The sequence below is a fragment of the Arthrobacter sp. NPDC055138 genome (assembly GCF_053607305.1).
Window position 1 is genome coordinate 458,036 of sequence record NZ_JBSGTH010000004.1, and the last position, 57,671, is coordinate 515,706.

The 57,671-nt window shown below is 66.0% G+C and carries 45 protein-coding genes and 5 tRNA genes (2 of these 50 running past the window's edge); 20 read left to right on the forward strand and 30 right to left on the reverse strand.

What is annotated here, in order from left to right; translation table 11 throughout:
* On the forward strand, positions 1-147 hold the 3' end of the coding sequence (locus ACWF5H_RS12760; RefSeq protein WP_452037287.1) for a hypothetical protein. 576 nt of this gene lie to the left of the window's left edge; the window shows 147 of its 723 coding nt (coding positions 577-723); its start codon lies beyond the left edge, outside the window; it ends in the stop codon at positions 145-147.
* A 185-nt stretch (positions 148-332) separates the two neighbouring features.
* Positions 333-1,229, forward strand: a complete 897-nt coding sequence (locus ACWF5H_RS12765) for a DNA/RNA non-specific endonuclease (protein WP_452037288.1) — start codon at positions 333-335, stop codon at positions 1,227-1,229.
* 79 nt (positions 1,230-1,308) lie between these two features.
* Here ACWF5H_RS12765 and ACWF5H_RS12770 read toward each other — a convergent pair whose 3' ends face one another.
* The 7 genes from ACWF5H_RS12770 to ACWF5H_RS12800 all read right to left on the reverse strand — a co-directional run bounded on the left by ACWF5H_RS12770 (position 1,309) and on the right by ACWF5H_RS12800 (position 12,102).
* Positions 1,309-3,177, reverse strand: a complete 1,869-nt coding sequence (locus ACWF5H_RS12770) for a hypothetical protein (protein WP_452037290.1) — start codon at positions 3,175-3,177, stop codon at positions 1,309-1,311.
* Between the two features lie 329 nt (positions 3,178-3,506).
* Complete coding sequence (locus ACWF5H_RS12775) at positions 3,507-4,754, reverse strand: hypothetical protein (protein ID WP_452037292.1); 1,248 nt, start codon at positions 4,752-4,754, stop codon at positions 3,507-3,509.
* 520 nt (positions 4,755-5,274) lie between these two features.
* Positions 5,275-6,471, reverse strand: a complete 1,197-nt coding sequence (locus tag ACWF5H_RS12780) for a GIY-YIG nuclease family protein (protein ID WP_452037294.1) — start codon at positions 6,469-6,471, stop codon at positions 5,275-5,277.
* Positions 6,468-8,432 (reverse strand): DEAD/DEAH box helicase, encoded by a 1,965-nt coding sequence (locus tag ACWF5H_RS12785; protein WP_452037296.1) that lies wholly within the window; start codon positions 8,430-8,432, stop codon positions 6,468-6,470. Before ACWF5H_RS12785 ends, ACWF5H_RS12780 begins: the two co-directional genes overlap by 4 nt.
* An 8-nt stretch (positions 8,433-8,440) precedes the next feature.
* A complete protein-coding gene (locus tag ACWF5H_RS12790; protein WP_452037297.1) occupies positions 8,441-11,143 on the reverse strand; it encodes a DNA methyltransferase in 2,703 nt (900 codons plus the stop codon).
* Positions 11,144-11,471: 328 nt separating this feature from the next.
* Positions 11,472-11,561: transfer RNA gene (locus tag ACWF5H_RS12795), tRNA-Ser, on the reverse strand.
* Between the two features lie 61 nt (positions 11,562-11,622).
* Positions 11,623-12,102 (reverse strand): nucleoside deaminase, encoded by a 480-nt coding sequence (locus ACWF5H_RS12800; protein WP_452037299.1) that lies wholly within the window; start codon positions 12,100-12,102, stop codon positions 11,623-11,625.
* A 61-nt stretch (positions 12,103-12,163) separates the two neighbouring features.
* Here ACWF5H_RS12800 and upp point away from each other — a divergent pair, with 61 nt between their 5' ends.
* Both upp and ACWF5H_RS12810 read left to right on the forward strand, forming a co-directional pair.
* The gene (upp, locus tag ACWF5H_RS12805; RefSeq protein WP_452037300.1) at positions 12,164-12,799 is read left to right on the forward strand and encodes a uracil phosphoribosyltransferase; all 636 of its coding nucleotides are present in this window, start codon (positions 12,164-12,166) and stop codon (positions 12,797-12,799) included.
* 667 nt (positions 12,800-13,466) lie between these two features.
* Positions 13,467-14,324 carry a winged helix-turn-helix domain-containing protein gene (locus ACWF5H_RS12810; RefSeq protein ID WP_452037302.1) on the forward strand — a complete coding sequence of 286 codons (858 nt, stop codon included), beginning with the start codon at positions 13,467-13,469 and terminating at the stop codon, positions 14,322-14,324.
* A 93-nt stretch (positions 14,325-14,417) separates the two neighbouring features.
* Here the strand turns inward: ACWF5H_RS12810 and ACWF5H_RS12815 are convergent, their stop codons facing one another.
* Complete coding sequence (locus ACWF5H_RS12815; RefSeq protein ID WP_452037303.1) at positions 14,418-15,869, reverse strand: dihydrolipoyl dehydrogenase family protein; 1,452 nt, start codon at positions 15,867-15,869, stop codon at positions 14,418-14,420.
* 56 nt (positions 15,870-15,925) lie between these two features.
* Here ACWF5H_RS12815 and ACWF5H_RS12820 point away from each other — a divergent pair, with 56 nt between their 5' ends.
* Positions 15,926-16,447, forward strand: a complete 522-nt coding sequence (locus ACWF5H_RS12820) for a SixA phosphatase family protein (protein ID WP_452037305.1) — start codon at positions 15,926-15,928, stop codon at positions 16,445-16,447.
* A gap of 70 nt (positions 16,448-16,517) precedes the next feature.
* Here ACWF5H_RS12820 and ACWF5H_RS12825 read toward each other — a convergent pair whose 3' ends face one another.
* The 6 genes from ACWF5H_RS12825 to ACWF5H_RS12850 form a co-directional block, all read right to left on the reverse strand.
* Positions 16,518-16,709: a helix-turn-helix transcriptional regulator gene (locus ACWF5H_RS12825; protein ID WP_364645999.1), complete on the reverse strand. Its 192-nt coding sequence runs from the start codon at positions 16,707-16,709 to the stop codon at positions 16,518-16,520.
* A complete protein-coding gene (locus ACWF5H_RS12830) occupies positions 16,709-16,855 on the reverse strand; it encodes a hypothetical protein (protein WP_452037306.1) in 147 nt (48 codons plus the stop codon). The genes ACWF5H_RS12825 and ACWF5H_RS12830 overlap by 1 nt, the downstream gene beginning before the upstream one ends.
* Before the next feature lie 484 nt (positions 16,856-17,339).
* Positions 17,340-18,230: an RNA polymerase sigma-70 factor gene (locus ACWF5H_RS12835; protein ID WP_452037307.1), complete on the reverse strand. Its 891-nt coding sequence runs from the start codon at positions 18,228-18,230 to the stop codon at positions 17,340-17,342.
* A 1-nt stretch (position 18,231) separates the two neighbouring features.
* Complete coding sequence (locus ACWF5H_RS12840) at positions 18,232-18,579, reverse strand: carboxymuconolactone decarboxylase family protein (RefSeq protein ID WP_452037374.1); 348 nt, start codon at positions 18,577-18,579, stop codon at positions 18,232-18,234.
* A gap of 14 nt (positions 18,580-18,593) precedes the next feature.
* Positions 18,594-18,770 carry a hypothetical protein gene (locus ACWF5H_RS12845; protein ID WP_452037308.1) on the reverse strand — a complete coding sequence of 59 codons (177 nt, stop codon included), beginning with the start codon at positions 18,768-18,770 and terminating at the stop codon, positions 18,594-18,596.
* A 123-nt stretch (positions 18,771-18,893) separates the two neighbouring features.
* Positions 18,894-18,970 (reverse strand) — tRNA-Arg (locus ACWF5H_RS12850).
* A gap of 315 nt (positions 18,971-19,285) precedes the next feature.
* Here ACWF5H_RS12850 and ACWF5H_RS12855 point away from each other — a divergent pair.
* Positions 19,286-21,124, forward strand: a complete 1,839-nt coding sequence (locus ACWF5H_RS12855; protein ID WP_364645844.1) for a phosphoenolpyruvate carboxykinase (GTP) — start codon at positions 19,286-19,288, stop codon at positions 21,122-21,124.
* Positions 21,125-21,679: 555 nt separating this feature from the next.
* Here the strand turns inward: ACWF5H_RS12855 and ACWF5H_RS12860 are convergent.
* From ACWF5H_RS12860 to manB, 4 genes are all read right to left on the reverse strand, one after another.
* Entirely contained in the window at positions 21,680-22,852 is a 1,173-nt protein-coding gene (locus ACWF5H_RS12860) for a globin domain-containing protein (RefSeq protein WP_452037310.1), read from the reverse strand.
* 109 nt (positions 22,853-22,961) lie between these two features.
* Entirely contained in the window at positions 22,962-23,411 is a 450-nt protein-coding gene (locus ACWF5H_RS12865; protein ID WP_452037312.1) for an RrF2 family transcriptional regulator, read from the reverse strand.
* Between the two features lie 123 nt (positions 23,412-23,534).
* Complete coding sequence (locus tag ACWF5H_RS12870; protein ID WP_364645852.1) at positions 23,535-24,032, reverse strand: hypothetical protein; 498 nt, start codon at positions 24,030-24,032, stop codon at positions 23,535-23,537.
* Positions 24,029-25,507: a phosphomannomutase/phosphoglucomutase gene (manB, locus tag ACWF5H_RS12875; RefSeq protein WP_452037314.1), complete on the reverse strand. Its 1,479-nt coding sequence runs from the start codon at positions 25,505-25,507 to the stop codon at positions 24,029-24,031. Before manB ends, ACWF5H_RS12870 begins: the two co-directional genes overlap by 4 nt.
* A 70-nt stretch (positions 25,508-25,577) precedes the next feature.
* On the opposite strand from manB, the gene ACWF5H_RS12880 reads away from it, so the two are divergent.
* The 4 genes from ACWF5H_RS12880 to ACWF5H_RS12895 all read left to right on the forward strand — a co-directional run bounded on the left by ACWF5H_RS12880 (position 25,578) and on the right by ACWF5H_RS12895 (position 31,078).
* Positions 25,578-27,782 (forward strand): DEAD/DEAH box helicase, encoded by a 2,205-nt coding sequence (locus ACWF5H_RS12880; protein ID WP_452037316.1) that lies wholly within the window; start codon positions 25,578-25,580, stop codon positions 27,780-27,782.
* Positions 27,783-28,015: 233 nt separating this feature from the next.
* Positions 28,016-29,452 (forward strand): DUF2252 domain-containing protein, encoded by a 1,437-nt coding sequence (locus tag ACWF5H_RS12885; RefSeq protein WP_452037317.1) that lies wholly within the window; start codon positions 28,016-28,018, stop codon positions 29,450-29,452.
* A gap of 167 nt (positions 29,453-29,619) precedes the next feature.
* On the forward strand, positions 29,620-30,927 hold the full coding sequence (locus ACWF5H_RS12890) for an FAD-dependent monooxygenase (protein WP_452037318.1): 1,308 nt from the start codon (positions 29,620-29,622) through the stop codon (positions 30,925-30,927).
* Complete coding sequence (locus ACWF5H_RS12895; protein WP_452037319.1) at positions 30,902-31,078, forward strand: aromatic-ring hydroxylase C-terminal domain-containing protein; 177 nt, start codon at positions 30,902-30,904, stop codon at positions 31,076-31,078. Before ACWF5H_RS12890 ends, ACWF5H_RS12895 begins: the two co-directional genes overlap by 26 nt.
* Before the next feature lie 49 nt (positions 31,079-31,127).
* On the opposite strand, the gene ACWF5H_RS12900 is transcribed toward ACWF5H_RS12895, so the two are convergent.
* Positions 31,128-31,216, reverse strand: a tRNA-Ser gene (locus tag ACWF5H_RS12900).
* Positions 31,217-31,282: 66 nt separating this feature from the next.
* Positions 31,283-33,361 (reverse strand): prolyl oligopeptidase family serine peptidase, encoded by a 2,079-nt coding sequence (locus tag ACWF5H_RS12905; protein ID WP_452037320.1) that lies wholly within the window; start codon positions 33,359-33,361, stop codon positions 31,283-31,285.
* Between the two features lie 480 nt (positions 33,362-33,841).
* On the opposite strand from ACWF5H_RS12905, the gene ACWF5H_RS12910 reads away from it, so the two are divergent.
* Positions 33,842-35,812 (forward strand): FAD/NAD(P)-binding protein, encoded by a 1,971-nt coding sequence (locus ACWF5H_RS12910; RefSeq protein ID WP_452037375.1) that lies wholly within the window; start codon positions 33,842-33,844, stop codon positions 35,810-35,812.
* A 66-nt stretch (positions 35,813-35,878) separates the two neighbouring features.
* Here the strand turns inward: ACWF5H_RS12910 and ACWF5H_RS12915 are convergent, their stop codons facing one another.
* The 3 genes from ACWF5H_RS12915 to ACWF5H_RS12925 form a co-directional block, all read right to left on the reverse strand.
* Positions 35,879-40,291 (reverse strand): ExeM/NucH family extracellular endonuclease, encoded by a 4,413-nt coding sequence (locus ACWF5H_RS12915; protein ID WP_452037322.1) that lies wholly within the window; start codon positions 40,289-40,291, stop codon positions 35,879-35,881.
* Positions 40,292-40,632: 341 nt separating this feature from the next.
* Positions 40,633-41,136 (reverse strand): septum formation family protein, encoded by a 504-nt coding sequence (locus ACWF5H_RS12920; protein ID WP_452037323.1) that lies wholly within the window; start codon positions 41,134-41,136, stop codon positions 40,633-40,635.
* Positions 41,137-41,301: 165 nt separating this feature from the next.
* Positions 41,302-41,389: transfer RNA gene (locus tag ACWF5H_RS12925), tRNA-Ser, on the reverse strand.
* 90 nt (positions 41,390-41,479) lie between these two features.
* Here ACWF5H_RS12925 and ACWF5H_RS12930 point away from each other — a divergent pair.
* The 6 genes from ACWF5H_RS12930 to ACWF5H_RS12955 all read left to right on the forward strand — a co-directional run bounded on the left by ACWF5H_RS12930 (position 41,480) and on the right by ACWF5H_RS12955 (position 49,112).
* Positions 41,480-42,460: an NAD(P)H-quinone oxidoreductase gene (locus tag ACWF5H_RS12930; RefSeq protein WP_452037325.1), complete on the forward strand. Its 981-nt coding sequence runs from the start codon at positions 41,480-41,482 to the stop codon at positions 42,458-42,460.
* A gap of 84 nt (positions 42,461-42,544) precedes the next feature.
* Positions 42,545-44,854, forward strand: a complete 2,310-nt coding sequence (locus ACWF5H_RS12935; RefSeq protein WP_452037326.1) for a carbon starvation CstA family protein — start codon at positions 42,545-42,547, stop codon at positions 44,852-44,854.
* Positions 44,835-45,047, forward strand: a complete 213-nt coding sequence (locus ACWF5H_RS12940) for a YbdD/YjiX family protein (RefSeq protein WP_452037327.1) — start codon at positions 44,835-44,837, stop codon at positions 45,045-45,047. The genes ACWF5H_RS12935 and ACWF5H_RS12940 overlap by 20 nt, the downstream gene beginning before the upstream one ends.
* 129 nt (positions 45,048-45,176) lie before the next feature.
* A complete protein-coding gene (locus ACWF5H_RS12945; RefSeq protein ID WP_452037328.1) occupies positions 45,177-45,806 on the forward strand; it encodes a bacterial proteasome activator family protein in 630 nt (209 codons plus the stop codon).
* A 4-nt stretch (positions 45,807-45,810) separates the two neighbouring features.
* Positions 45,811-46,284 (forward strand): hypothetical protein, encoded by a 474-nt coding sequence (locus tag ACWF5H_RS12950; protein WP_452037329.1) that lies wholly within the window; start codon positions 45,811-45,813, stop codon positions 46,282-46,284.
* A 110-nt stretch (positions 46,285-46,394) separates the two neighbouring features.
* The gene (locus tag ACWF5H_RS12955; protein ID WP_452037330.1) at positions 46,395-49,112 is read left to right on the forward strand and encodes a PEP/pyruvate-binding domain-containing protein; all 2,718 of its coding nucleotides are present in this window, start codon (positions 46,395-46,397) and stop codon (positions 49,110-49,112) included.
* Here ACWF5H_RS12955 and ACWF5H_RS12960 read toward each other — a convergent pair.
* The 6 genes from ACWF5H_RS12960 to tmk all read right to left on the reverse strand — a co-directional run bounded on the left by ACWF5H_RS12960 (position 49,109) and on the right by tmk (position 54,356).
* Positions 49,109-49,933: an arginase family protein gene (locus ACWF5H_RS12960; protein ID WP_452037331.1), complete on the reverse strand. Its 825-nt coding sequence runs from the start codon at positions 49,931-49,933 to the stop codon at positions 49,109-49,111. The genes ACWF5H_RS12955 and ACWF5H_RS12960 overlap by 4 nt on opposite strands.
* Positions 49,934-50,045: 112 nt before the next feature.
* Complete coding sequence (locus tag ACWF5H_RS12965; RefSeq protein ID WP_452037332.1) at positions 50,046-50,663, reverse strand: FMN-binding negative transcriptional regulator; 618 nt, start codon at positions 50,661-50,663, stop codon at positions 50,046-50,048.
* Between the two features lie 135 nt (positions 50,664-50,798).
* A tRNA-Thr gene (locus ACWF5H_RS12970) sits at positions 50,799-50,874 on the reverse strand.
* A gap of 91 nt (positions 50,875-50,965) precedes the next feature.
* The gene (locus tag ACWF5H_RS12975) at positions 50,966-52,522 is read right to left on the reverse strand and encodes an alpha/beta hydrolase (RefSeq protein WP_452037333.1); all 1,557 of its coding nucleotides are present in this window, start codon (positions 52,520-52,522) and stop codon (positions 50,966-50,968) included.
* Between the two features lie 47 nt (positions 52,523-52,569).
* Positions 52,570-53,709, reverse strand: coding sequence for a DNA polymerase III subunit delta' (locus ACWF5H_RS12980; RefSeq protein ID WP_452037335.1), 1,140 nt, complete (start codon positions 53,707-53,709; stop codon positions 52,570-52,572).
* Positions 53,706-54,356: a dTMP kinase gene (gene tmk / locus ACWF5H_RS12985; RefSeq protein WP_452037336.1), complete on the reverse strand. Its 651-nt coding sequence runs from the start codon at positions 54,354-54,356 to the stop codon at positions 53,706-53,708. Before tmk ends, ACWF5H_RS12980 begins: the two co-directional genes overlap by 4 nt.
* Positions 54,357-54,439: 83 nt before the next feature.
* On the opposite strand from tmk, the gene ACWF5H_RS12990 reads away from it, so the two are divergent.
* On the forward strand, positions 54,440-55,606 hold the full coding sequence (locus ACWF5H_RS12990) for a trans-sulfuration enzyme family protein (RefSeq protein ID WP_452037337.1): 1,167 nt from the start codon (positions 54,440-54,442) through the stop codon (positions 55,604-55,606).
* Positions 55,607-55,644: 38 nt separating this feature from the next.
* A complete protein-coding gene (locus ACWF5H_RS12995) occupies positions 55,645-55,968 on the forward strand; it encodes a DUF2516 family protein (RefSeq protein WP_127513287.1) in 324 nt (107 codons plus the stop codon).
* Here the strand turns inward: ACWF5H_RS12995 and ACWF5H_RS13000 are convergent.
* The gene (locus ACWF5H_RS13000; RefSeq protein ID WP_452037376.1) at positions 55,956-56,705 is read right to left on the reverse strand and encodes a class I SAM-dependent methyltransferase; all 750 of its coding nucleotides are present in this window, start codon (positions 56,703-56,705) and stop codon (positions 55,956-55,958) included. The two genes, ACWF5H_RS12995 and ACWF5H_RS13000, sit on opposite strands and share 13 nt — an antisense overlap.
* Positions 56,706-56,961: 256 nt before the next feature.
* Here ACWF5H_RS13000 and ACWF5H_RS13005 point away from each other — a divergent pair, with 256 nt between their 5' ends.
* A protein-coding gene (locus ACWF5H_RS13005) for a phosphoglyceromutase (protein ID WP_364645910.1) crosses the window boundary here: on the forward strand, positions 56,962-57,671 show its 5' portion. 49 nt of this gene lie beyond the right edge of the window; the window shows 710 of its 759 coding nt (coding positions 1-710); the start codon lies at positions 56,962-56,964; its stop codon lies beyond the right edge, outside the window.

The following is a 57,671-nucleotide window of genomic DNA, read 5'->3' on the forward strand; positions in this document are numbered from 1 at the left end:
GAAATTACCAGATCGATGAGCGACCCCGAAATGGGTATAGGAATCACCACGTGGTATGACGGCGGGGGCGATGAGACGCCGACCTGCAAAATCCTGATTGACGGGAAGGTCGTCGATGAGGGATCGCTTCAAGGCTGCACTTTCTGACTGCCTCCGCGCCATTCGGGTGCTCAGGAGGCGAATGCCGCCCGTGACATAATGAGCTTGAGCTCGAGCGGACAAGACCTAACGGCCCAGCCCAACCCTTTGTACTTCCGCGAATATTTGCGCCCGAAACCGAGTTTTGCTCGTTGTTCACCCCAGCGTGCAAGGTGCGCTGGTAGCGTCCCGTCATGGATGACGAACTGCTCGTAGCACAGCCCCTCTCCGCCAAAGACCTCGCCGGCCGTGCAGGCTTCGATGAGAACTTCCTGGGCCAGCCCGTGCCGATGCCCGCCCTGCCCGGCGTGGAGACGGTCCTGTTGCCCTACACGCACTTCTCGGTTCTGATGCGTCCGGATAAGCGTCTCGCGGCCGTTACCGGACTGGGTATGGACGGCAGCAAGCTCATGGACCTGGACAGGGCGGGGATCTCCTGGCGGCTGGATCCGCGGCTGGCCTCCGATCTGCAGACGGGCGAGCGGGTCTACGCCCGGAACGACATCGACCGCGGCCACCTGGTCCGCCGGGCCTCGGCGGTCTGGGGCGACACGGTCGCCGAGGCGAAGCTGGCCAACGAAGACACTTTCCACTACACCAACGCCGCTCCCCAGGCGGCCAAGTTCAACCAGGGCCTCGAACTGTGGCTGGGCCTGGAGTCTTACCTGCAGGAGCATGCCGCCGAGTACCGCGACAGGATTGTCGTCTTCACCGGGCCGATTTTCAGCGCCAAGGATCCCGTTTATCGGGGTGTGGAGATCCCGTTGCGCTTCTTCAAGGTTGCCGTGTTTTTCCACCGGGGAGAGCTGGCGGCCGTCGGATACGTGGTGGACCAGACGCCTGAGCTGGGCGAGCTGCGCGACGTCCCGCGGCCGGAGTCGATCGACGACGTCCCGCCGCTGGGCCCGTTCCGGACGTTCCAAGCACCCATCAGGGACATCGCCGAGCTGACCGGCCTGGACCTGGACCAGTTGGTCGCCGTGGACCGGATGCCGATCGCCGCGGCCCTCGGGACTGCCCGCGTCGGCTCCACGTGGCGGAAACTGAATGCCGTCGAAGACCTCGACCTGGACTTCGATCTGGAGGACTAGACGGGGCTGCTTCTGGTTCTCCAAGTGCCCCAAAGGTTCCGCCGAGAGGGACAACCGATTCGCTGACGGCTCTTCAAGCTCAGATGCCCATGTCGTCGTGGATGCCGACGGTGGCAAACATGACCTTGCCCTCCGCGCCGCGCCAGAAGTGCAGCCGCCGGGCCGCGGCCGTGTCGACCTGCAGCGCCACCCGCCAGGCGGTGCCGTACTCGGGGTGTTCGACGTAGCCGGTGCCGCCCTTCGGTCCGTTGCGGAGCCGGTGCATGTCCCGGCCGGGCGAGCTATCGGCGATGCCGGTGAGGACCTCCACGGCGACAGCGACGATCTTGGTCCGGTCCACGCCTTGGATCCGCTCGACACTCGGCAGGAATCCCTCACCGAGGCCGTACTCCGCCATAGCCATCTCCGCTTTGGCAGCAGCAGGGATACGGGTGGTCCACTCCACGTAGATCTCATGGCGAAACTGCTCGACGGGGTCGGTGAACAGCGGGCCGGTGTCAGCGGCTGCGGAGATGTCCCGGGAAAGCTGACGGGCACGGGCAGCACGGGTTTGTTCGGTACGGACACTTTCGCGCAGGCGTTCGTTCTCATGGACCAAGGCGGTGTTCTCAGCAGCCAGGGCGTCCGCATCACTGAGCGCCCGGGTCAGGTCCCCGACGAGTTCGATCCGCTCCCGCGTCAGCAGGGCTACCCGCCGCTGGGCCTGATCCAAGGCGGCGCCGCTGGCTCCGGGGGAGGGCACGGGGGCCGCCGGCTTATGGTTTGAGGCCCTGAGACGCAACTCGGCGGACTCGGCTTCAAGGCGGCGGTTCGTTTCGTCGAGATCGTGCAGTGTCGTCCGGATCAACTCCAATGCGGAGGCGACGTCGGGGTGAACCGCAGCGTGGCGCGTGGTTGCCGGACGGGCCCCATCCTCATCGGCCGCGGCTGGCACATCGTCTTCAGCTAAGGCAGAGTTTTTGCCTTCTAGATCTGGTTGCGGTTCCGCGGGCTCGATGGACTCAACCGTCTGCGCTGGCGGTTGCTCGGCCCGAGGGCTCCAGACGATCCAAGGTTCAGCGCCGACGCAGAACGGCAGGGCCGGTGTGATCGACTCCGGTTTGGAGTCCTCCGCCGTGGAGAACTTCCAGGCCTTACCGTCGGCGCGACCGGAGAGCTCGATGCGGACTGCGATCACGCTGCCTGGCTCCATCGCGGCGGCGTGGCGGACGACCAGTCCGGGGAACAGGGCGATGCGTTTCTCAGTCAGGACCAGGGCCGGGTGAGTGATGCCGGCGCGGGCGTGGGCGACGGCCTCGGCGACAGTATGGATGCCGGAGGTAATGGTCAGCAGCCCGTCGTGGACGGTGCCGGTAAGCTTCTGACCCGGCGTGAACAGCCGCTCCGGATCGATTCCTGGTGCCAGGGTGGAGACATCGATGCGGGCCATGCCGTCAGCCACTTTCACCAGCACTCCGTCCGGGGGCAGCAGCATGGAGACCTCGCATTCGACGGCGTCGGGTTCCTTTGATCGGGCCGGGGTTCTCGAAGTGGTGACGGGAGGCGCGTACGGGTCCATATTGTCGACGTCCTCGGCGAGGAGGTCGACGGCGTCACGGGCTTCGATGTCCGAATAGGCCAAGCGAAGCACGGAGATTCTCTGGTTGGTGTGCCATGCTGTCCCGGTCGGGTAAGAACGGGCGGCCCCGCCGTAGACCGACGTCTCATCAGGCATGGCCTCATCGAAGTCGTAAGCCACCCCAGGTGTGGCCAGGAGGTAGACCGTGGCTGTGGTTCCGAGACGCCTGGCGACGGCGGCCGGATCGATCCGTGGACCCTCCCTCGTGGAGGAGACCACCACCACCGGTTGGTCCCGCTCGGGGTGGCATAAGAATGCTGCGAGGTCGATGGCGTCACGGCGCGTACCAACGGTCGAGTAGGAGGCGGCTGTCTCCGGTGTGGTGGTCAAGGGGTCCTCCGACCATGGGATTTCGGCCACTGTAGGCGGGCCAATGCATGCTTAACGGGCTCGAACGATTAGACACGATGCAACTACAGAAAGGGGGATGCCGGTTTGAAACTGGTTGGAGTTATGCGGATCGGCTATTCTCAGCTGGTCCTCAACCCGCAGAAGTACCAGTTACACCCCGAGCATGTTTGCTACAGAACGTGGTCAAATTCGCTTCATTGCCCGGGGCTCCGAATCGTCGCAGCCCCGGGGTCTTCGCGTTCTGCGCAGAGACGCTCCCTAAGCGATGAACGAGGCTACCTCACGGCTTAACGGTAGGCCACGAAACTTTATTGACGCGTTTTGTCAGTCGCAGTAGTCGCACTGGCTACTGACCGGCAGGAGAGTTGAGCACTTGCTGCAAGCCGGCGGGGGTGGCTTAGGTGCATTGCGGTCAATGGTTGCTTGGACCAGCAATTCTCGAGCCTTTGCTCGGAGCGCCTTAATGCCTCGCCAGGGATCAGGACGCATCCTTTCAGGTCTGTTGAGACGAGATTGTGGAAGGGCTGGTTCTGCATGGACAGTGCGCGAAGTTGGTCTCGATGGCTTTTGGAGTCGACCGGCTCTAGAGGATCGTGCACCTCGAAGAGATTGAAGTCGATAACGGGCTGGCCGGAATCGCAGTCAGCGAAGTACCCTGGGCACTGCTCGCCGAGCCATGACCTTGCGAGGTCATGAAGTCGCTTCCTCTCCCTTTGAGTCGCACGAATGGCTGAGAAGTAGCGATTTTCGACAATTGGCCGCGATAGACCCCGCCACTCAAAGTAAGGCTCGTGGATGGTGTGCCAGACGCTATTCAATGACTGGCTACCCAGATCACTCAAACGCATGAAGGCTACGACGGCCGTTAAGCTGTGCCCAATCTGCACCGCTGAAATGTCGATGTAGGCAAACTCTTTGGGGAGCTTCTCGCGCTTCCCGTCAAGCAAGAGATAACCTGAGTTTGGGCTGGAAACTGAGCCGATGCGTGCCCAGCTGAAACCACGGCCGCGCCGTGCCTCCGTCACCCGGTCCGCATTGGACCGGTCCATCGAAGAAAACAGCTTCTCGCTATCCCACTGATTCTTGCGTAGTGCGCGTACCAGTTGGGAGTATTGGCTTGGCGGGAAGATGTCTATCACCCAAATTCCACCTTGGGTGACCTTCTCTTCTGGGTCAACAACCAAGTTGTGCATGGGGTTGTCGAGGCGTTCGATCTTTAATCTTTCAAAGTGATTGAACGTCATCATGAAGTTTATGCCTCGGTTGGCGAGGTGACGTATCCGCCAAGGCATGCGCCGAACCGTGCGAGTATTCGAGAACCAGTGCAGCATCCGGTACGGAATGTCATACCAACGCCATCTGGTGCCTATCGCGGGAACCCGTTCGAATTGACGCCGAACTTCCCTTCCGAGCTCGTCCATAGGGGATGCGGTTGCCTGCGATTCATCAATGTGCTCTTCGCCTCCGTCATCCCCTGCTACTTCTAGCGGAGAAAACGTTGGGGGTTCAGGAGCGACGTCCGCCCGTTGCTCCACTGGATTTTGCTCATCAGACATGCCTCACCTCGTCATCAGCCTATTACTCCTTCACTAGTTGGTGCGGATGTCCGCGGAGTAGGGCCGCTAGATCGGCCGCTCAGCCTTCAGGCATGTCTTCCTGAACGCTAGATCGGCCGCTCAGCCTTCAGGCATGTCTTCCTGCGAACGCGCTAGGACCGCCCACCCGCTTCGCAAGGCCAGCTCGTCGGGTGTACGAGGTACTGACCCGAGTGGTCAGCACCTGGTTGATCCCTTTTCTAGGAGGGGCGAACCGCTCCTAGGGGTCCACCCTCGCGGTGGACGGAATGAGGTCGAGTTGCACTCCGGCGAATACGCGGTGCACGAAGTGGTTCCTTGCAGCGCGTCGCGCGATACTCGTCCTTGTCGCTGTTAGAACGCAATAACGGGTCGATAAAGTCCGGGAGGTCGGGGACGACTGAAATGTCGCACGCGCCCCAATACACGAGCACCTAGGGGTTCACGTTGAACCTATCGCTGAAGTAGACGCCGGCTGAGTCAGGACCCATTGAGCCCCGGCTCAGGAACGCTCGACCAGCCGTTGCAGCGCCTTGTCGTAGACATAGTCGGTGATCTCGCCGGACATGATCATTGCGACAGCCGTGTTGATGGTCTCCAGCGGCACAACGAACCACTCCGAGGGGTCGTAATCGCGTCCCTTCCGGTTGACCTGAGTCAGGTCCAGCCGCACCTCGGCGAACACGCGGTGCAAGAGGTGCTCTAGCCACGACGCACGCACGTTGTAAAGCCGGTAGTCCGCCAGCACCTTCACGGGTGCCATCAGATAGGTCGGCGAATTCGCCGCGTTTTTAATGCGGGTCTTGACGTCCGTCGTGGAGAAGCCGATCTTGTGGAGATCCTTCCTCTCCGCGATTTGAGGGTCGTCGCTGAGCGACTGCAGCACGTAGATATGGCCGCTCTCCACGTCCGCGTCGAGCACCTCGCCGGCATCGTGGCCAGTCCTAGCCAGGACCTGGCCCTGCGCCTCGTACATGCGGGTCATGAGGCTCTGCTTGTACATCGCCGATTCCGTGCCGTTCTCGAAGACGACGCGCAGACGCTGCTTCTGCCTGGGCTTGCCACCGACGATCAGGTCGACGTCCTCGCCGACCTCAGCGACAAAACACATGACGCCGCTCAACACGAAGAACACGCCTTCGCGGATTAGATCCATGCCAGTGAAGGGCATCAGCTTGTACGTGCCCTCGGCCAGCTCGGCATGCTTCGCCTTGAACAGCGGCTCGAACAGGTCGAAGTCCTCGGCCTTCACCCGCTGAGCGACCGAGTCCGGAGACTCCGGGCGCTTGATCACGGGCAGGTCTGAGACATCGAGGATGCCGGAGTCGTCGCCCAGCAGACCCAGATCATCATTTGCGAGCAGGTCATCAAGCGATGCAGGGGCCTCGGGTACCTCCAACAATGCAAACTCGTCGAGATGCTTCAGTGCTGCGATCTTTTCCTCGTCGGCGAGGATGCCATCGAGCCGGGCTCCGAGCTTTCGTTCGGCGATCTCCCGCGTCGTCGAGCTGGGGATCCGGCCATGGGCACGGCGAAACTCCACGACCTCCAGGAACGCGCGCTCCAAGCGATCGGCTGAGGTGACCTTCTTAGGCTTTTCCGGTGCGTCAAGTAGCCCGTCAACATCCGCGTCGAACAACTCTTGGAAATTCCCCGGGTAGGCAAAATCTACGGGTCCAACCGTTTCCGCTTCGCTCATGCTTCCTCTGCCATTTCCATCGACCGATGCGCGGCTTGATGCTCCTGCTTTTTGCGCTGCAAGAACAGCAGCACCTCGGCATATCGCTTCTCGGTTGGATCCTCAGATCGTACGTTCGGTCTGCGTCCTGCAACCTTGACCCAGTTCTGGATCTTCGGGAAAAGGGTCAGGGCTTCCTCTTCGCTGACCTCCACACGTGTGGCGGTGATGGTGTCCTGGATGATGCGCAGTACGGACGGCGTCACGGACTTCGACATGACCTCGAAGGCCCGCTGGAATGGGTTGACCGAGTCGATGAGATTGATATTGATGTCATCGATGTTGACGAACTTCTCGGCCATCTTGATGAACCGCTTATCACCGACCTCGCGGACTTCACCGTTCTTGATGACGGAGTCCACGATGACCTGTTGACGAAGCTCTTCAACTTGAGTCTCGTCCAGGTCGGGGTACCGCTCGCGGATAATTTTCGGGATCAGAACCTTGTTCGTCGTTTCGGGATCGACCGAGCCGGCGGCCGCCTTGGCGAAGGTATCGTCCTGCAGAATCGTTGCCTTCAGATCATTCAAATCCGTTTCCACGATCTGTTTGACGCGTTCGGACGATGGCTCCTTGAATCCCTTGATCTTGATGACTCCCGGCGGATTCACGTCATCGTCGTCAGTGCGCTTGGTCTTGAAGGTGAAGTTCTGCGCGAGCACCTGCTCCATCAGCAACGACGCCGTGATGGCCTTCAGCATGTTGTTCACCGAGACCTTCACCTCACTCTGAGTGGCGTCAGGCTCAGCGATCAAGTTCGTGAACTGGGCATGCTCCTTGCCGGGGCTGTCGCGGGTGACGCGCCCAATGATCTGGATGACCTCGGTGAGCGAGGCACGGTACCCGACGGTCAGGGCGTGCTCGGCAAAAGGCCAGTCGAAGCCTTCCTTCGCCATGCCCAGTGCGATGATGATGTCCACACCATCGCGCTCTTTGGAAGCTACGTGGGCAAGATAGTGGAGCGTGTCAGCGCGCTTCTTCTGGTCCGTGTCATCCACGAGATCAGCGACCCGAAGAATCTCACCAGTGTCTTTGTGGCGAATGCTGATGATCCCAGTCTCCGGGTCGGTAGCTTCGACATGGCCGATCGCGTCGATGATGAACCCGACTTCTTCGATCTTGTCCTTGGTGGACTCACCCGAGTTGACGTTCGGAATGTGAACGATTGTCTTCTTGTCCAGATGCAGGACCTCACCGATCGCATCGGTATAGCGCCCCTGGTAGAAGTGGTGCCCGATACCGAGCGAGTGCAGGTACTCGTAGCCGTTGAGCTGGTCGTAGTAGTTGAATGTGACCGGCGTGAACCGTGCCTCGTCCTCCGCAGACAGCACAGGCACGGAGTCACCGCGGAAATAGGAACCGGTCATGGCAACGATGTGCACGTCCGAGCCGTTCATGACTTCCCGCAGGAGCGCACCCAACCGGTTGGCCTCCGTGTCCGCTGAGACATGGTGAAATTCATCGATCGCCAGCACGGTACCGTTGAACGCTTCCGGTGCGAGCTTTTCAAAGGCGAACCGCAGAGTTGCGTGCGTGCAGACCAGCGTGGCGTCGGGGCCTTCAAGAAAGTCGATGAACGCTCCGACCTTACCCTGCGAGGAACCGGGGTCGCAGAGGTTGTGTTCGTCTTTGATTTCCCAGTCTGCGAAGAACCCGTTCAAGGTGAGCTTTGTGGAGGAGAAGGAGCCTCCGATGGATCGCTCGGGGACGGCGACGATGACTTTCTTCCGGCCTTGGTTGTAGAGCTTGTCCAGCGCCACGAACATGAGCGCACGAGATTTGCCTGAAGCGGGCGGTGCCTTCACCAACAGGTGCTGTGCATCGCGCTTGGCGAAGACGCGCTGCTGCATCTCGCGCATGCCCAGGGCATCGGTGTTGACCGAGGCCTTCGTGCGGGCATAGGTCACATCAACGATGTTCATCGGCTTGTTCACTTCTTCTTGTTCCCCCTTGTAGATTCTGCTGCTGTCATTTCCTCGTACATAGCAAAGAGGTCAGACAACCTTTGTTCATCAGTCTCGTAACCGCGCTTCGAATAGATCGAATCCACCAAGGTGTCGACCACTGCATGGGCGGCGCGAAGATCTTCGGGCATCAGCTCAGGATCGTAGAGTTCCGCCAGAGTCCGTTCGCAGTGGTACTCGCGAACGTCTAGAACACGCAGAGCTGCCTCGGTCAGGCTCTCCTTGACTGCGTCACTCAACGGCGGCAATGGGAAATTGTTGTAGACGATGGTGTTCGAGTAACGAAGCCGCGTCTCCAGTTGGCCACCGACGGCACGGGTCCACGCCATGTGCATCGCCGAAGTCAACAAAGCGAACGCCCACGGTTCGGCGTCGTAGATAGCCAGCGCGGCGTCTGAGATCACGAAGTCTTTGGACAGATACCCCATCGGAATATATACGCGGCGCTCAGACGAGTGTCGTGGGACGATGATCGAATTCGTTGGCTTGTAAGCAACCTGCTTGAATCGGTTGGGGTAGGCAGCAAATGCCTTCACCCCTGGTTCGTCTCTCCCCGCTCGCCATGCCGCCACTGCGTTCAGTCGCTCGGCAATAGGAACAATGAGTCGGGCTTCGGAGACTTTATCGTCGGTCACCCAGACGCAGTATCGGGGAATATCCTTGATGTATTCCTCGGAGCCAACGTACTTTTTCAAGTACGCCTCGCTTAATGGGTCCGCTGCTAGGGCCCGGTCATACTCAATAGCATTCATAACGAGGTTTCCACCGTCCTTGGGCATGGAACCCAAGGTCATCTTCGGGAGTGACGGGTTGAGGCTCTTCGCGCGCCGATAGATGAAGACTGACGAAGCGTCAGCGAGGTACCCATTGATATTTCGAGCCTCAATCTGCAACCCGTCGCTGTAGATGTACTTGGGGCGTGCTTTAGCGGCGCGAAGGCCGATAACAACGACACTCACGCCTGCGTTGCGCCTGGCGTTGTTCTCCCACTTGAATGAGGTGTAGGCGTAACCAATCTCAATACCTTTGGCAAAGATCATTGGAAACATCAACCCGACGTGCTCGCCCTGGGACACTGAGTTCGTGGTCACGAACGCAAGCTCCGCTCGATTTCCTTCGATGTAGTCAGCCCCTTTGACGAACCACAGCGCGATGTAATCGAGGTCTTTGGAATAGGGGCGGTTCCCGAACACGAACGGATAGTCCGCTTTCATCTCCTTGCTCTGTGACTTCCCGCCCTTGTACGGCGGGTTGCCGATGAGATAAATTTCCTCGGTGCCGTCGTTCGGGCACACGCTGTTCCAATCGACGCGTGTGGCATTACCTGCCTGGATCTGGCCCGTTTCCTTCAGTGGAATCAGAGGGATGGAGAGGTTGAACTTTTCCTTGAACTCAGCGTTCATCTGGTGCTTGGCGATCCAAAGGGAGAGAATTGCCACCTCGACGGCAAAATCGTCGATCTCCAGTCCATAGAAGTGTTCGATGCTGATCTTCGACTCGGCGTACAGCACCTGATGCTTCGGATCGATCTCAAACAACCGCTCCAGGATCGCGTGCTCCAGACGACGCAGTTCCTTGTACGCAATGACGAGGAAGTTACCGGACCCACACGCAGGGTCGAAAATCTTGATCGCGCTGATTCGTTCGAGCAGTGCTTCAAGCTTCTTGACGGAGTCGAACCCCGCATCGAGCTGTTCCTTCAAATCATCCAAAAACAATGGTTCGATGGTCTTGAGGATGTTTGGCACCGATGTGTAGTGCTGGCCTAGGTCGCTGCGCTTACCCGGGGTGACAATCGCCTGAAACATCGAGCCGAAAATATCCGGATTGATGTCTCGCCAGATCAGCGTGCCCGACTCAAGCAGCAGGTCGCGGGCCTTCTTCGTGAATTGTGGCACCACCTGCTCTGGTGCCATCGTGAACAGCCGGCCGTTGACGTACGGAAACCGTGCCAGGTGTGTGGGCTTCTTTGCGGCATCTTCAGTATCGAGCGCCCTAAAGACCTCCGTGAGGAACTCAGCGACGTCGGAACCGTCGGGTTGAGTATGCGAGCCGACAGCGTTGGTGAACGCACCCTCCTCGAAGATGCCGGTGTCTTCGGCGAAGAAGCAGAACAGGAGCCTGGTGAAGAACACGTTGAGCGCATGACGCCCGTGCGCCATGTCGAGCATTCCGGGGTTCGCCGCCAGCAACTCGTCGAAAAGCTTGCCCATCCGCTCGGCAGCTTTGACGTCCGCGTGGGCCTCGGCGATGTACTGGGCTTTTTCCATGCCGGCCCAGGGCAGGAAGAACGTGAAGTGCTGGTCGATGTCCTTGATCGGGATCATCAGGTTTTCGCCGGTCTTCGTGTCGATGGCGAGCAGTTCCGTGTAGTCGGTGACAATGACGAACCGCGTGTTGTACCGGACGACCACCGGTGAAGTCTTCAGCTCGTCGATGACCGCGAGCGCATCGCCGGTTGTCTCCTTGAAGTAGACGACGTTCTTCTGCGCCACTTCAGTGGATGGATCTTTGGCAACGTTAAGCGAGCCTTTGCGTAGTCGGGTCACATTGCCCTGAGGTTTCCCGTAGGCCCGCAGCAAGTCGAAAATGAACTCGCGATCGTAGGATTCGCGGCCGCCGAGTGGGGCAACGCGTTCCTCGACGGCCTTCAAATTGAGCTTCACCATCGACGATTTTCCTCCGCGAATGTGATCCCACCGTGGGCCGTGCCCTCGATGTTTAAGAGCGTGCTTCTGGGGCCGGCTGGCATGCAGTCGGCAGACGACCACGGTTGGCACACGTTCTTACTCCTCGTCGGCAGCGCAGGAGCGCGCAATACCTCCCCGTGATCTTATCCGGACTGTCCCGGCGCACCGACGCAGCCCTGTCTTCGAACGAAACGAGTGCGGGGGCGCGGTGCGGGATTTGACGGGGCCGCCACCGGAGTCTGCACCATAAATGCACCACGGCTGTCCCAGAAATGAAGAAAACCCCCGGGTTACCGGGGGTTTTCTGTGGCGGTGACGGTGGGATTTGAACCCACGTTGGCTGTTACACCAAACAACATTTCGAGTGTTGCACCTTCGGCCGCTCGGACACGTCACCAACGCGTCAACTTTACCCGGTGTTGGGCCTGAGCCCCAAAACGGTGAGGCCGAGGGCCTTGTCAGAGGGGGAGATCGCCGCGGTGGCCCGCAAAGAAGGCCCGCAGCATGGCGGCGGACTCGTCGGCCCGGACCTCGGGGTAGACCTCCACCCAGTGGTTCAACCGCCGCTCCCGCAGGACGTCGAAGACGCTGCCGGCGGCGCCGGCCTTTTCGTCCCAGGCGCCGAAGACCACCGTAGGGATCCGGGCCAGCACAGTGGCACCGGCGCACATGGCGCATGGCTCCAGGGTGACCACCAGGGTGCAGCCGTCCAGCCGCCACGTTCCGAGCTTTCGCGCGGCCTCTCGAATGGCCACCATCTCGGCATGGCCGGTGGGGTCGTGGAGCGCCTCCCGTTCGTTGCGTCCGGAACCCAGCACCCCGCCGTCGGGCCCCACCACCACCGCGCCGATCGGGACATCGAAGGTTTCCAGCGCGAGGCGGGCCTGGTCCAGGGCAAGGCCCATCCAGTGGTGGTGCTGCGGATCAATCGGGCCCATGCCACCATTCTGGCAGGCCCGATGTTTGTCCCTGCTATCCGGCTGCCGGTAGTTTTATGTGATGCGCGTACTCGAAGTGGACCATCCTCTTGTTGCCCACAAACTCACCGTTCTCCGCGACAAGACCACTCCGTCGCCCGTCTTCCGCCAACTCACCGAAGAGTTGGTGACCCTGCTTGCCTACGAGGCAACCCGCGAGGTCCGCACCGAGCCGGTGGAGATCGAGACGCCGGTGACCCGGACCATCGGCACCGCGTTCACCAAGCCGACCCCGCTGGTGGTGCCGATCCTGCGTGCCGGCCTCGGCATGCTCGAGGGCATGACCAAGCTGGTGCCGACCGCCGAAGTCGGGTTCCTGGGCATGGCCCGCAACGAGGAAACCCTGGACGTGATCACCTACGCCGAGCGGTTACCGGCCGACCTCACCGGACGCCAAGTGTTCGTGCTGGATCCGATGCTGGCCACCGGCGGCACGCTGCGCGAAGCCATCAAGTTCCTCTTTGCCCGGGGCGCCGCCGACGTGACCTGCATCTGCCTGCTCGCCGCTCCCGAAGGGCTGCAGGCGCTGCGCGACGAGCTGGAGGACGCCAACGTCTCCATCGTGGTTGCCTCCATCGACGAGAGGCTGAATGAGAAGGCGTACATCGTGCCCGGACTCGGCGATGCCGGCGACCGGCTCTACGGCGTGGCCGGCTGACCACTGGCCGACTGGCGTCTGGCCTCTGACCGGACGCCCCCGGCCGCCTGGCCTCTAGCCGGACGCCCCCTTCGGCGGCCTGACCACCGGCTGGCTGGCCTCTGGGCGGCTGCCCTGGACGAAAAGCGCGGGCCAGTGCTTCCGGTGCACATGCGGTTGAAGCCAGCGTCGCCGGTGCCTAAGCCGTTGCGCACTCGCGCACGATGTGTGTCCACATTTTGGACACCTTGCGAACGCAAGCGTTTTCGTTCTACTCCGCCCGCATTACGCCCATTGGGCCTCACGCGTGAATATTTATGCGACCAAAGCCTGAAGCATCCACTTTGGATTCATATTTATTCACCCATCTTGCTGTGATCCCCCACACAAAACAGGCATTTCATCTCACTATGTGAGATAAGCAGGCTTATATTACTTGCACGTAAGCTTTGTTACGAGGAAACTCATGGTTGTGAACAACAACGCAACAGCATCTGCAGCCGCAGCCTTCAGTTACGGGGTGTCTCCCGGCGGACTGATGGACTGTTGCCGAATGCAGGCCTAACTCCCCACCCCCAGAGTTATCCAGGCAATTCAACTGTCCAATGGCGGGCGCCAGAAACACATCCCGTGCGGGCATGCCATGCATTCGCGCCGCGATGACGGCCATTCACACATGAGGTTCTCAATGTCAGTTTCATCCGGATACGTCCACATCTCCGTCCGCAACGCACAGAACCGTGCGGCCGCCGCCCAGCGCCAGGCCTCCGGGGCGCACCAGCAGTTCGCCGGGCAGCCGCACCAAGGTGAGCAGCCCTACCGCGTGCTCCGTGCGGTTCCGGGCCAGTACGACGCCGCTGCCGCCAATCCGACCACGGCACCGACTCCCGTGGTCACCCCCAATGGAATTCCGGGCCCGCAGGCCGTCTCCAACGACACCGTTGCCCGCGGGTTCGTCCTCTATGTGGGCCTCGACGAGGAAGCCGCTGCTGCCCAGGGAACCACGCTGAGCAAGCTGGCCGCACAGGTCCGCGCCTATGTGCAGTCGCTTGCCGCAGATGCCCAGACCCACGGGGCGGTAGCCCTCGCCCCGGCCGACGCCCCGGGCGAGAACATCGACGTGGTCCGCCAGGCCCTCGGCGACCCCACCGTCAGCCGCCGTCCGCGCACCCCGGCCGTGGAGATCCAGCGCCAGCCGCAGCAGGCTTCGCATGCCAGCAGGCCCAGCGGGGTGCTGATCGATCTGTCCCGCCGCGAGGTGCACCTGGACGGCGAGACCCTGAACCTGACGTTCAAGGAGTTCGAGCTGCTCAACTACCTGGTGGAGAACGCCACCCGCACGGTGGGCCGGGAAGAGTTGCTCTCCGGGCTGTGGAAGAACGCCGAGGAAGTTCCGAACGAGCGCACCATCGACGTGCACATCCGCCGGCTTCGGTCGAAGCTGGGCCGCTTGGCCAACACCGTGCGCACCGTGCGCGGCCAGGGCTACCGGTTCTACGAGCACCCGGAAGTGGTCGTCTGGGCTGCGCCGGAGTACTCGATCTAGTTTTTCTCACCTTTTGCACCCCGGCCCCCGAATTCCTCGGGAGCCGGGGTGCTTTGTTGTCTCTGCACCTCTACGCCGCTCCAGCGGTCGGGGCTACAGGCCGTATTTTTCGAGCAGGCGGAGCCAGACTTCGCTGATGGTGGGGTAGGAGGGGACGGCGTGCCAGAGTCGGTCCAGCGGGACTTGGCCGACCACGGCGATGGTGGCCGCGTGCAGCAGTTCGCCGACGCCGGGGCCCGCGAAGGTCATGCCCACGATCACCTTGCGCTCCTCGTCCACCACCATCTGTGCCCAGCCCTGGTAGCCGTCGGCGTAGAGCGAGGAGCCGGCGACGGCGATCGGCAGTTCGGTGGTCGAGATGTTCAGCCCGCGCTCCTTGGCTTGGGCTTCGGTCAGGCCGATGAAAGCGAGCTCCGGATCGGTGAAAACTACTGAGGGCACCGCCGCGTCGTCGGCCGTGCTGGCATAGCGGCTCCACGGTTCCGGATCGCCGTCCAGCTCGCCGGCGGCGCGGGCCGAGATCGCCTCTCCGGTGGCGCGGGCCTGGTATTTGCCCTGGTGGGTCAGCTGCGCCTTGCCAGCCGCATCGCCCACCGCGTAGAGCCAGCCGCCGTCCACGCCGGCGACCCGGCCGCTGGCGTCCACGCCGAGGTGCTTCGGGTCCAGACCCAGCCCCTCGAGGCCGAGCCCCGCCAGGGCCGGATGCCGTCCGCTGGAGACCAGCAGTTTGGCTCCGGTGACGGTGTCTCCCGTCCCCGTCTCCCCGTCCGAACCCGCCGCAGCCAGCGAAAGGGTGACTCCGCCGTCGTACGAATCAGCACGGGACGTGGCGGTGTGCAGGCGGATCCGCACGCCGTCGCGGCGCAAGCCGGCTTCCACCAGGCGCCGGGCCGGTTCGGGAAACTTCGCCAGCAAATCGCCGCGGGCCACCAGCGTGACGTCGGTGCCCAGCCGGGCGTAGGCCTGGGCCAGCTCGCAGCCGGAGACGCCGCCGCCCAGCACCAGCAGGCTCTCCGGGACCTCCCGGGCGGAAGTGGCCTCGCGGGTTCCCCAGAAATCGACCCCGTCCAAGCCGTCCACCCGCGGCACCGTGGGGACGGACCCGGTGGCCAGCACGACGGCGTGGCGCGCGGTGATGCGGGTCTGCGTCCCGTCGTCGTCCGTCACCGTCACTTCCCGCGCACCGCTGAGCGTGGCGGTGCCGCGGATCAATTCGATGCCGGCCCCGTCCACCCACTTCACCTGGGAGGAGTCGTCCCAGTTGGAGGTGAACGAATCCCGGCGCGCCAGCACCGCGGCTGCATCCAGGCCGCCGGTCACGGCCTGGGCGGCGCCCTGGACGCTGCGGGCGGCCTGCAGCAGCGTGCCGGGGCGAAGCAGCGCCTTGGAGGGCATGCAGGCCCAATAGGAGCATTCGCCGCCCACCAGTTCCGATTCCACCAGTATGGTTTTGAGTCCTCCATTGGCGGTGCGCTCCGCCGCGTTCTCGCCGACCGCGCCGGCACCAATCACCACAACGTCCGCTTCGAGTGTTTGCTCAGGCATGTGCCGAGCCTTGCACCGCGCCGTAGCGCTGGCAAGGGGGCTACTACACTCGTGGTGTGAACGACCACCACCTGAAGAAGCTGATGATCATGCGCCACGCCAAGGCCGCGTGGCCGCTGGGGGTGGAGGACCACGAGCGGCCGCTGGCCAAGCGCGGGCACGACGAGGCGCCGCTGATCGGGCGCTGGATGGTGGAGCACGACTCCATTCCGGACTTCATCCTGTGCTCGTCGGCACTGCGGACCCGGCAGACCTGCACCTGGGTGTGCAATGAGCTGGGGGAGAAGGCGCCGACGCCCATGCTTTCCGACGAACTGTATGACTCGCCGGGGGCCCGCGTGCTGTCCGAGATCAACCAACTCCCGGACACGATCACCTCGCTGCTGGTGGTGGCGCACATGCCGGCGGTGCAGGATCTGGCGATGCGGCTGGCGTCGGTGGAGTCGGACGAGGAGGCCGTGATGGACATGGCCACCCACTACCCGACGTCCGGGCTGACGGTGCTCCAGCATGCCAAGAGCTGGGCCGAACTGGACGGACGCGACGCAGCGGTCACCAACTTCGTGGTGTTGCGCTAACTCCGCTTCCGCCCGATCGACTGCCCAGAGGCGGGTTCATCCGCATCGGCTTGATGAGGGACTGCCACGTTCATTGGGGTGTGAACAGGTCTTCAATGCTGCATTGGAAGACGGCCGCGATCCTGAACGCGACTGGTAACGATGGGTCGTACCGGCCCTTCTCGATGGAGATGATGGTCTGACGCGATACTCCAAGTTCATCGGCCAAACGCTGCTGCGACCAACCTAACTTTTGGCGGTGCTGTGGAAGCGTGTTCTGCATCAGGCAGCGGATTTCTTCAGCCACAGGTAGCGCGCTGCGAAGTCGAGCATGGCAAAAAGCACCACCGCGGAGAGAATCCAGCCGATGGGCGCTTCGAGTCCCGTGAAGGAGAACCCGGCGGCGCCCAGCCCGCCAACTACGAGCATGTCTCCGAACGCCCCGCTCGTAGCTTTCTGGTACCACGCGGATTCGATGGAATCGTCCGGCTTGTCGAGCGCTCCAGAAGAGTTGAGCGGTCAACGAGGACCACCCATCCGAGTGTTGCCGCGACCGGCAGAGTACCGACTACTACGACGGCGAACGCAAGCGTCGGACGCCCTACATCACCCAGCAGCACGAAAAGCCCGCCTAAAGCCGCGGAGATGAGCACACCGATCACCAGCGATGCACTCAACAACGTCGCGGAACCGCCGCCAAAGCGTGCCTGTCCCCATCGACTCCGCGCAATTGTCCTGTCATTCAATGCCGGCTTCCTTTCTGTGGACTGAAGCGCCTTCCGTTGCAGCCCTTCCTTGTCAAGGAAGCTTTACAGACAAGTCGCCTTTACGTCAAGGTCGCTTTACTGTCGGGCCGCTCGGCTGAAAAGGGTGTTCTCTGGGCGGCGGATCGTCCGTGGTTTGGGGCGGGTTGCTAGACGCGGATGTGGCGCAGCTTGTCTGGGTTCCGGACCAGGTAGATCTCCCGGACCAGCCCGCCGTCGATCCTGAAGCTCGCCACCGTATCCACTGCGCCGTCAGCATCGACGGCGACCAGGGCGGGCAGCCCGTTGACCTCGGCCACGTGCAGTTGGAACGGGGTGTCGGGCTTGCTGGTGACACCGAGCAGGAAGCGAAGCACCTTCTCCACCCCCAGAATGGGCCGCAGTGCGGCCGACTTCTGGCCGCCGCCGTCGCTGGTGAGGACGACGTCGGGCGCCAACAGTCCCAGCAGCGGCTCGACCACCCCGGTGCTGGCCGCGCGCAGGAACTGCTCGGTGATCCGCTTGTGCAGGGCCGGATCCACCTGGTTCCTGGCCTGCCGGCTGGCCACATGGGCGCGGGCACGGGACATCAGCTGCCGCACCGCTGCCGGAGAGCGGTCCAGCGTCTTGGCGATCTCGGGTGCGGGATAACCGAAGACCTCGCCCAGGATGTAGGCGGCGCGCTCCAGCGGTGAAAGCTGTTCCAGGACCACCAGCATGGCCAGCGATACGTCGTCTGCCAGCACCGCGGCCTCGTCGGGGGCGGGGGCTGCCGAAGTATCCGGCAGGCTGCTGACCGGTTCTGGCAGCCATGGGCCCACGTACTCTTCCCGGCGCCGCTGTTGCGTGCGGATCTGGTTCAGCGCCAGATTAGTCACCGTCCGCAGCAGGTAGGCACGAGGCTCCCGGACCTCCTCGAGGGGTACCTCGGCAAAGCGCAGCCAGGCCTCCTGGACTACGTCCTCGGCATCCGCCGCACTGCCCAGCAGTCGGTAGGCCGCACCGAAGAGCAGCCCCCGGTACTGCTGGAACACATCAAGGTTCGACTCCGTCGTCGTCACTTCAGCCTCCAATGCTGCATGTCTCCTTGAAGCCCTGGCTCGTCAGGCCCATGGCGGCATTCACCCTGGAGCGCTGGTTCTCCACGCCAATCAGGTACGTCAGTTCGGCCAGCTGCGCCGGGCTCAGGTTTTGCCTCAGCCTAACCACAAGTTCATCGGTAACGGACGGCGGCGTGGCCGTCATGGCCTCCGCATATTCCAGCACGTCGCGCTCCGCTTGGTTGTACACGGTGGCCGTGCGCCACTCGGGGACGGACCGAAGCTTGGCCGGATCAACGCCTTGGTGGTGGTACTCCCAGTAGCCGAAGTCCATGCACCAGCTGCACCCGACCGCCGCGGAGGCGCCCATCACCGCCAGCGCATTCAGCGTGGGGGGAACGGAGTGGAGCTTGCCGACGGCGGTTTCCAGGCGAACAGCACCCGGCGGTTGTGCATCATGGCCAGGCCGGGATCCAGCACCTTGCCGTACTTGCGCTTGCTGTAGCCGGTCATGATCCGCAAGAACAGGCTGGGCTCGTGGTTTAGGGGGATGCGTGCCATGTGGTCCTCCTTGTCGCTTCCCCGGAACCGGGGGTTGCAGGGAAGACACCGAGGGCGTCGCTGGTGACATGCCGCCAGAGGGCAGAAAAAATGCGGCCCGGTCGGTGACCGGGCCGCATCAGTTGGTGCGCCCAGAGGGATTCGAACCCCCGGCCTTCTGTTCCGTAGACAGACGCTCTATCCAGCTGAGCTATGGGCGCTTGGCCTCGCGGCCGGATACAACTGTAGCGTGTTTACCGGGCGGTCGCCAAATCGAGGGGCCGAGGCCCCCTTCCGGCCCGGAATTCCGGGCTTGTGGGCTCCTGGGGGCCGTCCCGCTCGGCCACGACGCCATGTGAACTAGACCGGTCTATATGACCTTAATCACATATTTGACGGCGGTCACATCTAAAATCCCCGGAATCGCGGGGCTCATCCTACTCGACCCCGCCGAGAGGGGTTGTCCAGCCCCCGACTGGTCTAGCCGGTGGCCCATAGCATCGATACACACCACTGGCCCAAGAAAGGGATGAGTCATGGGCGATACAACGCGTCAGCCGGTTCTTGAGGAAACACTTGGGGACGCCCCAACTACACATGCAAAGCTTTTGGCCTGGGTTGCCGAAGTTTCCGAGCTGACGCAGCCCGACTCTGTGTATTGGGTGGACGGCTCCGAAGCGGAATACGCACGTCTGACCGACCACCTGGTCGAGGCCGGAACGCTGCAGCGGTTGAACCCCGAGCTGTTCCCGAACTCCTTCGTCGGCTCCTCCGACCCTAAGGACGTCGCCCGCGTTGAAGAGCGGACCTTCATCTGCTCCGAGAAGGAAGCCGACGCCGGGTTCACCAACAACTGGATGGACCCCGCCGAGATGAAGGCGATCCTTACGGAACGCTTCGCCGGCAGCATGCGCGGACGCACGATGTATGTGATCCCGTTCGTCATGGGTCCGCTGGATGCTGAGCAGCCGCAGTTTGGCGTGGAGATCACAGACTCCGCCTATGTGGTCGCCTCCATGCGGATCATGGCCCGGATTGGCACCGATGTGCTGCGCAAGATGGAAGCCGAGGATGCGTTCTTCGTCCCCGCGCTGCATTCCGTCGGCGCCCCGCTGGAGCCCGGCGAGGCGGACGTCGCCTGGCCGTGCAACGAGGAGAAGTGGATTGTGCACTTCCCGGAAGAGCGGTCCATCTGGTCCTACGGCTCCGGCTACGGCGGCAACGCCCTGCTGGGCAAGAAGTGCTACGCCCTGCGCATCGCCTCGGTGATTGCCCGTGACGAAGGCTGGCTGGCCGAGCACATGCTCATCCTCAAGCTCACCAGTCCGGAAGGCAAGGCCTACAACGTCGCCGCTGCTTTCCCCTCTGCTTGCGGCAAGACCAACCTGGCGCTGCTGGATCCCACCGTCGAAGGCTGGAAGGCCGAGACCCTCGGCGATGACATCAACTGGATGCGCATCGGCAAGGAGGGCGAGCTGCGCGGCGTGAACCCGGAGTACGGCCTGTTCGGCGTCGCGCCGGGAACGGGCTGGGGCACCAACCCGAACGCCATGCGCGCCATCGCCAAGGGCAACTCCATCTTCACCAACGTGGCATTGACCGACGACGGCGGTGTCTGGTGGGAGGGCATGACCGAGGAAGTGCCGGCTCACCTCACCGACTGGGAGGGCAACGACTGGACGCCGGATTCCGGCCGTCCCGCCGCGCACCCGAACTCGCGCTTCTGCACGCCGATCTCGCAGATCGACATGCTGGCCCAGGAGTACTACAGCCCGGACGGCGTGGAGATCCACGCGATCCTCTTCGGCGGCCGCCGCAAGACCACCATCCCCCTGGTCACGCAGGCCCGCTCCTGGACCAATGGCATCTTCATGGGCTCCACGCTGTCGTCGGAGACCACCGCGGCTGCATCCGGCGCCGTCGGCGTGGTCCGACGCGACCCGATGGCCATGCTTCCCTTCATCGGCTACAACGCCGGCGACTACCTCAAGCACTGGGGCACCATCGAGGCCAAGGCCAACCCGGAGCGACTGCCCAAGGTCTTCCTGGTCAACTGGTTCCGCCGCACGGCCGACGGCGGCTTCGCCTGGCCGGGCTTCGGCGAGAACTCCCGCGTGCTCAAGTGGGCCATTGAGCGCATCGAGGGCACCGCGGACGCCAAGGAGACCCCGATTGGGTACATCCCGACCGGCGAGTCGATCGACCTGACCGGACTGGACATGACTCCGGAGCAGGTGGAAGAAGCCGTCAAGGTGGATCCGGCCGAGTGGAAGGAAGAGCTCAAGGGCATCGAGGAGTGGTACGCCCGCTTCGGCGACGCGCTGCCCGACGAGCTGGCCGCCGAACTGAAGCAGCTGCAGGCCCGCTTCGCCTGAGCGGATGGGCTAAGGCCATAGGCCCTCAAACGGGTGAGACCCGGCGTTGTTGCGCCGGGTCTCACCCGTTTTCTGTCCGGATGTGTAGGTCCGGATTGCCGGCCGCAGAACCGAGCCAATGGGTCGGCGGTCTAGACCGGCGGTCCGACAGCAGGTTCCTTAGTTGGCCGAAGCCAGCCACAGGTCCGGGCCGGCGCCCGCCGGGAGCACCACTGCTTCAATGAGCGCAAAGACCCGGCCGGCTTGCACAGCCTCTGCCCAACAGCCGGCGCCACATTCAGGACGGAGCGTGAGTCTGCCTGATGCTCAAGCTGCGAAATGTGGGGGCGGCCGGGGGTAAGGGACTGGTGAGCATGAGCGGCGAGGGGCCATCGGGGACCTATGTGGCGCCGGCTGACGGACAACGCTCCAGCCTGAAAGGCCGGCGGCCCGGTGACTTCCGCCGGGCCGCCGGCATGATGCTGCATCTCAGCCGCTGCACCCCGGGGGAAGGGGGACAGGGGGCTTACGGTATGCCTTGGAGGTGGCCGCCGGTTTGATCCGGCGGCAGGTGCCCTAGTTGGCCGAAGCCAGCCACAGGTCCGGGCCGAAGACCTCGTAATGGACCTTCGTGGCAGGGATGCCGGCGGCGATCGCCTGGCTGCGGATCGACTTCATGAACGGCAGCGGGCCGCAGACGTAGACCGAGGCATCGGCCGGCAGCACCACATCCTGCAGGGTCATGAAGCCCGCGTTGAAGCCCTCCGTCGGCTCTTCCAACCACAGCTGCAGGTTGGCGCCGTCCAGCTTTTCCACGTCCTCGGTCATCTGCTCGCGCAGGGCCCAGGCGTCCAGGCTCTTCTCCGCGTGCAGCACGATCACTTCGCGGTCCGAACCCTGCGCGGCCAGCAACCGCAGCGCGGAGGCCGACGGCGTGCAGCCGATGCCGGCGGTGGCGAAGACCAGCGGCCCGTCGCCGTCGTCCAAGGTGACGTCGCCGTAGGGGTTGGACAGCTCCAGCACGTCGCCCACCTGCACGTCGTTATGCAGCACCGGGGAGATCTCCCCGCCGTCGTCGCGCTTGGTGGTGAAGACCCGGCGGGTGGTGGATTCGACGTCCGAGCTGAGCGAGTACTGCCGGACCTGGCGCAGGCCGTCTGCGAGCGTGACCTTGACCGAGACGAACTGCCCCGGGATGGCGACGGTGGCGGGGGTGTGATCGGCCGGTTCCAGCACGAACGTCATGCAGCCGATGCCGGCCGGGTTCTTCTCCACCACCTTCCACGGGGTCCACATCTTGTCATTGGCCTGCCGCGCGTAAAGCCCCTTCTCCAGCTTGATCAGGGCATCCGCCATCAGCCAGTAGACCTCGGTCCAGGCTTCGGCGATTTCTGCCGTGATCACGTCGGCCAGCTCTTCGGCAATCGCCTCGAAGAGGTACTTGTAGACGATCTGGTACTGGTCCTCGGTGATGCCCAGCGAGGTGTGCTTGTTGGCGATCCGGCTGAGCATTTGCTCCGGCACCAGGTCGGGGTTGGCGACCAACGCGGAGGCGAAGGCGGCAATCGAGCCGGCCAGAGCCTTCTGCTGCTCACCGTTGCGCTGGTTCGCGCGGCTGAACAGTCCGTCCAGCAGTTCCGGATGGGCTGCGAACATCCGCGAGTAGAAGTTGGGGGTGATGCTCCCGAGCCGCTCGCCGACGAGGGGCAGGGTGGCTTCGATGATGGGGAGGGATTTCTCCGAGAGCATTGCGACTCCTTGCTGGAAATGATCGTTACGAGATCAAAGTAGCACCGCAAATGCGGGTTTAAATCCAGACTTCTACGCCTCGTAGAAAAGATTGGCGGAATGGTGCGGATCAGGCTGGGCGGCGAGTGAGCAAGGTCACAAACACGGGTTCCATTTGTGACTGATGCGGCAATGTGGAGACCACTACGGCGTCGAGTTCGCGGTAAAAAGCCTCGCGCGCCCGGCGCAATGCCCCGCGCAACCCGCAGTTGTTGTTCATGGGGCAATCGCCGTGGGCGGACTCGCAATCCACCAGGTCCTCGCGCGCATCCAGGGTGCGCAGCACGCCGCCCACCGTGGCAGCCCGTCCGGCAGGGCTGATCCGCACGCCGCCGGACCGGCCGCGAACGGCCTCGATGAGTCCCAGCCCGCGGAGCTTTAGCACCGCCTTGCTGACGTGGTTGTACGGCGTTCCGACGCCGTCGGCTATGGCCTGCGTGGTCATCAATTCCCCGTCCGGGGCCGCGGAGAGCAGCATCAGTGCCCGAAGGCACACATCGGAGAAGGCATTGATACGCATGCTTGCAATATTAGCCGCCAGCTCTTGACAAAAGCTGCGGCTGTGCCATTAGTCACGGTGCGGCGTTGGCGCGGTGGCCTCAGCCGCTGGTTTTGACGACGACGGCGGGGCGCGGCAGCCTGCTCAGCCCTCCGCCGGGCCCGCTTCTTCGGCAGGTTCCTGATCGGGCCAGACGAGGCGTTCCTGCGGGTCCACGAAGGGGTCCGGGTAGCTCCACTTGCCGTCGTCGTCGTGATGGTAGGGCTGGATGGCGGAGACGGCGACGCCGGCGGAGTGCTCCACGGCTATCTGGATCGCGTCCGCATCCTCTTCGGGCAGGAAGATGTCGCTGATCACCGCGACGGCGCGGAAGTCGCCGCGTTCCTGCCGCAGCGTGGCATAGAGATCCTCGATCATGCCGTCCACGTTGACCTCGGCCGCCTCGGTGGCCTCCGCGTCGAGGTCATCGGGGGAGACCACCACCAGGCGCAGTCCGCCGTCGAGTGTGGTGACCAGCGCCGCGGGCAGGAACGCTCCGTGGTCGGCCAACTGCTCCTGGGCCACGCCCAACCCGGTGCCGAACAGCGTATCGATGTCGGCAAGAACCTCGGACGGAATGCCGTCGCGCCAGGACGCACTCATGCGGCTTCCCGGACGCGGGCCAAGACGTGTTCGCGGAGGGTGTGGAGCAGTGCCAGGTTGGTGGCTTCGGCGTTCAGGCGCAGGAACGGTTCGGTGTTGGAGGGGCGCAGGTTGAACCACCAGGATCCGTCGTCGGCCACCACGGTGGTGCCGTCGAGGCGGTCCACGCTCACCCCGGTTCCCGCGTAGGCGGCGGGGCAGGTGGCGGCGGTGGCGGCGGTTCCGCCCGCGGCCGGATCAGCTGCCAGCGCGGGGGCGAAGTCGGCCAGCACCCGCGCGACGGCGGCGGCCTTGTCCTCCACCTGCGAGTTCAGTTCACCGGTGGCGTGGTAGGGATCGTATTCGGCGGCCAGCTCGGACAGCGGAGCCTGCTGTTCGCCGAGCGCGGCCAGCACATGCATGGCGGCGAGCATGCCGGTGTCGGCGTTGTAGAAGTCGCGGAAGTAATAGTGCGCGGAATGTTCGCCGCCGAACACCGCCTTTTCCTCAGCCATGTGCGCCTTGATGAACGAGTGGCCCACCCGCGTGCGCACGGCCCGGCCGCCGGCAGCGGAAATCGCTTCGGGCACGGCGCGCGAGGTGATCAGGTTGTGGATCACCGCCGGGTGCTCCTCGCCGGCGGCCTGGGCGCGGGCGATCTCCCGGCGGGCGACCAGCGCGGTGATAGCCGAGGGAGAGACCACGGCCCCGGTGTCGTCGATGACAAAGCAGCGGTCAGCGTCGCCGTCGAAGGCCAAGCCGATGTCCGCCCCGTGTTCGCGGACGGCGGCCTGCAGGTCCACCAGATTTTCGGGTTCCAGCGGGTTGGCCGGATGGTTGGGGAAGGTGCCGTCCAGCTCAAAGTACAGCGGCACAATCTCCAGCGGCAGCGCCGGCAGGAGGCTGTCGCCGAGCACGGCGGGGGTGGTCATGCCGGCCATGCCGTTGCCCGCGTCAACCACCACTTTCAGCGGGCGGATGCCGGTCAGGTCAACCAGGGAGCGCAGGTACCCGGCATAGCCGGAGAGCACGTTGGTCTCGGTGATGGCCCCCGTTTCGGTGCCGTCGGGAATGCCGGTCTCCAGGTATTTCTGCGCGCGGTCGCGGATCTCGAACATTCCGGTGTCGGAGGAAACCGGAACGGCGCCGGGCTTGGCCATCTTCATGCCGTTGTACTGGGCCGGGTTGTGGCTGGCGGTGAACACTACGCCGGCTGCGTCGAGGGAGCCGCAGGCATAGTAGAGCTCGTCGGTGGAGATCAGTCCCAGCATCAGGATGTTTGCGCCCCTGCCGGCTGCGCCGTGGGCGAACGCGGCAGCGAACTCCGGTGAGGACGGGCGCATGTCCCCGCCCACCAGCACCGTCTGCCCGGCCAGGGACAGCACGTCCACAAAGGCCGCCCCGGTCGCCTCGACGGTTGCGGCGGTAATGCTCTCGCCCACGATCCCACGGACGTCGTAGGCCTTGAATGACAGGCCAAGATCTATGCTGCTCACCCCAACAGCTTATAAGGGGCTCCTGTGGAAAAGGGACAGGTTGTCAGTTGCGGCTGGAATACTGGGCAGCATGGCTGAGCGGATCGACGGGACAACGGACATGGCGGCGGCGGACATCGCCACACTGGAAACGGCGGCGGCCGGGCCGGATGGCGGTGCGCTGCGCCAGGAGGCCACGGCGCTGTTGCGGGCCCTGGTGGGTCATGACGCGGCGGAGTTCCACGACGGCCAGTTCGAGGCGGTGGAGGCGCTCGTCTCCGGCGGACGCCGGGCCCTGGTGGTCCAGCGCACCGGCTGGGGCAAGTCGGCGGTCTACTTCGTGGCCAGCCTGCTGCTGCGCCGCCGGGGTGCCGGTCCCACGCTGATTGTCTCGCCGCTGCTGGCGCTGATGCGCGACCAGGTGGCCGCTGCAGAACGCGCCGGCGTGCGGGCCGCCGCCATCAACTCCGCCAATCAGCTGGAATGGGGTCAGATCCAGGAGCAGTTGGCCGCAAACACGGTGGACGTGCTGCTGGTCTCGCCCGAGCGGCTGAACAATCCGCGCTTCCGGGACGAGCAGCTGCCGCAGTTGGTGGGCAGCTCCGGCCTGCTGGTGATCGACGAGGCGCACTGCATTTCCGACTGGGGCCATGACTTCCGTCCCGACTACCGGCGGATCCGGGACCTGATCGGGCAACTCCCGGACCGGGTGCCGGTGCTGGCCACCACGGCCACCGCCAATTCGCGCGTGGTCCATGACATCGAGGAGCAGCTCGGCGTGCGTTCCGCGGGTGAGCACGACGGCGGGGTACTCACCATCCGGGGGCCGCTCGCCCGTGCCTCGCTGCGGCTGGGGGTGCTCCGGTTGGCCAGTCCGCGTGCCCGGCTCGGCTGGCTGCTCACCCATCTCAATGACCTGCCCGGCAGCGGGATCATCTACGCGCTCACGGTCTCCGCCGCCGAGGACACGGCCCGGCTGCTGCGCGAGGCCGGCCATGAGGTGGCCGCCTACACCGGCCGCACCGATCCCGCCGAGCGGGAACAGGCGGAGGCTGCGCTGAAGGAGAACCGGGTCAAGGCGCTGGTGGCCACCAGTGCGCTCGGTATGGGCTTCGACAAGCCGGACCTGGGCTTCGTGGTCCACCTGGGTGCACCGAGCTCCCCGGTGGCTTACTACCAGCAGGTGGGACGTGCCGGCCGCGGCACCCCCAACGCGGACGTATTGCTGCTGCCGGGCACCGAGGACCGGGACATCTGGGAGTACTTCGCCACCGCGTCGATGCCCAACGAGGGGACCGCCACCGCGGTGCTGCGCGAGCTCGCCGCGCCGGGCACGGTGCTGTCCACCGCGGCGCTGGAGACGCTGGTGAACCTGAAGCGGTCGCCGCTGGAACTGCTGCTCAAGGTCCTGTCCGTGGACGGCGCGGTGCGCAAGGTCAGCGGCGGCTGGGAGGGGACCGGCCAGCCCTGGGCTTATGACGCGGAGCGCTACGGGCGCATTGCGCAGGCCCGGGTGGCGGAACAGAACGCCATGCTGGACTACGAGAACACCTCCGGCTGCCGGATGGAATTCCTGGCCAGCGCGCTGGACGACCCGGCGGCCGCTCCGTGCGGCCGCTGCGACAACTGCGCCGGGCCGTGGTACTCGGACAGTGTCGCGGCCGAAGCCACCGAGAGCGCCGGAGCCGCCCTGCAGCGCGCCGGCGTCGAACTGGAGCCGCGGGCCATGTGGCCCAGCGGAATGGACAAACTGGGTGTACCGGTCAAGGGCAAGATCCCGCCGGCCGAGGCCAACGGCAGCGGCCGGGCGCTGGCCCGCCTGACCGATCTGGGCTGGGGCGGTCAACTCCGGGAGGTCTTTGGCACCGACGCCCCGGACCGGGAGGTGCCCGCCGGGATGCTCAGGGCCTGCGTGCAGGTTCTGGCCCAGTGGGGTTGGGCGCAGCGGCCGGTGGCCGTCGTGAACGTGCCGTCGCGGAGCCGGCCGCTGCTGGTGCAATCGCTGGCCCGCGGACTCTCGGAGATTGGCCAGTTGCCGTACCTCGGCGAACTCGCTGTCCCGCACGGAGGCCCCCGCAGCGGCCCCGGCGGCAACAGCGCCTTCCGGCTGGCCGACGTCTGGGACCAGTTCCAAGTCCCCGACGGCGGTGAAGCTTGGCTGGCGCAGAACCGAGGTCCCGTGCTGCTGGTCGATGACCTCGCGGACAGCCGCTGGACCCTCACGGTGGCGGGCCGCGTGCTCCGCCTGGCCGGGGCGGAATCGGTGCTGCCCTTCGTACTCGCGCTCAAGGGCTGATCCTTCTCTGGGCGTCCGCTGATGATGCCGCCACAACCCAAAGATCCAGCAAAGGCGGCGGCTCGTTGACGATTGGCCCCGCCGGGGCCACAATCGCAGTGTCAATGCGGACGAGATGCTGCAGGGCTGGGCGAAGGTGACCAGAGCCGGGCCAGGCGGCTCCCGAACGTTTCGAGGCCACTAGTGCTGGTCTGATGGTGGCGGTTCCTAGGATCAAGGGGAGGTCGCCGAGCATGGCCGAGAAGAAGGTCGAGCATCCGAGCGTCGAGGAGCGTGCAGCCCAAGGCAAGGAATGCCGCCAAAAGACGCCCGTCGCCAGCCACACGGGCTGGGTTCCCGCCGCCGACCGACCCGACCCGATAGCACTCCTGGAGAAACAGAACCAGACCAGGGAAAAGGACCTGGTTCCGGTGCGTCACGGCCGGATGCTGGTCTCACCGTTTGCGTTCTACCGGGGTGCGGCCAAGATCATGGCCGCCGATCTGAAGGACACACCGCGAGCCGGTCTCGACTCCCAGCTGTGCGGGGACGCCCACCTGTCCAACTTTGGCGTGTTCGCCTCGCCCGAGCGGAACCTGCTGTTCGACCTTAATGACTTCGACGAGACACTTCCGGGACCGTTCGAGTACGACGTCAAACGCATGTCAGCGAGCTTCACCATCGCGGCGCGGAACAACGCGTTCAGCAAGGACGAAACACACGACGTGACCCTCACTGCGGTTCGCGCCTACCGCGAAGCGATGGCCCAGTTCGCGCAAATGCGCACGCTGGACATTTGGTACGCCCGCCTCTCCGAAGAACAGTTGATGGAAGCCATCGACCTGGCCGTGGCAACGCAAAAGGGCAAGGCCCTCAAGAAGGCAGCCAAGCGCATGGGAAAAACGGCGCGGCAGGGCCTCGAAAAGGCCCACGCCCGGGACAGCCTGCATGCGCTCTCCAAACTTGCCGAGCGCGTGGACGGGAGCTACCAAATTGTCAGCCAGCCGCCCATCATCATCCCCGCACGGGACCTGGCAGATGCGTATGGCATGTCTGGCGATGAGGTTGCCCACCTGATTCGGGAACAGCTCCGGTCGTACCGGGCCACGTTGCCGGAAGACCGGCGTTACCTGCTGGAGCAATTCGAAGTCATCGACGTCGCCCGCAAGGTCGTGGGCGTCGGCAGCGTGGGAACGCGGGCGTTCATCGCCTTGCTCCAGGGACGCGATCAACAGGATCCGTTATTCCTCCAGGTCAAGGAGGCCACGCGGTCGGTGCTCGAGGACCACCTGCCGAAGAGCAAGTTCCGGCAGCCAGGCGAGCGCGTGGTGCAGGGTCAGCGGATGATGCAGGCCGCCAGCGACATCTTCCTGGGCTGGACCAAGGGCGCGCAGGACAACCGGTATCTGTACTGGCGCCAGCTACGGGACATGAAGGGTTCAGCCGTGGTGGAAGTGATGAAGCCGCGCGGCCTCACGTTCTATGCCAACGCCTGCGGCTGGACACTGGCACGCGCACACGCCCGATCGGGTGACCCGATCGCGATCGCCGCCTACCTGGGCAAGAGCGCCAAATTCGACGTCTCGATCACCGATTTCGCCGAGCGCTATGCGGACCAGAACGAGAAGGATTACCAGGCTTTTACCGAGGCGGTTCGGGCCGGCCGGCTCGAAGCAGTCGAAGGCGTCTAAGCGGCTCCGCCGACGGCGCGCCGCTGCTGGTCTCCGCACGTCGTCCCCGCCACTTCCAAGGTATCGCGCGGAAGGGGGCTTGCGGCAAGGCCCCCGTCGTGCCGCAAACTGGCCCGGATGTGCCCGGGAAGCGGCGCACGGAAAAGCGTTGAGAGGCGGTGCTTGCGATGGCCGATGTGATCGTTGCCGGAGGCGGCCCAACCGGAATGATGCTGGCAGCAGAGCTGACCCTAGCGGGCGTGGATGCGGTGATTGTGGAGCGCCGGGCCATCCCGGAGCTGGTGGGCTCGCGTGCGGGCGGGTTCCACTCCCGGACCATCGAAATCCTCGATCAGCGCGGGATTGCCGACCGGTTCCTCGCCGAGGGGCAGCGGGTCCAGGCAGCGTTCTTCGGGACCACAAAGCTGGACGTGAGCGACTTTCCAACCAGGCACCCTTACACGCTGGGCCTGTGGCAGAACCATATTGAGCGGATCCTGGCCGGCTGGATCGAGGAACTGGGCGTGCAGGTCCGTCGAGGGCACGAGGTGGCGGGTTTCGTCCAGGACCTCAGCGGGGTGGACGTGCGGTTCACCGACGGCGGGCGGGCGCACGGAAAGTATCTGATCGGCGCCGACGGCGGACGCAGCGCGGTCCGGAAGGCAGCCGGCATCGAGTTCCCTGGCTGGGCCGCGACGAGGAGCAGCCTGATCGCGGAAGTGGAAGCGACAGAGGAAACACCGGCGGGCGCGCGCATTGACGAGGTGGGGATCCACGGACTGCAGCTGATGGAGGACGGGCGGACCACGCGGGTGATCGTGACCGAGAAGGAACTCGGACCGGCAACCGAGCCCACCCTGGCCGACCTGGCCAAGGCGCTGACCGAGATCTATGACACCGACTTCGGGGTCCACCATCCCAGATGGATTTCCCGGTTCACCGACGCCACACGGCAGGCCGCCGCCTACCGCAGCGGCCGGGTGCTGTTGGCTGGCGACGCCGCGCACATGCACGCCCCATCGGGCGGGCAGGGGATCGGGCTGGGCATCCAGGATGCCGTGAACCTCGGCTGGAAGCTCGCCCAGGTCGTCAAGGGCGCGGCGCCGGACAGCCTGCTGGACACCTACCACGCGGAGCGGCACCCGGTCGGGGCCCGCGCACTGAAGCACACGATGGCACAGTCGCTCATGCAGCGGGCCGACCCACGCATCGGTGCGCTGGCCGACACGGTGGCCGGCCTGTTGACCATCGACGAGGCAAGGAAACAGGTGGCGGGGCTCATTTCGGGCCTGGACGTTCACTACGACCTCGGCGAGGGACACCCGCTGCTCGGGCGGCGGATGCCCGATCTCGACGTCGTCACCGGCAACGGCAGGCTGCGGGTGTTCACCTTCCTGCACCAAGCCCGTGCGGTGCTGCTCAACCTCGGCGCGCCGGGGCAGCATCCACTTGGGGCCGTGGGCGGAGCCGGTGCAGTTGGTGGATGCCACGTATGACGGCGAGTGGGAGCTTCCGGTGATCGGTCCGGTCAGTGCTCCCGCGGCCGTGCTGATCCGGCCCGACGGTTATGTGGCGTGGACCGGAGACGGGTCCCAGTCCGGGCTGCGAGAGGCGCTGGCCATGTGGTTCGGGCCCGCGCGGCGCTAACCGCTCCTCAATACGCAAAAACTCCCCCGGTTTCCCGGGGGAGTTGGCGCGGAGACGGGGGGATTTGAACCCCCGGTCGAGTTTAACCCCGACCCTTCATTAGCAGTGAAGTCCATTCGGCCGCTCTGGCACGTCTCCATACGCTATTGCTAGCCACACAAGACTACCCAGAACCAAGGGTCAAGAGCAAAACCGCCGAACGGCTTAGCCCGTCAGCGCCCGCCACAGGAACGTGTGCGAGAGCGCCTGCAGCCGGGCTGTCTGCTTGTTGTCGCTGGCGCCGGCGTGTCCGCCCTCCAAGGCCTCGTGGAACCAGACGTTCTCAACGCCCAGCTCCAGCATCCGTGCGGCCATTTTCCGCGCCTGCACCGGGCCCACCCGGTCGTCCGAGGTGGCGGTCCAGATCAGCGTGTCGGGGTACTCGGTGCCCGGCTGGAGCAGGTGGTAGGGCGAGAAGGTGCGGATGAACTCCCACTGTGCCGGATCCTCCGGGTCCCCGTACTCGGCTATCCAGGAGTAACCGGCGGAGAGTTTGGTGTAGCGGGCCATGTCCAGCAGCGGCACTCCGCAGGACACCGCGCCGAACAGGTGCGGGTAGCTGGTCAGCATGTTGCCCACCAGCAGGCCGCCGTTCGATCCGCCCGCACAGCCGAGCCGCTCCCGCCGGGTGACACCGCGGTCCGTCAGGTCCTGGGCCACCGCGGCGAAGTCCTCATACGCCCGGTGCCGGTTGGCCTGCAGCGCCGCCCGGTGCCATCCCGGACCGTACTCGCCGCCGCCGCGGATATTGGCCACCACGTAGACCCCGCCGCGGCCGTCGGCGGTGCGCTGTTCCAGCCACGCCCGGCCCACGGTGCCGCTGTAGCCGGGTGTCCTGGCGATCTCGAACCCGCCGTAACCCGAGAGCAGCACGGGATTGCCGCCGTCGTGCTTGAGGTCTTTGGGCGACACCTGGAAGTAGGGCACCTGGGTGCCGTCCTTGGACGTGGCGAAGTGCTGCTGGACCGCGTATTCCGCGGCATCAAAGTACGACGGCGACGCCTTGACTTCCGCTGCGGCCCCGCCGATGGTGCCGCGCGAGAGGGTGGAGGGGGTGAGGTAGCCGGTGGACACCAGCCAGTAGTCGTCGGACTCCTCGTCATCCACCGCCGAGGCATCCACGGCGTGCAGCGGCGGGCAATCCCGCAGCTCCGAGGCGGACCAGCCGGCCGACGGATCCAGCACCCGCACCTGGGAAGACACATCGTGCAGCAGGTTCAGCAGCAGGTAGTTCTTCGTCCAGCTCCAGGACTGGAGCGAGGTTGCCGCATCCGGGGCGAACAACACCTGTACTGCGGCCCCGCCGGATAGAAAGGCCTCCAGATCAGCGGCCAGCAGCGAGCCGGCGGGGTGGACGGTGCCGCCGACTTCCCAGTCGCCCTGCGGCCTCATCAGCAGCCACTGGCGGTGGAGGTCCACGTTCACATCCGTGGGCACCTCGATGGGCAGCCAACCGCCGTCGCGCCGGAGGTAGGTGCGGTAGTTGAAGAAGTCGATCACGTCCACGGCGACGTCGCGTTCGAAGCCGGGGGTGGAGTCGTGGCCCACCTGGGCCAGCATGTGGTCCTCGGGGACGGCGAAGTACTCTTCCGCCGAGGCCGGATCCTGGCCGCGCTGCAGGATGCGGCTGGTCCGCGGGTAGGAGGACGTGGTCAGCGAGCCGGGGCCGAAGTCGGTGCCCAGCAGGATCCGGTCCTGGTCCAGCCAGGAAACGTAGCTCTTGGCCACGGGGATGTCGAAGCCACCGGCAACGAAGGCCCGGTCCTCGACGTCGAACTCGCGCAGCCTTACGGCATCGCCGCCGTCGGGCGACAGCCGCAGCACGGCCCGCCGGTAGCTGACGCCGTCGGCCGGCCGCAGGAAGGCGGAACCGGCGTAGACCCACTCGATGCCCTCGGCCGCTGCCAGCGCGTCCACATCCAGCAGGATCTCCCACTCGGGGGAGGCGGTCAGGTAGCTTTCCCAGTTGGTGCGCCGGAGCAAGCCTCGGGGGTTCGCCTTGTCCCGCCAGAAGTTGTAGTAGTAGGCGCCGCGCTTGGTGACGCCGGGAATCCGGTCCTCGGCGTCGAGGACCTCCAGGATGCCGGTCTCAAGGGCAGTGAATTGCCCGTCCACCAGTTTGCCCTCGGTGCGCCGGTTCTGTCCCTTCACCCACTCCAGCGGCTCCTCGCCGTAGATATCCTCCAGCCAGATGAACTCGTCCTGGGGCAAATGCGTGCTGTCCTGCGCGGGGTCCTGGGCCATGCCTCCATCCTAGGCATGCCGCCGCGGGCGCCCGGAGCGCTCGCGGTTGCGAGCAGGGTCATGACCTGCGGTCGGCGCCCGTTGCCTCCGGCTGGGGCCACGTTGTCCTTCGGGGCGGGGCGGGGCGGGGCGCTCGCGGGGTGTCTGCCCGCGGCGGCTCGTGACCGCTCCGCGGACAGCATGCGCCACATCGTCCTCCACTGGTAAGCAAAGCTGGCGCTGCTGCGCTCCGATGGTCCGGGGCCGCGGGGGTCCTCCGGGCGAGCAGGAGGAATGCTGGCCCTTCCCCGGCGAATGTGGCGCCCACTGTACAGGCGGGAGTTTTGGCAGGCCGGGGGAAGTGGGACCGTCCGATAGCCAGTTCGCGGAAGGCCCGCGGCCGCCCGGCGCGCTCGCCCTTGGCCCCGTCCGTCCAGGCGTCGCCCGGCAGGCCGTACGCTAGAAAGCGTGGATCATCCGGGCATTTTTCGTGTAGCGATCGTGGGCGCCGGCCCGCGGGGCACCTCCGTGTTGGAACGATTGCTGTCCAACCAGCAGGCACGCGGTGGAGCCCGGCTGCGGATCCATCTGGTGGATCCGTTCCCGCCCGGGCCCGGCCATGTCTGGCAGCCCGGCCAGTCCCGCTTGTTCCTGATGAACACGCCCTGCCTGTTCCCCACGGTGGTGCCGGCACCCGGGACCGAGCACGTGGGACCCGAGCCGCTGGCCGGGATGACTTTCGAGGCCTGGCGCTCCGCGGTAGCCGCCGGCAGCATCCCGGACGTGCCGCCGGACGATGCCGAGGAGGCGGCGGCGCTGGGGCCGGCCGACTTCCCCAGCCGCGCGCTATACGGACGCTACCTGGCCTGGACCTTCGCGCACCTGGCCGCGCGGACCGGAGCCGATGCCTCGCTGACCGTCCATGCGGCCGAAGCCACCGGCCTGGCACGGCACGACGGCGGGTGGCAGCTTGAGCTGAACGACGGCACTAACTTGCCCGCTGACGCCGTGGTACTGGCGCTGGGGCATGTTCCTGCGGCGCTGAACCCGGAGCAGCAACAGCTCCAGGACGCGGCGGCGCGGCACGGCCTGCACTACCTGGCGCCCAATGTGCCGGCCGACGTGGACTGGGGCAGGCTTCCGCCCGGGCGCACGGTGCTGGTACGCGGAATGGGTCTGAACTTCTTCGACCTGATGATCCAGGTGACCGAGGGCCGCGGCGGCCGTTTTGTACCAGCGACGGACAGCGAGCCGTTGACCTACCTGCCGTCGGGCAAGGAACCGCGGCTGGTGGCGGGTTCCCGGCGTGGCACCCCCTACCGGGCGAAGGCCAGGATCAAGAGCTTTATCCCGGCCGGTGTGGAGCTGCGGCACTTCACCACGCACGCGGCCCGCCTGTTCGCCGAGGCCGGCGTGCAGCCGGGCTTCGACCACGATTTGTGGCCCATGCTGCACCGCGACGTCTATTGGACCTATTACTCCACTCTGGCGCGGGTGGAACCGGACTGCCTGAAGGTGGCGCCGCAGGAGCTGCTGGCAGGGCTGGACCAATTGCTGGCGGAGAAATGGGAGCCAGGGAACCGCACGTTGCTGACCCGGGTCCGGGCGTACCTGGCCGAACGGGTCAGCGAGGACAGGCTGCTGGACGTGGAAGGCCTGGCCAAGCCCTTCAGCGGCCATAAATTCGCGTCCGTGGCGGAGCATCAGCAGGCGGTGCTGGACTATCTGGACGCCGACGCGGAGGGTTCAGCGCGCGGCACCGATGATCCGCTCAAGATGGCCGTCGGGACCCTGAACGCCGGCCGCTCGCTGTTGAAGAAGATTGTGGCCGACGGCGGGATCACCGAGGAATCCTGGTTGGCCGAGCTGCGCGGCTGGTTCGAACCGCTGGTCGAGGGGCTGGCCAGCGGCCCGCCGGCCCAGCGCATCGAGCAGTTGGCCGCCCTGGCGCGGGCCGGCATCGTCGAGTTTGCGGGCCCCGAACCGGTCTACCAAGTGGATCCGGACACCGGCCGCTTCCGGGTCACCTCGCCGTGGGTCGACGGCGCCGAATACAGCGGCGCCTACTTGGTGGAGGCGATGATGCCGGCCAACCGAGTGGCGCACAACCGGTCCTCGCTGCTGCGCCGGATGCTGGAAGACGGCCTGGCCCGGCCCAAGCTGATGATTGGACCCAACGGGGCGCCGGTGACCGGTTCCGGCCTGGACGTCACGCAGCCGCCGTACCGGCCGCTGGACCGGAACGGGCAGCCGGTGCAGAACCTGTACGTGATCGGACTGCAGCTGTCCTCGGTGCAGTGGGGCACGTCGATTGCCGCCGAGGCCGGGGCATCCGGGGAGACCGGCGGCCGGACGTTGCAGGACGCCGACCGGATAGCCGGCGCCATCCTGGACGCAGCCGAGACCAGAAGCCTGGCTGACCCCGCGCAGGCGGGCACCGCCGTCGTTGGCAGCGGAGGCAAGGGCCGCTGACGCCGTCCCTGCCCGGGAACACAACAGGCCCTCCCGGGTGGGAGGGCCTGTTGGTCGAGCTGGGTGTTAGCGCTTGTTCCCGCCGTTGCCGCGGTCCTTCTCCATGTCCAGGCCCACGATGATCGGATCGTGGTCGCTGGCCCGGAAGGGATCCGGGGCGTAGAAGTTGGTGGCGTTGTAGTTGTACCGGCTGTATTCCAGCGCGATCGATTCCACCGAGTTGATGTTCCAGATGTCGGCGCCCTTGACCTTCGCGTCCGCTGCGGGCGAGGCGAAGATGTAGTCCAGCGAGCCGACCATGCCGCCGAAGCTGTAGCTGTGCTCGCCGGTCTTGGCGCCCTGGTCCACGTAGCCTGCCTCGGTGAGGACCTTGATCGGGTCCTCCTTCGCGTAGGAATTGAAGTCGCCGGTCAGCAGAACCTTGCCGGTCCGGAACTTCTCCTGCATCTGCTCCGCGAAGTCCACCAGCGAATGTGCCTGCGCGGTGCGGGCTGCATTCCAGGCGCCCTGGCCGTGGTCGGCGTTCTCACCCGAGTTCGGGCCGGAGCCCTTGGACTTGAAGTGGTTGGCGATCACCACGAAGGTATCCGAAGGGCCGTTCTTGGCCTTGAACGCCTGGGCCAGCGGCTTGCGCGCGTTGGCGAAGGCCTCGGTGTCGTTGTGGATCACCGACTCCTGGACCGTCTTCACCTCGTCCTTCTTGTAGATGAAAGCCGTGCGGATGAAGTCCTCATCTGCCAGCGCCGGCTGCTCCTCCGGCGACCGGACGTAGTCCCAGCCGCCGTGCTGGGGTCCCTTGCCCGAGTGCTTTCCGTTGTGGCGGGTGTCGCCCAGATCAGCATTCAGTGCCTTGGTCAGCGCGGCCAGGGCGGAATCGCGGTCCTTGCCGAACTGGGCGGAGTTCTCGATCTCCTCCAGCGCCACAATGTCCGCGTCCAGCGCGTTGATGGCTGCCACGATCTTGGCCTGCTGGCGTTCCAGGTTCTCCACGTCCCAGGCACCCCGGGCATCGCAGTTGCGGGCCGTGATCGGGTTGCCGTCGCGGTCCGTGAAGGAACCGCAGCCCGCCACCTGGTCACCGGTGGTGCTGAAGTAGTTCAGCACGTTGAACGAGGCCAGCTTCACGCCGCCGACCTGCTCCGGAGCATCGGTGCGGGTGTTCTGGAACGACGCCGGCTGGACGCTTTCCGCGTTCTCCACCGTCAGGTGGTTCAGCGGCTGGAAACGCCAGAGATCGAACCGGTAATCCAGCACCACGTTGGTGGCGAAGCTGGCCGGGGAACCCACCCGGACCGGATCCTCTGCGGACAGGTAGGGCAGCGGGATGTCCTTGTTGGCGTCCGCGCCCAGGTAGTTGACGCTCGAGCCGTCGTCCAGCGTGACGGCCAGGGCGGCGTTCTTCTCCGTTTCGGCCCAGAACTCGTCCGAACCGTAGGCTCCGACGGCGGTGGGCTGTACGAGCGGGGAGTCGCCGGCGGCAAGGCCGATCTCGCCGTACTGATTCAGGGAGAAGTTGTCGGTGACGGTGAAGCCGCCCTGGGGCGCCAGCAGCATCCCCTCGAACTTCTCGCGCTCCGCCTCCGTGGCCGGCCAGCCGACGGCCGCTGCCTTCGGCGCCTCCGCGGCCTCCTTCAGGACGGTCAGTCCTTCGGCGGCGACGGTGACCTCGGTCAGGCCGTTGAACTCGCTGACCTTGCCGGTGACCTCCACGAAGTCGCCGGCCTGCACGTCGCCGACCGTTTCGGGGGAGTAGACGAACACTGCGTCCGACGCAGTCCGGTCAGTGGTGTTGGTGTCGCCGCCGGTCCCTTCGGTCTGCAGATAGTAGCCGTCGAAACCGCCGGTGGCGTAGGCAGCGGTCACCACGCCGCGGGTACTCACTGTCTTGCCGGCCAGCGGGGACTGCGTGCCGGTACCTTGGATTTCGGCGATGGTGGCTGCCTCCGGCTCCGGATCACCGCCGCCGTTGCCCTCGCCGGATCCCTGCGGGGAGACATCTTCGCTGAGGCTGAAGTCGGCCGCGTTGTTGTTGGTATCGGCACCGTCCGCGCGGTTCATCGACCGAACGTCCGTGTTGCTCCTCGGCGACTGGGCCGCTTCGGTCTCGAAGGTGTTCGAGGTGCCGTAGCCCAGCAGATCCACCACAGTGCCGCGGTCCACCACAGAACCGGTGCCCAGGTCGGCCACAGCGCCGGTCTGGTTGGCCAGCAGCAGGGTGCCGTTGGTCCCGGACGGGGTCAGGCCGGTCACCAGGTCCGGCTCCGGCAGCTCCTCGCCGTTGTTACCGTTGGAGTTTGCCTGCACCAGGTAGTAGCCGCCGGGCTCAATGCTGCCGGACAGGGCTGCCACTCCGGTGGGGTTTCCGGTTCCGCCGGCCGAGCGGTACTGCAGCGACCAGCCGTCCAGGCTGACCTCGGCGTCGGTGGGGTTGTACAGCTCGATGAATTTGTTGACGTAGGCAGCGCCGGCGCTGCCGCCGGACAGGTAGGCCTCGTTGATCACCACATGGTCGCCGCCGCTGCTGCCGCCGGCCTCGACGGCGGAGGGCAGCCGGACGGTGGTTCCGGAGGCGGCCGCGCTCAGTTCGAAGTAGCCGCCGTCCAGCGTGGGAGGCGCGGTGAATTCGATGGAGGCACCGCCGTCGGCCACCGGGAAGGTGCCCAGATCGGTACGGGTGCCGGCCGCGTCGACGTACGCCAGCGACACCTCGGTGTTAAGCGGAGCGCCGAGCGACGTCAGGTCCAGCTTGGCGAGCTGCACGCTGACCTGCTGGCCGGGTCCGATGGAATCCGGTGCCCCGGTAACCTGCACGGTGCGGCGGGCGAAGTCCGGGGAGAGCGGACTGTTGTCCTGGATGTAGTCGATCCAGGCGTCGCGGTCCACCAGACCGGAGTCGCGGGTGTCGGCCCCCTCGTTGAAGACGTGGAAGTTGTCGCCGCCTTGGGCCAGGAAACTGAACGTGCCCACCCGGTAGCCGCGCTCCGGATCCAGCGGGTCGCCATTGACCCAGATGCCGGTGATGCGCTCGCCTTCGGGCAGCGCCGCGTCGTAGGTGTAGTTGACGTTCTTACTCAGGCCCAGCTGCAGGTAGGCGCGGCTGGGCACCTCGCCGGCTGCGGTGCGCTGCCACTGCTGCTCCAGCAGGGTCTTGACCTGAGCGCCGGTCAGCGTGGTGGTCCACAGGTTGTTCAGGAAGGGCAGCACCCCGTTGGCCTCGGCGTAGGTGACCGTGCCGTCGGGCGCGTAGTAGAGCTCGTTGCGCAGCCCGCCGGGGTTCACCACACCGATTTCCGCAGCGCCGCGTTCGGCGGAGGTGAGCGATGCCAGCAGCGAATCGGCCACCAGGTTGCCCAGCGTCGATTCGGAACCGCGGTCGTCCCGGTCCGGCTCCGTATCCGCGTCCGGACCGTCGGGCAGGAAGGCGGTGGTGATGTCGCCGGTTACCGAGCCAACCGGCTGGGCGCCGACTTCCTCGGCGTTGTCCAGTGCGGCTTGGACAATCGAAGATACTTCGGCCACCCGCGGGTAGGCGGACACCAGTTCGGCGTCGGCGGTGCCGGTCCGCGGGACGACGGCGGCGGTGTGCGCCAGGACCTCGTCCGCCTCGGCGTCGTAGCTGAGCTGGACCTGGCCGATGTTAGCGCCGTAGGAACCGGTCTGCACCACGGGCCGCGTCTTGCCGTCACCACCCGGAACCGGTGCGTCGAAGCTGTAGGCCTGGTGCGTGTGGCCGTTGAAAATGACGTCCACGTCCGCGCTGGTCTCGTTGGCAATCCGGTTGAACACGGCGCTCGCCGCCACGGCGCTGGCCAGGTCCGTGTTCGTGTTGGCGCCCTCGTGATAGGACGCCATGATGACGTCGGCTTCGTCGCCGGCGCCGTCGGTCAGCTGGGCAGCCACCCGGTTGACGGCGTCCACCGGGTCGCCGAACTCCAGATCCGCGATCCCGCCCGGGGACACCAGCGAGGCGGTCTCCTCGGTGACCACGCCGACCACGCCGACGGTCACGCCGTTGACCGGGACCAGCTCATATTCGGGCAGCGCCGGGTCGGTAGTGCCGGCCCGGTACACGTTGGCGCCCAGCTGCGGGTACTTGGACGCGGGGGCCACACGGTCCGCCAGGTCGGCGAAGCCGCGGTCGAACTCGTGGTTGCCCACCGCCGTCGTCGCCAATTCCAAGGCGTTGAGCACATCGATGGTCGGCTGGTCCTGCTGCGTGGAAGACGCGAAGACCGAGGCACCAATGTTGTCGCCGGCGGACGTGAACAGCGTCCCCTCGGGGTTCTGCGCCCGGAGCTGTTCCACGGTGCCCGCGAACTTGACCGTGTTCGCGTCGATCCGCCCGTGGAAGTCGTTGATGCTCAGGAGGTTGAGGTCGACCGGATCGGCCGCATGCGCGGGCAATGCCGCGAACGGCGCCGCCACCAGGCCTGCGGTCAGGACCGCTGCCAGCGCGGTCTTCGGTGATGAAGTAGCCATTTGGCCCTATCTCTCAAGGTGTAAGTGATGATCCGCGCACCCAGGGAACGGCTGCGGCACGGCTGCACGGTGCAAGCACCGCTCCCCAGTTCAACTGGAAGGGATGAACGGGAGGTTACCCCAGGGCCAGAAGCAGCGGAACACTTCTATGAAAGAAGAGCTTCAAAGAGGGTGAAACGTTCGCCAAGCCTTGACAGAAAGGGCCGAGGCCGTTGCGCAGCGGGACGGCCGAGCCAAGCGCCGGCAACGCGGGACGCCTTGAAGTGGCAGGTGCACGAACCCCGCCAGAGCCTGCAGCGGCGGCCCGGCCAAGCCCGTCGGCCGGCAGCGGGCCCCAGAACTTAGCGGCGGCTGTCCTTGAGCGTGCCGGTGGTCGGCTCGTCCTTGGCGCCCACCAGGCAGAGCAGTTCACGGTCCTGCTCGCCGCTCCAGCTTTCCTCGGTGGGGTTCAGATGGATCAGCTCCAGCGCGGAGTCGTCGTAGGGGGTGCCGGCGAAGGCCTTGAACTCGGCCAGGCAGAACTCTTCGGCCTTGGCCGCCACTTCTGCGTCGCCGGGATAGTCGCCGTCGGGCAAGTTGCTGGCCGCAAACGCTTCCAGCTCGTGGGGCTGATCGCACGGCACAAACTCCACCTCGGTGAGGCGTTCGGCGTGCGGGTTGTTCAGGCAGTCGCCCACCTTGATGGCGTACGCGCCGGCGGAAGCGGCTTCGGTCACGGCACCGGATTCATCCCGCGGCGGTTCCTGGGCGTCGCCCAATCCGCAACCGCTCAGCGCTGCCAAGAGAACGACGACGGCGGCCGCCTTGAGTGGGTGGCGGCGGACTGGCGCGGACTGGCTGGGCACGGGGTCTCCTCGGGCTTTTGGTGCAACGGCTCCTAGCCGAGGTTATACCGGGGGTGCGGGGGAGGCAGAATGCGCGCCCGTCCAGTCCGGCGGGTCGCCGCGTCTTCATGTGGTGGAAAAGCAGCAGGTGCCCGGGCCTCACGGCCAGGACACCTGCTGTTGAAGCGGAAGGTATGGGATTTGAACCCATGAGACGGGGTTACCGCCTACTGGTTTTCAAGACCAGCTCCTTCGGCCGCTCGGACAACCTTCCTCACCTTGTAGTCTGACACGGAGGGGCATACCCGGGCAAAGCGCGCACCCTCAAGGTTTTTGCGTCCCGGACTAGGTGAGCGAGGCAGGCATGAGAGCGGTTTTTTACGAGGGAGCAGGCGGACCCGAGGTCCTGAGGCTGCGGGAGACGGAAGCCCCGCAGCCGGCGGCGGGCGAGGTAGTGATCGATGTGGCTGCCGCCGGAGTCAACCGCGCGGATGTCCAACAGCGCAACGGCGTGTACCCGCCGCCGCCGGGCGCGTCCGAGATTCCGGGTCTGGAAGTGTCCGGTCGGGTGTCCGCGGTGGGGGCCGGCGTCACCGCGCCGCGGGTCGGCGACGAGGTCTGTGCGCTCCTGGCCGGCGGCGGCTATGCCGAACAGGTTGCGGTCCCTGCGGGCCAAGTGCTGCCGGTACCCCGGGGTGTGGACCTGGTGACCGCCGCGGCGCTGCCGGAAGTGGCCGCCACGGTCTTCTCTAACCTGTTCATGGCCGCCGGCGTGCAGGCCGGCGAAACCGTGCTGATCCACGGCGGAGCCGGCGGCATCGGCACCATGGCGGTCCAGCTGGTCGATGCGTTCGGCGCGATCCCGGCGGTGACGGCGGGCAGCCAGGAGAAGCTCGACGTCGCGCGTGAGCTGGGTGCCGAGGTGCTGATCAACTACCGCGAGGAAGACTTCGTGGAGCGGATCAAGGAAGCCACCGGGGGCCGCGGCGCGGACGTCATCCTGGACGTAGTGGGTGCCAAGTACCTGCAGCGGAACGTGGACGCCCTCGCCACGTCCGGCCGGCTGGTCGTGATCGGCCTGCTGGGCGGGGCCAAGGCGGAGCTGAACCTGGGCCAGCTGATGGCCAAGCGCGGTGCGGTCATCGCCACCACGCTGCGGGCCCGTCCGTCGGAGGAGAAAGCCGCCATCATGCGCGCGGTTGCCGAGCATGTCTGGCCGCTGGTGGTCTCCGGGGACGTCACGCCACAGGTGCACCGCACGTTTGCTCTGGCGGACGCCGCGGCGGCCCACGAGTACTTCGATTCGGGCGCCCACACCGGCAAGATCCTGCTCACTACCTCCTGAAACGGAGGGCTCCGTTCCCTGTAGACGGCGGCGCTGCTACGGTGCATCGTTAATAGCATCGGCGTTCCACGAAGGGGGAGCATCATGAGCGAGAAACCCACCGGCGCCCTGCCCGGGCAAGCCGGCAACGACCCGGATTCCGACCTGCTGGTCCAGGACCCGAACCTGCCGCCGGTAGCGCTGGATCCGGCCGCGGAGGCCGAGCAACACAAGTGGACGCCTACCAAGATTGTTATCTGGGTAGCGATCGCGCTGCTGGGCGGCGTGAGCTGGAGCGTGCTTGCCTTTTCTCGTGGTGAAACGATCAACGCCATTTGGTTCGTTTTCGCCTCGGTCTGCACGTATTTCATCGCCTTCCGCTTCTATTCCAAGTTCATCGAGAACAAGCTCACCCGCCCCAACGATCGGCGCGCAACGCCGGCGGAGTACAACGCGGACGGCAAGGATTACGTGGTCACGGACCGCCGCGTGCTCTACGGCCACCACTTCGCCGCCATCGCCGGCGCCGGTCCGCTGGTCGGGCCCATCTTGGCCGCGCAGATGGGCTACCTGCCCGGCACGCTGTGGATCATCGTCGGCGTCGTCCTGGCCGGCGCCGTGCAGGACTACCTGGTGCTGTTCTTCTCGATGCGCCGCGGCGGCCGTTCGCTCGGCCAGATGGCGCGTGAGGAACTCGGCCGCGTCGGCGGCACGGCTGCCCTGATTGCCACGCTGGCCATCATGATTATCATCGTGGCGATCCTGGCACTGGTGGTCGTCAACGCCCTGGGCGAATCGCCCTGGGGTGTCTTCTCGGTCTCCATGACCATCCCGATCGCCCTCTTCATGGGCATCTACCTGCGCTTCCTGCGGCCGGGCAAGGTCAGCGAGGTCTCCATCATCGGCTTCGGGCTGCTCATTGCCGCCATCATCGGCGGCGGGGCGATTGCCGAAACCGGATGGGGCGCAGCGATCTTCACGCTGGATAGGACCACCATCGCCTGGGGCATCATCATCTACGGCTTCATCGCGGCCGTGCTGCCGGTTTGGCTGTTGCTCGCTCCGCGCGACTATCTCTCCACCTTCATGAAGATCGGCACCATTTTGATGCTGGCACTGGCCATCGTGCTGGTCCGACCTGAGATCAACGTACCGGCCTTCAGCGAGTTCGCCAGCCGTAGTGATGGTCCCGTCGTCGCCGGTTCGCTGTTCCCGTTCCTGTTCGTCACCATCGCGTGCGGCGCGCTCTCGGGGTTCCACGCGCTGATTGCGTCCGGCACCACCCCCAAGATGCTGCAGAAGGAGAAGCAGTCCCGCTTCATTGGCTATGGCGGAATGCTGATGGAGTCGTTCGTGGCCATCATGGCGCTGGTCGCGGCCATCTCGATCGACCGCGGCATCTATTTTGCGATGAACTCTTCCGCGGCGGCGACCGGTGGCACAGTGGAAGGTGCGGTGGCTTTCGTCAACAGCCTGGGCCTGGCCAACGTGAACCTGACGCCGGACATGCTGACCGAACTGGCCCGCAACGTCGGCGAGGAGTCGATCGTCTCGCGGACCGGCGGCGCCCCCACCCTGGCCGTCGGGCTGTCGCACATCATGCAGGGCCTGATCGGCGGCGTCGCGATGATGGGCTTCTGGTACCACTTCGCCATCATGTTCGAGGCGCTGTTCATCCTCACCGCGGTCGATGCCGGAACCCGTGTGGCCCGCTTCATGCTGCAGGACACCATCGGCAATGTCCTGCCGAAGTTCAAGAACATGTCCTGGCGCCCCGGTGTCTGGATCTGCACGGCCATCATGGTGGCCGGCTGGGGGTACATACTGATCTTGGGGGTCACCGACCCATTGGGCGGTATCAACACGTTCTTCCCGCTCTTCGGCATTGCCAACCAGTTGCTGGCTGCCATCGCGCTCGCAGTCTGCCTGGCTATCGCGGCCAAGCGCGGAGCGTTCAAGTACCTGTGGATTATCGCGCTGCCGCTGGCCTTCGCTTCGGTGATTACCATCTGGGCCTCGATCCTTAAGATCTTCAGCCCGGACGTCAAGGTGGGCTACTGGGCCAACAACTTCGCCAACCGCGACGCACTGGCAGCGGGCCAGACCAGCTTGGGGAACGCCAAATCGGTAGAGGAAATGGAGGCGGTGGTCCGCAACACCGCGGTGCAGGGAACACTGTCCATCATCTTCGTAGTCCTGACCATCATCGTCATTGGAGCCGCGCTCATCGCCACCTTTAGATCCTGGCGGCTGGGCGGGGAGCCTTCGCACGAGGACCCGGCAGTGGTGTCCTCCACCTACGGGCCGGCGGGACTGTTTGCCAGCCGGCCTGAGAAGGAGTTGGAGAAACAATGGAACGCATTGCCTGCCGCAACCAGGCGGGCAAGGACGGGGCATGGCGATGTCGAGCATTAACTGGCCACAGGCGCGGCGCGGCTGGCGGAGTTTCGCGTGGTACTTCAAGGGAGTGATGGGCGAGCACGCCTATCAGGATTATCTGGATCACCACCGGCTGGCCCACCCGGGCACGGAACCGATGAGCGAACGCGAGTTCTGGCGGGACAAGACGGACCGGCAGGAGAACAACCCGCAGGGCCGCTGCTGCTGACTCGAGAATAACGACGGCGGTGCCCGCACCGGAGCGTGGGCCAGCAACGTTCCGGTGCGGGCACCGTTGCGCCCGGAACACGACGCCATCTGCTCTGCGCCGGATGGCTCTCTCTGGCAAGATAAAAACATGAGCGAAGAGCAGACGCCGCAGCCCGAAGAACCGGTCATCGTCGGCGCACTGTCCGGCCGGCGCCGGGAAGCAGACGAGCAGGAGCCCGAGGCTGCCGGCACCGACGCTCCGCGGCCTGGCCGCGGCGGGTCCAAACTCGCCGACCTGGTGGACGAACCGGCCAAGGTGATGCGGATCGGCACCATGGTTCGCCAGCTGTTGGAAGAGGTGCGCAGCGCCCCTCTCGACGACGCCGCACGGAACCGGTTGGCCGAAATCCACGAGCGGTCCGTCAAGGAACTCGAGGACGGGCTGGCACCGGAGCTGGTCGAGGAACTGCACCGCATCAACCTGCCCTTCACTGACGATTCCACGCCCTCGGACGCCGAGTTGCGGATTGCCCAGGCGCAGCTCGTCGGTTGGCTGGAAGGCCTGTTCCACGGGATCCAGACCGCCATCGCGGCCCAGCAGGCGATGAATCAGCAAATGGCGGCGCGGATGCAAATGCGGCAGCTGCCACCGGGCACCATGATTGCGCCGGGCGTCGTGATTGGCGACGACGGTGAACCGCGCCGCGCTCCCGGCGCCGAGGGGGAGAACGCCGGCCAGGACGGCGAACGCCACGTCGGTCCCGGGCAGTACCTCTAGGACCGTGGCGCTCTTCGGCGCTGCCCGGCAGGCCCGCCGGGACGACAAGGACCTCGGCAAGGGCATCTGGCGCCGCGCGCACGACCGCTTCCGGCGCGCCCTGGAGCGCTACCATCAGGTCCTCGAGGGTGTGCAGGACGACGGGCTCTACAGCGAGCTGCTGCCGATCGCCAATCAGGTGGCCGGGCTCCTTCCCCGGGTGCGCAGCTGCTGTGTGGCAGCGCAAGCCCTGCACCCCACCGACGGCTTGGACATCCCGGGCGGTCCCTTGGCCGAGGTGCACCGAAGCCTCTCCAAGGCCGGCAATTCGCTGGCGGCCACCGCACAGGCATCGGCCATGGCCAGGCTCGGCGGCACCCGGGGCTATGAAACCGGGGTCGAGAACGTGCGGCGCCACGCCGCCGTCGTCGTTTCAGATCTCGCTGAGGCGGAGCGACTACTGGCCGGCCTGGAGGGTGGCGGCGCAGGGCAGCGTTAGCGGACGCCAGCCTTCCGCCACCATGGCCTCTTGGGTCCGGGCGTGCCATTATGTTGGCAATCAGGTGCCAGGGTAGACGGCCCGGTTCCGGGCGGAATGGACGCACGCTCATGACCTACATCAGGCATTTCGACGATGTGGGGGAAGCGGATCTCGGCGCGCTCGGTGGCAAGGGCGTCGGTCTGGGCGGCCTCCTTCGGGCCGGGGTGCCGGTGCCGGCCGGATTCGTGTTGAACACTGCGGCCTACACGGCCTTTGTCGATGCCAGTGACCTTGCGGCGGACATCCAGGAGTTGGCCGCGCTGGGACCGCAGGCGGCAATGCAGGACTACCAGCAGGCCTCCGAGCGGATCCGGACCCTGTTCGCCGGCGGCACCATGCCGGACGAGGTCGCCGCCGAACTCGGCGTCGCCTACCAGAGCCTTGGCCACGGGCAGACGCCGGTGGCGGTGCGCTCTTCCGCCACCGCGGAGGACCTCGCCTCGGCCAGCTTCGCCGGACAGCAGGACAGCTACCTCAATGTGCGCGGGGCGGAGGGCCTGGCCGTGGCCGTGACCGGCTGCTGGGCATCGCTGTGGACGGCCCGCGCCATGGCCTACCGTGCGCGTGAAGGCATCGGACCCGCGTCGGTGCGCCTGGCGGTGGTGGTCCAGCGGATGGTCGGCGCCGACGCGGCCGGGGTCATGTTTACCGCTAATCCGGCCAACGGGCGCCGCGACCAGGTGGTGATCAGCGCCGCCTGGGGGCTGGGCGAATCCGTGGTCAGCGGAACGGTCACCCCCGACAACATCGTTGTCGATGCGGCGACGGGCCACGTGCTCACCCGACGGACAGCGGACAAGGACGTGATGACCGTCTACGCGGAGCACGGCACCCGGGAACAGCCGGTGCCGCAGGAGCGCCGCCGCCAGCAGGTACTGGATGATCCGGCGGCGGCGGAACTTGCCCGCTTTGGAGCACGGATCGCGGAACACTTCGAGGCGCCGCAGGACATCGAGTGGTCACGAACCCGCGACGGCTTCTTCTTCCTGCAGTCCCGGGCCATTACGGCGCTGCCCGAACCAGCGGCCGACCCGCCGGACAACTGGCCCGTGCCCTACCGGAACGGGCTCTACTTCCGCGCGAGCATCGTGGAACAGTTGCCCGACCCGCTCTCGCCGCTGTTCGCCGACCTGATTGACGGCTCCGTATCGCGGTCGCTCAGAGTCCTGATGCACGAAGCTTTGGGCAAGAACGTCATTCACGAGGACGATGTGGGGCTGCCCACCGTCAACGGCTACGCCTACTACTACTACCGCAATCGGGCGATGCTGCGGATGCTGGGCCGGACACCGGCCGCGATGGCGGCACTGGTTCGCGGCAAAGCACACATGGGGGTGGCCGGGTGGCGGGACTTCTCCCACCCCCGCTATGAGCGGATCGTTGCGGACTGGTCGGCGAAGCCGGTTAGGGAACTGTCGGGAGAGGAACTGCTGGAGGGCGTGCAGTCCCTGGTGGATGCTTGCGCGGTGTACTACACGGCGGTGCAGTCCATCATTCCCATCGCCGCGACCAGCGAAATCTCCTTCCGGGCGTATTACAACAAGGCAGTCCGCCGCAAGGAAGATCCTCCCGCCGTGACCTTCCTGCTGGGCTATGACAGCGAACCCATCCGGGCGGAAAAGTCCCTCTACGACCTCTCAGCCTGGGCCCGCGGAGTACCGGGGCTGGCCGCGGCGCTCCTCGCTACGCCGGCAAAAGAACTCGCCGACTCGCAGCGCACGGATTCCCCTCCAGCCGGGGTCGACCCTGCTCTGTGGCGGCAGTGGCAGCCGCGGCTGCAGGCCCACCTCGACCGGTTCGGCCACACGGTCTACAACCTCGACTTCATCCATCCGGTGCCGGCCGATGATCCTTCGCCGCTGCTGGAAACAGTGAAGTTCTACCTGCGCGGCCAGGGCCAAGACCCGCACGAACGGCAACGGATGGCGGCCGCCCGCAGGGAGGACCACACCCACCGCATCGGTACCCGGCTCGGACGGACCCGCAGGGCCGCCGCGTTCTTCCGGTTGCTGCGGTGGGCACAGAATGCCGCCCCCATCCGCGAGGACGCCCTGGCCGACGTCGGCCTGGCCTGGCCGCTGGTCCGCCGGATGCTGCTGGAGCTCGGACAGCGGCTGGTCAATGCGGCAGTGATTGCAGAGCCCGCCGACGTGTTCTGGCTGCGTCATCGGGAACTGGCCAGCGCCGTCGACTTCGGCCTGGCCGCGCCACGGACCCGGGAAGCCCCGGGAAACCAGGGAATCATTCCGGACCAGCACGGCACACCGGCGGTGGCCATTACCGGAGCAGACCATCCTGTGCGGGCGGACGCAGTCGAGGAGCGCAAGATGCTGTGGCGGGGCCAGTTGAAAGCCGCCGCCCCGCAGATGCTGCCAGAGAGCAGGCTGATGGAACGGGCCTTCGGATCAATGATGCCCGCGCGGTCCCGGCAGGCCGACGGCATCATCAAGGGGATCGGGGCCAGTCCCGGCCGGGTCAGCGCTCCCGCCCGGGTCCTGAACGGGCCGGAGGACTTCGGCCGGATGGAGCCTGGCGACGTCCTGGTCGCCCGCATCACCACTCCCGCCTGGACGCCGTTGTTCGCGATGGCCTCGGCGGTGGTCACCGACGTCGGCGGCCCCCTGAGCCACAGCTCCATCGTGGCCCGGGAATACGGCATCCCCGCGGTACTCGGGACAGGGGCGGCCACGCAACGCATCACCAGCGGCCAGCGCATCCAGGTGGACGGCGACGCCGGCACCGTAGCGACCGAGCAGCCGCCGGCCGGCCAGACGCAGGCGCTCTAGCGGTGGAGTTCCAACGGCTGCTGCAGGTGCTGGAAGGTCTCCACGATGAGCTCGACGCTCAGCGCTTCGGGGACGTCCGGGTCGCCGGCTTCGAACTCGGCCAACTCCACCCCGAGGACGTCCCCGTTGGGCAGCGCCGAGAAGATTGCGGCGACCTGACGGGGCAACAGCCCGGAAGGAATCTTGTAAGCGGCGGGGATGTAGCCGGGCTCCAGGACGTCCCAGTCCACATGGATCCAGACGGGACGGCCGGCAACGAGCTCCAGCACCGCCTCGGGCGTGGCCTGTTCCGGTGACAGGATGGTGACCCCGGCGTGCTGCAGCAGGTCCATCTCGGCGGTGTCGATGTCCCGTGCGCCAACCAGAATCACGTTCCGCGGGTTTACGGTGCCGCCGTGGCCGCTGTCCCACAGTCCGCAGGCGCCGGCCAACGCCATGCCGCCCAGATAACCGGATTCGGTGGTGTCCGGGGTGTTGAAGTCCCCGTGGGCATCGATCCACAGGAACACTGCGCCAGGGTGCCTTTCCGCTGCCACCGGCATGGTGGCCAGACTGGCCGCGCAGGTGTTGGTGACCAACAGCGGTATGTCGCCGGCGTCTAGGGAGGATCCGACGGTCTCGGCGAGCCCGCGCAGAGTATCCGCTGCCTGCTCGAGGGCCGGCCGCCAGTCATCTTGGATCGCCGGCGACGGCTGGCCCACAACGGTCGCCTCGACCGACAGATGCTCGGCCAAAGCACGCCCCGCCTTCCGCGCCCCGACGAGGGCGCCTTCGGTGCGATCGGCGACCCTGCCCTGGTTGATGATCAGGCGGTAATCCAAGGTTGTCCTTCTTTCCAAACACGTGGCATCGGGCCGGGCATGCAGCGGCGGCCTGTCCCATTCTTCCCGAAGCTGCGGCGGCCCCCGAAACACGCGGACCTCCGGCCGGACATCACCCGTCGGCGGCCGGGGTGTGCGTTCGGCGCATCTCCTGGGCGAGGGCCGGGTTGCCCTCCTCCAGATGGGCGATCACGTTCTCTACGATCTCGGGTTTTTTGTTCTGGCTGAGCTTGGCTCTCGCATCAAAGCGTTCCACCAGCATCCGCAGCCCGACGGTGCCCTTGGCAATGCGGCGGGTTCCCTGCTCGTCTTCGCCGAGCTGCCGACCGCCGGGCTGATGCTGCTCGAAGTGCTCGGTGAGACGGGTGAGCATCCCATAGTTCTCGTCCTCGGTGAGGATCTCCGGAGTTCCGTAAAGATGCGCGGTGACGTGGTTCCAAGTGGGTACCAGGTCGCCGCCGGGTGCGTACCAACTGGGCGAAACATAGTCATGCGGACCTTGGATAATGACCAGAATTTCGTGGCTGCCAAGCTCGTGCAACGTCTCGTCGGGGCGGCCGAAGTGGCTGACGATGGTGATCTCGTCACGGTCTTCCTCGAGCAACACGGGGTAGTGGGAGGCAACCAGACCGTTGCTTGTCGCGGACACGAAGGTGGCCCAAGGATTGTTCCTGATCAAGCGCTTGACCTCGTCGGGGTCCGTCATCAGGTAGGCGGGGGTGTGCCGCATCAGGGAGTTCCTTTCGTGGATGCACCAAGGCAGGCAAGGGGCCTACCGGGCCAGCATGCCACCTTGCTCCGGTGTGGTGCCACGCCTGAGGCATAGAAAAACCCCGCCACATCGCTGATGTGACGGGGTTTTCGCTGGAGCCCCCTGCCAGAATCGAACTGGCGACCTTTTCATTACGAGTGAAACGCTCTACCGACTGAGCTAAGGAGGCGGGAAGCTGCACCGTTGCCGGGCTGAATCCACGAAGAACAACTATATGGGAGCCGTGGCGGGCCGGTCAAAACGGGGCGGCCCGCCTCGGCCTAGGAACAGACGGTGCCTTCGGCAGGCATGCTCCCGTCGGCGAAGTAGTTGTCGACGGCCTCGCGGATGCACGTGTTTCCGCGCCCGTAGGCCGTGTGTCCCTCGCCCTGGTAGGTCAGCAGTGTGGCAGAGTCCAGTTGCGCGGCCATCGACTCGGCCCACTCATAGGGGGTGGCGGGATCCCCGGTGGTGCCGACCACCAGGATGGGGGCGGCACCTTCGGCGTGGATCGGGGCGCGTTCACCCGTGGGTTCGTACGGCCAGTCCCGGCAGTTCGCCCCGCCGAAGGCCAGATAGCGGCCGATGGTGGGGGAGGCCTGCTCCAGTTCCTTGGCGTCCTGGCGCATGCCGGCCACGTCGGTCACCATCGGGTAGTCCAGGCAGTTGATCGCCATGAAGGCGTCCGTGGTGTTGTTGGTGTAGTGGCCGTCCTGGTCGCGTCCGGCCCCGGCGTCGGCCAGCAACAGCATGCTGCTGGGATCGCCCCGGAACGCAGTGGTCAGGGCCTGGGTCAGGACCGGCCAACTGGCGTCGTCGTACAGGGGCACCAGCAGGCCGGACACGAAGGTGCCCACGGGCACCAGGCGGCCGTCGGGCGCGGTGAGCGGACTCTCCTCGACCGAGCGGATCAGATCCCGCAATTGGCCGACGGCGGTGTCCACGCTGCCACTCATCGGGCAGCCGGCATTGTCCAGGCAGTACGCCGTGTAGGCGTGGATGGCATCTTCGAAAGCCGCCGCCTGGCCCAGCGTGACCTGCTCGTTGCTCAGCGCGGGATCCAGTGCGCCGTCGAGCACCATCCGTCCCGTCCGTTCCGGGAAGAGCCCGGCATACGTGGCACCCAGGAACGTGCCGTAGGAGAAGCCCAGATAATTCAGCTTTTCATCGCCGACCACGGCACGGATGATGTCCATGTCCTTGGCCGCGCTGACCGTGTCCACCTGGCCCAGTACCGGACCGGTCTTCTCGTCGCACTTGGCGGCGAGTTTGGCGGCGTCCTCGATCGCCCGCTCAATATCCGCGTCCGAGTCGCGGTTGTAGTCCGTCTCCCGGGCCTGATCGCGCTCGGCATCGGTCTGGCAGGTCACCGGAGCGGAGCGCTGGACCCCGCGCGGGTCGAAGCCCACCAGGTCGTAGTCGCTGCGGAGCTGCTCGGAGAACATCGTCTGCAGGCCGTCGCGCAGCAGGTCGTAGCCGGAGGCTCCGGGACCGCCGGGGTTCACCAGGATGGACCCTTGGGCGGAACCGCCGGCGTCGCTGCGGATGGCGGCGATCTTGATTTTCTCGCCGCCGGCGTCCGCGTAGTCCAGCGGCACCTCGATGTCGGCGCACTCCAGACCGTTCTCGCAGGACTTCCAGTCAACGGCCTGCGTGTAGAACGGCATCAGCTCTTCGGCCACGCCGTCGGTCACCTGCGCCGGGTCCGCGGGCTCGCGCGCCTGTTCCGGCGCGATCACCGAACAGCCGGTACCCAGCAGGAGAACGACGGCGGCCAGTACCGCCGCAGCGGATTGGCGCAGCTTTGACGCGGGGTGCCTGTGGCTGGTGCTGGGCATTGCGGGCGGCTCCTGGGTAGTTGCTGCTGGCGAGATCCGGGTGGGACTTAGAGCAGGCTGACGGCCATGGCTTCCATGGCCAGGACGGGGGCAACGTTGGTGCCCAGGCGTTGCCGGGCCTGGGCGATGGCGTCCATTCTGCCCAACGTCTGTTCGGGGGTGGATCGTTCCGCGTAGCTGGTGAGGTCCTGGCGCAGGTATTCGTTGACCAGTTCGGTCCCCGTCCCCAGTTGCAGCGTGAGCACGTCGCGGAAGAAGGTGCTCAGGTCGATCAGCACGCGGTCCAGCGAGTCGCTGAGGCTGCGCTTGGCGCGGCGTTTCTGGTCTTCTTCCAACCGCTTGAGCTGGCTGCGGATGGCCGGCGGCATGGCGCCCTTTTCCGGCGCCCCCAACGCGATCAGCAACGCTTCGCGTTCGGATTCATTGCGTTGTTCGGAGGCAGCCGCGGCGTCGGCATTGGAAATGTCCACCAGCTCACCGGCGGCGGTGACGGCATCGGCCACGCCGCGCAGCCGCAGCGGCAGCCGGACAATCGTGTCGCGTCGATGGCGCGCGTCGGCGTCGGCGGCCAGTCGGCGGGCCACCCCGATGTGGCTTTGGGAGACCTTGGCGGCGAAGCCGGCCAATTCGGGATCGGCGCCGTCCCGGCGGACCAACAGCGCCGCGACGTCGTCGGCCGGCGGAATGCGCAGGCTGACCGGGCGGCAGCGGGAGCGGATGGTGACCAGCACGTCCGCCGGGCTGGGAGTGCACAGCATCCAGATGGTCCGCGGCGGCGGTTCCTCGATGGCCTTGAGCAGCACGTTGGTGGTGCGTTCGGTCATCCGGTCCGCGTCCTCGATGATGATCACGCGCCAGCGGCCCGAGGACGGCTTGTCCTGCGCCTTGCCGACCAAGTCGCGCATCTCCTGAATGGAGAAGGTCACGTTCTCCGTGGCCACCAGGGTGGCGTCGGCGTTGGAGCCGGCCAGCACCGTGCGGCAGGCGTGGCAGGTGCCGCAGCCGCGCGCGGCCGGATCCTGCTGGTCGCACAGCAGTGCGGCGGCGAAGGCCTTGGCGGCGTTGCTGCGGCCGGAGCCGGGCGGGCCGGTAAACAGCCAGGCGTGCGCGGGGCGTTCGGCGGCTGCCGCGCGGCTGAGCTGTTCGATCACCGCGCTCTGGCCGGGCAGATCGGACCAGACGCTCACGCGATCAGCTCCTGGACCCGGTCCATGATGGCCGCGGTGAGTTCTTCCCGTCCGGCACTCGCGTCCAGGACCAAGTACTTCTCCGGGGCAGCGCCGGCCAACTCCAGGAATGCCGTGCGGATCCGCGAGTGGAAGTCGTCCGGTTCGGATTCCAGCCGGTCTTCGGCGGCGTCGCCGGCTGTGCGGCGGTCGCGGCCCTGCTGCGGGGCGACGTCCAAGAGGACGGTCAGGTCCGGCAGCAGTCGCTCCGTCGCCCACAGATTGAGGTCCCGGACTTCGGCCAGGCCGAGCCCGCGGCCGGCGCCTTGGTACGCCACCGAGGAGTCGATGAACCGGTCGCACAGCACCACCTCGCCGCGTTCGAGCGCAGGCCGGATGACCTGTTCGACGTGGGCGGCGCGGGAAGCGGAAAAGATCAACGCTTCGGTGCGGGCATCAATCTCGCCGTGGCCGTGTTCCAGCACCAACGCACGCAGCTTTTCCCCAACGGGCGTGCCGCCCGGCTCCCGGGTCCGGAGCACCGTGCGGCCCATCGCCCGCAGGTGGTGTTCGACGGCGGTGGCTTGGGTTGATTTTCCAGCCCCGTCCCCGCCCTCGAAAGCGATGAAGAGGCCGCTGGCATTGGCGGGCTGGCGGTCGGAACTCACCTGATTAGCCTAGCCGGAATCGCCAGTGCACGCGGGACGGTCACAGTTAACGTGTGGATGGCGGCCGGTACTAATCTGCTGTCATGACCGATGCCTCCTCCCGCGACCTTCAGCATGCCGCGCATCTTGCTCCGGACACCGTGGTGGTGTCCGCCGGACGGCCGCCCCGCGACCACGACGCCCCGGTCAATCCGCCGGTAGTGCTGTCCTCCACGTTCTTCGGCCGCGGCGAAGTGGTCCAGGGCGACCGCGCGTACGGGCGGTACTCCAACCCCACTTGGGACCCGTTCGAAGAGACCCTGGCCGAACTGGAAGGCGCCGCGCTGCCCGGCCTGGTTTTCGCGTCGGGCCTGGCCGCCGTTTCGGCCGCGCTCTCGCTGATTCCCTCCGGCGGCGTCTTGGTCATGCCCAGGCATAGCTACCAGGGCAGCCTGGCCATGGCCGAGCAAATGGCCGAGCGGGGCGACCTGCAGTTGCGCACGGTGGACATCGCGGACACCGCTGCCGTGACGGAGCAGTTGGGCGGCGCCGACATGCTGTGGCTGGAAAGCCCCACGAACCCAATGCTCGAGATTGCCGAAGTGGAGGCGCTGGCCACCGCCGCGCACCAGGCCGGCGCAGTCGTGGTCGCGGACAATACCTTCTCCACCCCGTTGGGCCAGCGTCCGCTGGCGGCGGGGGTCGACGTCGTTGTGCATTCGGTGACCAAATATCTGGCCGGCCATTCGGATGTGGTGCTGGGCGCCGTGGTGACGTCCAACGAGGAACTGCGCTCCAAGCTGCTGGTGCACCGGTCGCTGCACGGGGCCATCGCCGGACCGTTCGAGACCTGGCTGGCGCTGCGCGGCGTGCGGACCCTGGCCCTGCGGATCGAGCGTTCCCAGGCCACCGCGGGTGAGCTGGCGCGCAAGTTGCAGCAGCACCCGGCGGTGGAGGCCGTGCGGTACCCCGGCCTGCCCGAAGATCCGGGGCACGCCCGGGCCGCCGCCCAGATGGACGGCTTCGGCTCCATCATTGCCATCCAGGTCAAGGACGGTGCCGCCGCTGCGGACAAGGTCATCGACGCGCTGCAGTTGTGGCTGCCGGCAACGTCGCTGGGCGGGGTCGAATCGCTGATCGAGCGGCGCCGGCGCCATGTCAACGAGCCGGAAAGCGTGCCGGAGAATCTGCTGCGGCTGTCGGTGGGAATCGAGAACCCGGCAGACCTGTGGGCGGACCTGGAACAGGCCCTGGCCGCCGCCAACGTGTGAGACTGCCGAAACATACCCCCACCAGTTAGGCTTAAGGCGTGCAACTTGCCTACGACATCCAGTACTGGCTCTACATGGCCCTGGGGCTGATCGCCCTGGTGATTGAACTGTGGGCGCTGGCGGATTGCGTGGGCCGCAAGGCCGACTACTTCCAGGCCGCGTTCAAGAAGACCAAGGGCTTCTGGGTGGGCGTGCTGGTAGCCGCCACCGCCGTGGGCGCGTTGGCCGCGCTGGGGGCCGGCGGCCTGGGCACGTGGATGATCTTCCAATTGGCAGCCGTGGCCGCGGCAGGCGTCTACCTGGCGGACGTCAAGCCCGCCCTGATCGAGGTCAAGGGCGGCGGGTCGGCCTACCCCTGGTAAGTGCCGCCACCGCCCGATGACGGAGCGACGGCCTTCCACGCGACGGTGACCTCGCCCAGGCGCCAACGCGAGGGGCCATCCAAAACCGGCCATCCGGCGTCGTGCATTGATTTGCACATGGCCAGCCAGCGCTGCCGATAGCCGAACGAGGCCAGCGGCGCCGCGTCCGCCCACGCCCGGTCCAGCGCCTGAAGGTAGCGGTGCACCGGTTCGCCCGGGATGTTGTGGTGGATGAGAGCCTTGGGCAGCCGCTCTGCCACCTCCGAGGGCCGGGCGAACGCGCCGAAGCGCAGCGATATGCTCAGCGAGAGCGGGCCTTCCGGGGCAACGGCAATCCACGTGGCCCGGCGTCCGATCTCATCGCAGGTGCCGTCAATAAACAGACCGCCGGGTGCCAGCCGGCCGCGAACCGTGTCCCACGCTGCGCCGAACTCGGATTCCTGGTACTGCCGCAACACGTTGAACGCGCGGACCACCGCGGGCCGGCGGCCGGATACCGGGATCTCGAACCCGCCCTGGCGGAAGCTCAAACCCGGACGTTCCAGGGGCTTGGCGACGGCGACTCGGGCCGGCTCGATCTCAATGCCGATCACTTCAACATCGGCGCGCACCCGGCAGAGGCGCTGGTGGAGTTCGACGGCGGTGGTTGGCGCTGCCCCATAGCCCAGGTCGATGACCAGCGGATCCACGGCCCGGCGCAGTCGGGTGGCTTCGGGGCCGGCCAGCCAGCGGTCCATCCGACGCAGCCGGTTGGGATTGGTGGTGCCCCGGGTGACGGTTCCGATGGGTCGGCGGACCGGCCGGGGGGCGGTCGGGGTGGTCTGGGGCACGAGAAAAAAGAATAAGGGCACCGCGGCCCGCCAGATGCCGCTACCGCGTCGATTGTGCCGAAGCTCACGGGGGAATTTCCGTAACGCCCCGGACCACGTCCGTCGGCGTAACGTCTCGCCGGAGCAGCCGGTGCCGGGGCGGTCCTCCGCTAGGATTGCAGCCATGACTTCCACTTCGAAACACACGCTGGTCCTTTTGCGCCACGGGCAGAGCGACTGGAACGAAAAGAACCTCTTCACCGGCTGGGTCGACGTCCCGCTGACCGACCTGGGGCGCAAGGAAGCGCACCGCGGCGGCGAGCTGCTGGTCGAGAACAACCTGCTGCCGGACGTTCTGTACACCTCCCGGCTGAAGCGCGCCATTGTCACCGCCAACATCGCGCTGGAATCTGCGGACCGCAGCTGGATCGACGTCAAGCGCAGCTGGCGGTTGAACGAACGCCACTACGGTGCCCTGCAGGGCAAGGACAAGGCGCAGATCCGCAACGAATTCGGCGAGGATCAGTTCATGATGTGGCGCCGCTCCTATGACACCCCGCCGCCCGCCTTGGACGACGCAAGCGAGTGGTCGCAGGTCAACGACCCGCGCTACGCGGATCTGGGCAACGATGTGCCGCGGACCGAGTGCCTCAAGGACGTGCTGGATCGTTTCCTGCCGTACTGGGAGTCGGACATCTCGGTGGACCTCACGGCGGGCAAGACCGTGCTGGTGGCCGCGCACGGCAACTCGTTGCGCGCGCTGGTCAAGCATCTGGACGGCATCAGCGACGACGACATCGCCGGGCTGAACATCCCCACCGGCATCCCGCTGGTGTACGAACTGGACGAGAACCTGAAGCCGGTCAACCCGGGCGGCACCTACTTGGATGCCGA

Bases quoted from the DNA above. Each gene is read 5' to 3' on its own strand.
- ACWF5H_RS12765 (WP_452037288.1), top strand. From the start codon at position 333: ATGGATGACGAACTGCTCGTAGCACAGCCCCTCTCCGCCAAAGACCTC.
- ACWF5H_RS12775 (WP_452037292.1), bottom strand. From the start codon at position 4,754: ATGTCTGATGAGCAAAATCCAGTGGAGCAACGGGCGGACGTCGCTCCT.
- ACWF5H_RS12780 (WP_452037294.1), bottom strand. From the start codon at position 6,471: ATGAGCGAAGCGGAAACGGTTGGACCCGTAGATTTTGCCTACCCGGGG.
- ACWF5H_RS12785 (WP_452037296.1), bottom strand. From the start codon at position 8,432: ATGAACATCGTTGATGTGACCTATGCCCGCACGAAGGCCTCGGTCAAC.
- ACWF5H_RS12790 (WP_452037297.1), bottom strand. From the start codon at position 11,143: ATGGTGAAGCTCAATTTGAAGGCCGTCGAGGAACGCGTTGCCCCACTC.
- ACWF5H_RS12800 (WP_452037299.1), bottom strand. From the start codon at position 12,102: ATGGGCCCGATTGATCCGCAGCACCACCACTGGATGGGCCTTGCCCTG.
- upp (WP_452037300.1), top strand. From the start codon at position 12,164: ATGCGCGTACTCGAAGTGGACCATCCTCTTGTTGCCCACAAACTCACC.
- ACWF5H_RS12810 (WP_452037302.1), top strand. From the start codon at position 13,467: ATGTCAGTTTCATCCGGATACGTCCACATCTCCGTCCGCAACGCACAG.
- ACWF5H_RS12815 (WP_452037303.1), bottom strand. From the start codon at position 15,869: ATGCCTGAGCAAACACTCGAAGCGGACGTTGTGGTGATTGGTGCCGGC.
- ACWF5H_RS12825 (WP_364645999.1), bottom strand. From the start codon at position 16,709: ATGCAGAACACGCTTCCACAGCACCGCCAAAAGTTAGGTTGGTCGCAG.
- ACWF5H_RS12830 (WP_452037306.1), bottom strand. From the start codon at position 16,855: ATGCTCGTAGTTGGCGGGCTGGGCGCCGCCGGGTTCTCCTTCACGGGA.
- ACWF5H_RS12840 (WP_452037374.1), bottom strand. From the start codon at position 18,579: ATGGGCGCCTCCGCGGCGGTCGGGTGCAGCTGGTGCATGGACTTCGGC.
- ACWF5H_RS12845 (WP_452037308.1), bottom strand. From the start codon at position 18,770: ATGGCACGCATCCCCCTAAACCACGAGCCCAGCCTGTTCTTGCGGATC.
- ACWF5H_RS12855 (WP_364645844.1), top strand. From the start codon at position 19,286: ATGGGCGATACAACGCGTCAGCCGGTTCTTGAGGAAACACTTGGGGAC.
- ACWF5H_RS12860 (WP_452037310.1), bottom strand. From the start codon at position 22,852: ATGCTCTCGGAGAAATCCCTCCCCATCATCGAAGCCACCCTGCCCCTC.
- ACWF5H_RS12865 (WP_452037312.1), bottom strand. From the start codon at position 23,411: ATGCGTATCAATGCCTTCTCCGATGTGTGCCTTCGGGCACTGATGCTG.
- ACWF5H_RS12870 (WP_364645852.1), bottom strand. From the start codon at position 24,032: ATGAGTGCGTCCTGGCGCGACGGCATTCCGTCCGAGGTTCTTGCCGAC.
- ACWF5H_RS12880 (WP_452037316.1), top strand. From the start codon at position 25,578: ATGGCTGAGCGGATCGACGGGACAACGGACATGGCGGCGGCGGACATC.
- ACWF5H_RS12885 (WP_452037317.1), top strand. From the start codon at position 28,016: ATGGCCGAGAAGAAGGTCGAGCATCCGAGCGTCGAGGAGCGTGCAGCC.
- ACWF5H_RS12890 (WP_452037318.1), top strand. From the start codon at position 29,620: ATGGCCGATGTGATCGTTGCCGGAGGCGGCCCAACCGGAATGATGCTG.
- ACWF5H_RS12905 (WP_452037320.1), bottom strand. From the start codon at position 33,361: ATGGCCCAGGACCCCGCGCAGGACAGCACGCATTTGCCCCAGGACGAG.
- ACWF5H_RS12915 (WP_452037322.1), bottom strand. From the start codon at position 40,291: ATGGCTACTTCATCACCGAAGACCGCGCTGGCAGCGGTCCTGACCGCA.
- ACWF5H_RS12930 (WP_452037325.1), top strand. From the start codon at position 41,480: ATGAGAGCGGTTTTTTACGAGGGAGCAGGCGGACCCGAGGTCCTGAGG.
- ACWF5H_RS12935 (WP_452037326.1), top strand. From the start codon at position 42,545: ATGAGCGAGAAACCCACCGGCGCCCTGCCCGGGCAAGCCGGCAACGAC.
- ACWF5H_RS12940 (WP_452037327.1), top strand. From the start codon at position 44,835: ATGGCGATGTCGAGCATTAACTGGCCACAGGCGCGGCGCGGCTGGCGG.
- ACWF5H_RS12945 (WP_452037328.1), top strand. From the start codon at position 45,177: ATGAGCGAAGAGCAGACGCCGCAGCCCGAAGAACCGGTCATCGTCGGC.
- ACWF5H_RS12955 (WP_452037330.1), top strand. From the start codon at position 46,395: ATGACCTACATCAGGCATTTCGACGATGTGGGGGAAGCGGATCTCGGC.
- ACWF5H_RS12965 (WP_452037332.1), bottom strand. From the start codon at position 50,663: ATGCGGCACACCCCCGCCTACCTGATGACGGACCCCGACGAGGTCAAG.
- ACWF5H_RS12975 (WP_452037333.1), bottom strand. From the start codon at position 52,522: ATGCCCAGCACCAGCCACAGGCACCCCGCGTCAAAGCTGCGCCAATCC.
- ACWF5H_RS12990 (WP_452037337.1), top strand. From the start codon at position 54,440: ATGACCGATGCCTCCTCCCGCGACCTTCAGCATGCCGCGCATCTTGCT.
- ACWF5H_RS13000 (WP_452037376.1), bottom strand. From the start codon at position 56,705: ATGGACCGCTGGCTGGCCGGCCCCGAAGCCACCCGACTGCGCCGGGCC.